Genomic DNA, 57671 nt, shown 5'->3' with positions numbered 1-57671 from the left:
AAGGTCATGATGTGCATGTGGCCTATCAAACCTCGGGTAATATTGCCGTAGCCGATGATGAAGCTGTAAGATTTGCAAGCTTTGTGTGCGATTATAACGAGAAGTTCGGTATCAAGAGTAATGAGGCCCATGCTATTTACAAAAAGGCGATTAAGTTTATTAAAACTAAAAAGGATAGTGAGATTGATATTTCCGAAGTACGACACATTAAAGGTTTAATTCGAAAAGGAGAAGCCAGAGCGACTGCTCATTTTGTGGGATTAAAAGATGAGAATATCCACTTTATGGAATTACCATTTTATGAAACGGGTACCATTGAGAAAAAGCCTATCGGTGAGGCCGATGTTCAAATAACTATGGATTTAATCGAGAAGATAAAACCACATCAAATTTATGCTGCGGGTGATTTAGCCGATCCGCATGGTACGCATAAAGTATGTTTGGATGCCATTTTTGAAGCTGTTAAAAGGCTAAAACCAAAAGCCTTCATGAAGGATTGCTGGTTATGGTTATACAGAGGTGCATGGCAAGAGTGGGGGATTGATGAAATAGAAATGGCAGTACCTATGAGTCCAGGACAGGTGTTAGAAAAACGTAATGGGATATTCAAACATCAGTCACAAAAAGATGGGGTGGTGTTTCAGGGAAGTGATAGCCGGGAGTTTTGGCAACGTGCGGAAGATAGAAACCGCGAAACTGCCGAATTATATCATCAGTTAGGTTTAGCGCATTATGCGGCTATGGAGGCCTTTGTGAGATGGGAATATTAAAAAAATAAATTGTTATAGCAATGGAAATGGTTGTTGAAGCGCCTAATACTAAATCATCCGTAATTGAAATGAAAAAATTCGTTTTGGTTAAAAACATTAATGTTTACCATAAGTTTATTAATTGGGTGATTGGTGAGTTTGACTTGTACCTTAAGAATGAGTCTCAAGAATTAAAAGTTCATTACCCGAATGGATGGTTTAGTATTAGGTGTTTTAATAGTCCGAATATTGATTTAAAAGTTGAAATTAACCTTATTGGCAAATCAAAAACAGCCTGCGATATTTTAATGCAAAGAATTTTAGGTATTCATGAGCAGGTAGTCCGTACATATGATTAAAAACTAAAATATTTAGAAATTAAGATGACTCTTATAAAGTCAATTTCAGGAATTAGAGGAACTATCGGGGGGACTGTAAACGATAATTTAACCCCTATAGATGCTGTTAAATTTGCTGCAGCTTATGGCATGTGGTTAAGAAGGCAGAGTTCCGATAAAACATTAACCGTAATTATTGGTCGTGATGCTAGAATTTCTGGTGAAATGATTAGCGATTTGGTAAGCAAAACGTTGATTGGATTGGGAATTAATGTTAAAGACATAGGATTGTCTACAACGCCCACGGTTGAAATAGCAGTTCCCTTAGAGAATGCAGATGGAGGCATTATTATAACCGCAAGTCACAATCCAAAACAATGGAATGCTTTAAAACTCTTAAATAATAAAGGGGAATTTATAAACGGTGCCGCTGGTGCCGAAATACTTGAAATAGCTAAATCTGATGCTTATGAGTTTACCGAAGTAGATGATTTAGGTTGGTTTCTGAATGTTGATGGTTACATACAAAAACATATAGAAGAAGTTTTGAAATTACCACTGGTTGATACCGAAGCAATTAAAAATGCTGACTTTAAAGTAGTTGTCGATGCTGTAAATTCAACGGGCGGTATTGCTATTCCAGCACTTCTTGAAAGATTAGGAGTTAACTGTGTAAAATTATATTGTGAACCAAATGGACAATTTCCACATAATCCAGAACCCTTAAAAGAACATTTAACCGATATTTCAGCATTAGTTGTTAAAGAACAAGCCGATTTAGGAATTGTAGTAGATCCTGATGTTGATAGACTAGCATTAGTTTGCGAAGACGGTTCTATGTTTGGGGAAGAATATACGCTTGTGGCATGTGCCGATTATGTATTAGGTAGGCAAGAGGGCAATACTGTTTCAAATTTATCTTCTTCACGGGCATTAAAAGATATTACTATAAAGTATGGAGGTAAGTATACCGCTAGTGCAGTTGGAGAAGTTAATGTGGTAATTGAAATGAAAAAAACAAATGCTGTTATTGGAGGTGAAGGTAATGGGGGAATTATTTATCCTGATTCACATTATGGTCGAGACTCTCTGGTAGGAGTGGCCTTATTTTTATCGCATTTAGCAAATAAAAAGGTATCTTGTAAGACTCTAAGAAATTCGTATCCAGAATATTTTATGAGTAAAAATAAAATTGAACTCACTCCAGAAATAAACGTTGATGCTATTTTAGAAAAGATAGCCGATATTTATAAAGAGGAGGAAGTAAATACTATAGACGGTGTAAAAATAGACTTTGAGTCTGAATGGGTACACTTAAGAAAATCGAATACCGAACCTATAATCCGTATATATACCGAAAGTACTTCACAAAATAAAGCTGACGATTTAGCTAAGCGAATTATTCAAAAAATACAATCTATTATTTAAATATTTAGAGTTTAATAGTTTGTATTTTAATAAAGTAAAGCCCTTTTTAGGGCTTTTTTTGTATATTAACTTCAAAATAATCCCATAAAATTATGAATGCAAAAAAAATAGCGCTTTCAGTAATGTTATTTTCTTTACTAACACTTTTTTCATGTAGAGATGATAAGAAAACTAAAGAGACTATAGACGCTCAAATAGAGCAAATCGAATCAACCGAAATGGTTATAGATTCTACACTCAATGCGGTTAGCGATAAGGCCACAGAGGTAGAAAGTTTAATAAAAGAAATTGATAGTATTTAATTAAAAAATTTTAAAAACATGAAATATATTATAAAAGCTGTTTTGTTGGTTTTGTTTACTGTTACTTTCGTTGCAACATCATATGCTCAGGGTAAATCTAAAGAAAAGGAACATACTCAGGAAAAATTAAAGAAGGTCAAAAAGGCTAATGATAAAGCTGCAAAACATATAAATGATATGGAAGCAGATGTTGAGGAGGCTGAAAATAAGGTGGGCCAAATGGAGGCTAAAGGCAAGGGAAAGGCCAAAGAAATGAAACAGAAGGGTAAAGAAGAATATGACGATATGGAGCATGAAGCGGATCAAGGCATGAAAGATTCCAAGCAAAAGGTTCATAAGGAAATTAGTGGTCACGCTTATGGAAAAAATAAAGGAGATATGACAGCCAAGGAGTTTGGTCAGTATCGGGCGGCTATGGCAAAAGATAAGTTGAAGGAATCACGAGAGCGATTAGATGAAGAAGAAAATACCGTAAAACGTGGAAGGAAATCAGTTGAAGATGCTAGAGAGCGCTTAGAAAAAGCTAAGGAAAATAAGGAGTTGTCTGAAGAGGAAATAAAAGAGAAGGAAGAAAAGCTGAATAAGGCCTCTGAGAAATTAGATGAATTAGATACAACTATTAAAAAGGGTAGAGAAGTCCTAAGTAGGAAAGCTGAAGAAATTAAAAAAATAGGAGAAATAGAAAAATAATTTAAAAAACTCTAAACAAGAAAGTAGAAAGCCTTGATAACATTTTCAAGGCTTTTCTTTTATCTGTTTTTTTAATGTTGGAAGAGTCTCGTACTATCAATTCTGCATTTAAAATGTACTTTTTTAATGTCTGCTTTATTTCAGGGTGCTTAACACGTTCTAAAAAAGTTAATGCAGCTTGCTTGCCAATTTCACTACTATGTTGGTTTACACTAGTAATAGATGGTGAAAGCATAGAAGTAAACGGTTCGTTGCCAAAACCTACCAGTGCAATTTCTTCTGGTACTTTAATATTTTTTTCTTTCAATATTTGTAAGGCGCCAAGGGCGGCAAACACAAGGGCATGATGTAAAGGCTGAGGCGTTTTTATCTGTTTGTAAGCAAATGATGGAGAAATTTCCAAGAGCTAAAAAAGTAATTACTACTTTAATAAGATCTATTTCTGCATCTCATAATACTTGGGCAGGTGTGTTATACGATGGGGAAAAGATGTATGAAACACCTCAGTACCAAATTACCGATATCGTTGATAGAGTAGGTGGAGGAGATTCCTTTATGGGAGGATTAATCTACGGATTATTAAAATACCCAGAAGATGATCAGAATGCCTTAGATTTTGCAGTCGCGGCCTCTTGTTTAAAACATACCATTAAAGGTGATGCTAATTTAGTAACCGTAGCTGAAGTTGAAAAATTAATGGGAGGTGATGCTTCTGGACGAGTTGCACGCTAAATATATTTAAGAAATGGCACAATTTACAAGATTAGAAGTTGCTCAGGCAATGAAAGAAACTGGGATGATTCCACTGTTTTTCAATAACGATATTGAATTAAGTAAGAAAGTCTTAAAAGCCTTTTACGGTGGTGGAGCGCGGTTAATGGAGTTTACAGCTCGTGGTTATTTTCTCATGAAGTTTTTGGAGAGTTAACTAAATATGCGATTGCCGAATTACCGGGTATGATTATGGGTGTTGGTTCTGTGACCGATGGAGCAGCGACCTCATTATATATGGCCTTAGGTGCAAACTTCATAATCACACCTGTTTTAAGAGAAGATATTGCAATTGCTTGTAACTGTAAAAAAGTATTATGGTCACCAGGTTGCGGGAGTTTAACCGAAATAACCAGAGCTGAAGAATTAGGATGTGAAATTGTGAAGTTATTCCCGGGAGATTTATACGGACCTAAATTTGTGAAAGGTATTAAAGGCCCACAGCCTTGGACAAGTATTATGCCAACAGGGGGTGTGTCTCCGACAGAGGAAAATCTAAAAGGTTGGTTTGATGCAGGGGTAACTTGTGTTGGTATGGGTTCACAATTAATTTCAAAAGATATAATTGCTAATAAAGATTATGAAAAACTAAAGCAAGGTGTTAAAATGCTTTGGCCATTATAAAATCGATTAGAAAGTACCTGTAGATTTATTATTTGATGAATTAAAAAGCTGAACATAGGTTCAGCTTTTTTTGTTTTATCAACTAGCTATTCGATTATTTAGGATATAACAGATATTAATACCTTTATAATATCTTTTGATAATTTTAACGTAATGTTATTATCAAAAATTCTAATTTTGTCAAGATTAAATTTATAAAAACCAATTATGTCAGATACAATTGAAAGAGTAAAATGCCTTATTATAGGTTCTGGACCTGCAGGTTATACTGCTGCAATCTATGCTGCAAGAGCAAATATGAAACCAGTACTTTATCAAGGTACACAGCCAGGTGGACAATTAACTACAACCAATGAAGTTGAAAATTTCCCAGGATATCCTCAAGGGATTACTGGACCAGAAATGATGGTAGAATTACAAAAACAAGCAGAACGTTTCGAAACTGATGTGCGTGATGGTTGGATTACCAAAGTAGATTTTTCTGGTGATATTCATAAAGTTTGGGTTAATGAAACAAAAGAAATTCACTGTGATACGGTTATAATTTCAACTGGAGCATCGGCTAAATATTTAGGTTTAGAATCAGAGCAAAAATATTTAAAACTTGGTGGTGGTGTATCGGCATGTGCTGTATGTGATGGGTTCTTTTATAGAAATCAGGAAGTAGTAATTGTTGGAGCTGGAGATTCAGCTTGTGAAGAAGCACACTATTTATCTAAGCTTTGTAAAAAAGTAACCATGTTAGTGAGACGTGATGAATTTAGAGCTTCTAAAATCATGGCTTCAAGAGTTCAAAAAACAGAGAATATCGATATCCTATTTAATACCGAAACAGATGAGGTTTTAGGCGATGGACAAGTAGTAACAGGTGTTCGTGTATACAATAACAAAACTAATGAAAAGCATGAAATTCCTGCAACAGGATTTTTCGTAGCTATTGGTCATAAACCAAATACAGATATTTTTAAAGGTTTTCTAGACTTAGACGAAACAGGATATATTATTAATAAACCTGGAACATCTAAGACCAATGTGCCAGGAGTATTTGTATCGGGTGATGCTGCAGACCACGTTTACAGACAAGCTATTACTGCAGCTGGAACTGGTTGTATGGCGGCCTTAGATGCTGAACGTTATTTAGCAGCTAAGGAAACGGAAGTAGAAATGACTGCTTAAAATAAGAGCGCCCATATAATAAAAGCCAAAGCAAAATGCTTTGGCTTTTTTATTTTATTCGAGAAAATTCCTTTGAAATTTATTTGAAAATGTTTTCTTTTGGGGTCTCATTAAATCGGGATGTGGCGCAGTCCGGTTAGCGTACACGGCTGGGGGCCGTGTGGTCGCAGGTTCAAATCCTGTCATCCCGACTTTTTATATTTTATAAGCATCTATTATTGGGTGCTTTTTTTATGCTATAACCAGTAAATACTGGAGATTTCTTCAATTTGTCTAACTCTTTATAGATTTTAAATTATAATCTTTTTATGCATAAATAGTCATAATATAAGATTGTAACTTTTAAATTTAGGGTAAGTGATATTACCTATATCAAAACCAAAAAAGCTTGGTTATACCTTACTGTTATTATTGATTTGTTTAACCATAAAGTTTTTGAGTGGGCTCTAAGCGATAATCGAAGTGCCGAGGATACTATTTTAAAGCTTGGCATATGGCTATAAAGAAAATAACCTTAACCCAGTCTTTAATTTTTCATTCCGATCTCGGTATACATTGTGTCAGCCATAAGTTTGCCTCTTTAATTAAAAGTTACAATGGTTTAGTAAACTAATCTTTGAGTCGTAAAGATTTGAGATTAAGAATAAAAACGAAGTTTTTTAATGCTAAACACCAATGCTGTTGCAGAATCGTTCTTTAAATCATTAAAGGCTGAATGGGTTTATAGGTACAGTTATAAGTTAAGATCTGAAGAGTAATCGATCTTTGAATGAATAGAAACCTGGTACAATAATAGAAGAAGACATTACTTTTTAGAGAATAGAATTATAATAGAATTCGAAGTAGACATGTATAGCCTTAACCTAGTAGCTTAGTCATTCAACTTATTTGTCCAGTTTTTTGTTGCAAGTCCGCACCATGAGTGTAAAGTATAAAATATAGAGGGTTGAGGCTCGCGATATTTTAATTTTATACACTTATGAAGAAAGAAGATTTTCTAATCAACCGGATGTTTGATTTCTGGTGTTTCTCTTGATTAGATTATTTTATAACTCCCCATCCTTTTTCTTTTGTTTCCGCCATACAAAATATAAAACCACTGCAGCAATTGGCAAGACAATAAACATAATGATATTAAAAGGATCTGTTAAATCCAATGGAGTGTTATCGTCTGGGTTTCGTGTGCCAGGTGGTAATTGGAGATAAATATTTAATAAACTGAGTGTTTTCATACTATTGTAATGAATTTCACCTAAGATATGAAATATATTATATACTTGCCAGACCTATGTATACCTAATCTAATATTTGTAATAGTAACAAGTTGGCTTATAACAACTTTATACTAAAATAGACGTTTTCCATTATGTGTAATAGCCCATCACATTTATAGCTAAATATAAAAACAACTATTTGTTTTCATTGAGCCAGTTTTTATAATCTTTTAATAAAAAATTAGTGCCATCTTTTTTATATTCTTCTGTAAATAATGTAAAGTGATCTCCTGCATAATATTCAAATTCTATATCAGCATCATTATCACTCCAACTTTCTGTTAAGCATAAATTAAATAGAACCCAATCCACCCTTTTTTTTAATTTGAGGTAGGGTAGTCGTTTCCCTTTATAATTTTATAAAAAAAGAGCACCTTTTTAGAGGTGTTATAATTTAATGGTTTTTAAAGATGGTAATTTTTTAAGTATAAAATAGTTTATCATCTATCATAAAAAAGGCACACTTTTAAAAGTGTGCCTTTTAATATTCAGAAAAGTGCTTAAGTTTTGTAATTTTCAAGTCTCTTTATTTTTTTCTTTTCATCTTTTTTGTAAGCTAAATAAAATAATTGCGGAAGTACTGTAAACGATAAGAGCATACAGATAATTAATCCGCCACAGATCATAATAGCTAATGGTTTTTGTACTTCCGATCCCATACCGTTGGACATGGCTGCTGGTAGTAAGCCTAACGATCCCATTAAAGCAATCATAACCACAGGTCGAATACGACTGTAAACACCTTCAGAAATGGCTTTTTTAAGAGGCATGCGCTCTTGCAGGTTTTCTTTCATAACAGCAACCAGAATGATACCATCTATAGTGCAAACACCAAATAAGATTATAAATCCGATACCGGCTGAGATTCCGAAAATGGTTCCGGTAGCCCATAGGGAAATAAATCCTCCTACAAAGGCAAATGTTACTGTAGAAATAGCAATTAACATATCTTTGGCATTCCCGAAGTTCATGTACAATAGAAAAACAATTAATAGGAGAGCAATAGGAACAATTAAACCAAGCTGTTTGCTAGCACGTTCTTTACTTTCAAATTCTCCGGCCCATTCAATTTTAGTGTCCTTTGAAAAAGCTAATTCTTCAGAAACACGTTGTTGGGCTTCGCTAATTGTACTCCCCAAATCTCTTCCGTCAATACTAAAACCAATACCCGTATATCGGCTGCTTCCTTCACGGTAAATAAAGGCGGGACCTGTTTTAAAACTTATATCTGCAATTTCCTTAAGTTGAATTTCCTGTTCTGTTAATGTAGGAATTAAAATATTTCCAATCTCTTTTTCATCGGTTCTGTATTCCTCTTGAAAACGAATTTGTATATCGAATTTACGTTCATTTTCATAGAAATAAGATGCCGTTTTACCCCCAATAGCCATTTCCAGTACGGTTTGAGCATCTTCGGTTGTTACACCATACTGAGCCATTTTTATTTCATCCAGCTGAATTCTTAATTCTGGTAATCCAATATTTTTATAAACATTAATATCTGTTATTCCATCTACATTTTCTAAAACCTTAGCCAATTGAAAGGCTTGGCCTTCCATTTTGTATAAGTCATCACCAAATATTTTGACTACTAAGGAACTTTTTACACCAGCAACAAATTCTTCGACATTATCTTGAATAGGCTGACTAAATCCGAAATTAATACCCGGAAAAGCCTTTAAACTTTCCTTCATTTGCGATAATAATTCGTCTTTAGATATTTTAGATTCCCATTCATCCTCAGGATATAATTCTATGTGAAACTCGTTATTGAAAAAGCCTGTCGGATCGGTCCCGTCGTTAGGACGCCCTGTTTGATTTAATATAAACTTTACTTCATCAAATTCTCTAAGTTTGTTTTTTATAGCTTTACCAGTCTTAATAGATTCATCAAGACTCACACTATTTGGAAGAGTGGCTCTTATATAAACAGCTCCTTCGTTAAGTTGTGGTATAAATTCGGTACCATAATTCATAAATTGAATCACACAGGCAATAAATAATACTCCGAATGACACGAGTGTTGCTTTTCTATATTTTGTGCACCAGCTAAATAGTTTAAAAATGTTGGTTCTAAAAAAGTTAACTACCGGATTGTTTATGGGTTTTACATTTTTATTAAGCATTACTTTACACATGGCTGGTACAAATGTTAAACTTAAAATTAAAGAACCTAATAAAGCATAGCCTAAGGTGTAAGCCAGCGGTGTAAACATTTTCCCCTCTACTTTTTGAAATGAAAAAATAGGAAGCAAGGCCACAATAAGGATTAATTGTGAAAAGAAAATGTGAGGCGCTACACGACGGATGCTGTTTTTAATAGTTCCCGATTTGGATAATTTATTATAGCGTGTTAATCCAAATTGTTTAGATTGTTGTTCGAGTCGCACGTATACGGCTTCCACAATTACGAGAGTCCCTTCTAAGAGCAATCCAAAATCTAAAGCTCCCATAGAAATTAAATTGGCAGGAAGCCCTTGAATTCTTAATAGTGTAATGCTAAATAAGAAGGACAATGGAATTACTAATGCTACTGTAATAGTAGTTCGCCAATTAAAAAGAAAAACCAGTACAATAATAGAAACCAGAATAATACCTTCTAAAAGATTTTTGCTTACGGTTTTAACGGTTGTATTAACGAGTTCGGTTCTATCTATAAAGGGTTTTATTTTTACATCTTTAGGTAAGATACTTGTATTAAGTTCGTCAATTTTGACTTTTAAACGCTCGATAACAGCGGCAGGGTTTTCCCCACGAAGCATTACCACGATACCTTCAACAACATCATCCTTATCGTCTAAACTTACTTGTCCTAATCGTGGTTTTGCAGTTTTAATTACTTGACCAATGTCTTTAATTAATACTGGCACATTACCATTTACGTTTATAAGCGTGTTTTCAATATCTGAAATAGATGTTAATAACCCTACACCGCGCACTACATAGGCCTGACTTCCTTTTTGAATAATATCTCCACCAACGTTAATGTTACTTTTGGAGATGGCTTCATAGACATCTAATGGTGTAAAATTATATTGTTTTAAGGCAACAGGATCTACTTGAATTTGATAGGTCTTTTCTTCACCACCAAAACTTTGCACATCAGATACCCCTGGAACCGAAAGCAGTTCGCGCTCAATAGTCCAGTCCTGAATGGCTGTGAGTTCTTTTATTGGGCGTTTGCTATCAATTATATAGCGAAATATCTCGCCTGTTGCACCGTAGGGCGGATCGATTTCAGCATCAGCTTCATCGGGTAGATCGACACTTTGTAACCTGTTTGATGCATATTGTTGTGCATAAAAATCGTCTACTTCATCTTCAAATATGACGGTTACAACAGATAATCCGAATAACGAAATAGAACGTACATTCGATTTTTTTGGAATCGAATTCACCTCTTTCATCACGGGAAGCGTAATAAATTTTTCAACTTCTTCTGCACTTCTCCCTGGCCATTGCGTAATGATTCTGGCTCTGGTATTGGTGACATCAGGAAAGGCCTCAATAGGGGTTTGCGTGTAACTAACAATCCCAGCAATAGCTAATAAGGCCGTTAGAAAAAATATAATGAGCGAATGACGCAGCGAAAATGCTACGATGCCATTTGTAAACTTTTTCATGATAATATATTATGATTATTATTCAGTCCCTTAATTATTGAGATACGCATTATACCATAAGAGCGCATCCTTTTCAATTATTTTATCGTCTGAATTTATACCTGATGCCAAATAATACCCGTTTTTGTCTTGTTCTAAGATGGTTACTTCTTGTGCTTGTAATTGGCATTTTTCAGAATTCAAAGCGGTCATAACAAAATATTGATTGTCATTAAATATCACAGCACTTTTAGGGAGGTATAATGCCGAACGATCTAATGTTTTTTCAACATTAATAGAAACATTTAAACCTGGTTTAAGTTGAAAATCTTCATTTTTTAGAATAATATGGGCTTTCATCACATTATCTTCCGGGTCTATCACTTTTGAAATTTTACTAATAGTTCCTTTAAATGTTTTACCTGCAAATGCAATTCCGGTAATTGAAACCGGCATGCCTTCGGAAACATAGCTTATATCTTTAGGATAAATATTGGCGTTAATCCACACGTCATCTAAATTAGATAAAGTGAATAGAGGCTCCGAACCTGCATTTATTTGTAAGCCTGGGGCCATTTGGCTACCAACAATGTATCCACTTACAGGGGCGATAATTTCGAAAACGCCTGATTCTGGTTTGGCACTGAATAAATTTAAATTGCTTTTTAAGTTTGTTATCTGACTTTGAATTTGGGATAATTCACTTTGAGCAGATATTAAATCTTTTTCTGAAGAAATACCACTTTTATAAAAGCTTTCGGTAGATTTTAATTCTCGTTTGGCAACCTTTAATTGAGATTGCAACTGACTTAATTCCGATTGCATGGCATTAAGTTCTATACTTTTTATAGATGCCAAAATCTGACCTTTTTTTACGTGGTCGCCTAAAGATACATTAGTATTAGTAATGATGCCGTCTACTAAACTAACATATTGAACCACATTGTTGGGGTTGTAACCAATTTTTCCGTTAAGACTAATATTATAGTTTACTGGTTTTAATTCGGGTTCGATTAAAGCATTAACTTCGGAATCGGATAAACATGGTAAATCTGATTGAGCTGTTTCTTCTGTTTTGCTGTTATTTCTACAAGACTGTAATGTCAAGACTAGAACGAGTATTATATATAGTGTTTTCATTGTATTATTCGTTATTATGTTGATAGTTCATTCCTGTTATAAAGTTTAATTCTTCAAGCGCATTATAATATTGCTGCTGATTCTCATAAATAATTTGCATGTTTTCAATGTAAGCTTCCATAAAATCTAAATAGGTTATAATATTTATGGTTTGTTCTTTGAAGAATTGGGTGTAAGCGATCATAGAAGAGCTTAAATCATTAACGTATTCAGAATCTATACTTTCAAAGAAATTAGATACTTGTTGAAGATTTTTTACTTTCTCTCTCACTTTAGTTTTAATGTTTAATACTGCTTCTTCCCGCTGGTACTCTGCCTGAGTTACTTGAACAGATGCCTTTTTAATACCGCCTTTGTTTCTATCCATAAAAGGAAGGTCAATGGAGAAGCCTATACCAACAAAATCCTGATAAATATTACCACCTCTGTCATATCCAACCGAAAAAGTGACATCCGGAGTACGCTGGGCTATTTCGTAAGCTAATTCATGTTCCGCTTTTTTAATAGCTAAGTCACTAAGTTTTAAGTAAGGAAGAAAGGTCATGGCTCTTTCCTGCAGGTCTTCAATATGAAGGTCTAAATCCCTTGTTGAATAGCTATATGTGGAGTCGAAAATGTTTGAGAAATTTAATTCCGTATCATCCGGAAGATTTAATAATACCACTAATTGTTGTTGTTGCTCATTTAAATTTTCCTGCTCGTCGATTATTTCATTTTTTAAATTAAAATTGGTGGCCTGCAAACGAATTAAATCGACTTTACTCACATTACCTAAATTTAATTGCTCTTGGTAGGCGGCAATTAAGGATTCTAAAGAGTTTGATTGTTGTTGTAACAAGTCGATATATAATTTACTGTACTGAAACTGGTATAATGTTTCTCTAAACTCTGTGCGTAGGCTCAATAAAAAATCTTCCAAATATGCTTCAGACATTTCTCTAGACACTTGTCCAATAGCAATGCGTTTTTTACGTTTTCCTGCTAATTCTACCATTTGTTCAATTTGAACAGAGACTTGTTGAAATTTACCAAAGTCGTCACCAAAAATAGGAGCTAATTCTTCTCCATGTCTTTTTTGATATTGGGTAGTCCAGAGGTTTATTTCATCAACAGTTAGTGTGGGATTAGGCCATACTTTAGCCTGTATCATTTCGGCATCAGCAATATCTATGTTTAATTGTTCCGATAATAAAGAAAGGCTGTTTTGGATTAACCGGGTTTCAGCTTCCTCCTTTGCTAAGGTTAACTTTGACATATCCTGAGCTTGTGTATAATTAAGGCAGGACAGTAGCAATAAATAAATAATAAATGTTTTTTTCACTGGTTTAATTTTAACACAGCAAAACAACTTATTTAAGATTAAGCTAAGTTTTAAGTTACATTAAAAACAGATTAGAATTGGATTAAAATGCTTTTATTGAAATAATAATGTGATAGTAGTTCCTTGATTTAAAGCGCTTTTTACGTCTAAATCTATACTATGGGCTTCAAGAATAATAGAGGCGATACTAAAACCGAGTCCATTACCGTCGATTGAGCTCGCATTCTGTCCACGGTAAAAAGGTTGTTTTAAATAAGTTAATGCTTCTTTGGGGATTCCAATACCTTGATCTTTAATGGTTATAGCCAGTTGATCCTGTTTAATATCAAGAGAAATAGTCACGGGTTTTTCTGAAAATTTTGCAGCATTTTCTACAAGATTGTATAGGGCCATGTATATCATGGTTTCATTAACCGTAACTGTTAATACATTGGATTTTTCGGCAGGAATGTGAAGTAAGACTTCGAAGCGATTAGGATAATTGTCCTGAAGATCGGTTATAATTTGCCAGATGATTTCATCTATACGCACGATGCTTTTATCCTGAATCTGACGATTGATTCCTGATAGTAATAGCAAGTTTTTTAGTATTTGTTCTAATTTACGTGCGCTTTGTAATAAGCTTTTATTGGTTTTTATGTAGGTTTCGGTATCACGTTCTCTTTGCAATGTAATTTCAAGTTCACTAATTATTGAAGCTAAAGGTGTTTTTAGTTCATGGGAGGCATGGTCTACAAAATTTTTCTGAAGCTGATAGCCTTGTTTTATTTCTTGTAATAAAACATTAAAGGCTTCAAAAAGTTCTTCTAATTCATCTTTTGTTTTTGGGTAAGAAAGATGCAGTTCTTTGGAATTTAGTTCTAGATTTCCAACTTGTTTTATAATGTTTCTGACAGGTTTGTATGCGTATTTTGATAATTTTAAAGTTAATATGGTTAAAACCAACATGCCTGTAACAAAGGCAAGACACAAAATGAGGAGTAATGAATGTTTTTGTTTTTCTAATAAAGCATTTTTTGAACCAACAACAATTATAAAATCCCCTTGATTATCTTCATAAAATAAGCCTGAATAATAGATGTTATTAATCTTAAAGTTGTGTTCCTTTTTTTCCTGAATTATATTCAGAATATTTTGGGTGATATCCTGTTGTGGTGTGGTATTAAATGCCGTGGTATTATTTTGATGATATACACTAATTTTATGTTCCGGATTAAATTTATTAAAAGCGGTTTGAATGGGTGAAAAGTTAGACGCATTTAATTCATCTTCTTCAAGGTAAAACATGGCACTAATTCGTGCTGTATATGATAAATCTTCAAAAAAGATGCTTTCGGATGAAGCAATAAAAGGTTTGTAAATCAAAATGGAAGTAATAGCAAAAATACTTCCAAAAAGCAGACAGGTTATCCAGGTTATTTTATGGTGAATTTTCATTCTGATTCTGTTATCATATAGCCTCTCCCTTTAATGGTTTTGATAATCTTTTTTTCGTTAGGAAGGTCTATTTTATTTCGTAAATAAGATATATAGACATCTATAATGTTGGTGTAAGTGTCCAGGTTTGTATGCCATACTTGTTCTAAAATCCGGGTGCGGGAAACTACTTTGTCTTTTTCATCTAATAAACAACATAGTAGCATATATTCTTTACTCGATAACTGAATGTCTACTCCGCTTCTGGTTATTTTATTTTTGGTCTTATTTACAACTAAAGTGTCGCAGCTTAATATTTCAGATTCAGAAGGCATTTTTTGATGAAACCGTCTATGCAGGGCATTGATTCTAGAAATTAATTCCTTAAAATTAAATGGTTTACTTAAATAATCGTCGGCACCTTTATCTAAGGCATTTATTTTGTCATCAACTTCATCAAGGGCACTTAACATCAGGATTGGTGTCGAAATTTTTTTGAATCGGACCATTTCACATAATTGTATGCCAGTGAGGCCAGGTAACATAATATCCATAATAATAACGTCCCATTTCTCGTTGAAAATAACATCTCTGGCATCTAAACCGTTTTTAACCCAAGTGGTTGAAAATCCTTCTTCGGTTAGCCCTTTGGTAAGGGAATTGCCTATATTTACATCATCTTCAATTAGTAGAATGTCCATATGTTTTAATTAAAGCATACTATAAAAATAAAAGAATTTATCAATACAATTAGATTTTGGATTAAACCTTTATCAATTATTTTGTTTTGTATTATGCAAGTTATAACTACATGAGCTAGTTCTGTTTTTTTAATATGGTAATGAGTTTCTAGGAGATAACAATTACAACTAGTATCTACTAGTATGAAATGTTTATCTTTGCTATATGGGTATAGTATCTATAAATAAGGATTTTGGAGCACCGAAGTATAAGCAAATAGTGAGTTCGATTGAAGAGGCTATTTCAAATGGTATAATTAAAAAAGGTGATCGCTTACCATCTATAAATAGTATTAGGGACAAGCATGGCGTTTCTCGCGATACAGTATTAAGTGCATTTAACGATTTAAAATCTCGTGGGGTCGTTCAATCAGTAGCGGGTAAAGGATATTTTGTGTCGAGTGAAGCTATTCACGTAAAACAAAAGGTGTTTCTTCTTTTTGATGAACTTAATGCTTTTAAAGAAGATTTATATAGTTCCTTTTTAAATGTTTTAGGAGATAATATCCAAGTCGATATTTTTTTTCATCATTTTAACTATAAGCTTTTTAGTAAACTTATTTACGATAATATTGGCGATTATAGTTATTATGTAATTATGCCTGCTAATTTGAAAGATACTTATCAGGTGATTAGAAATTTGCCTTCAGATAAGGTCTGTATACTAGATCAGATGCACCAGGAACTAGAGGGGTATACTGCCATTTATCAGGATTTTGAGAATGATATTTTTAATAATTTAAAAAAGGGGTTAGATTTAATCAAGAAATACAACCGGTTAATCTTTGTGTTTTCTGAAGATAAGCAACCACCGGGAATGCTTTTAGGCTTTTTAAATTTTGTGAAGCAGTTTAAATTTGAATATGAAATTATCGATTCTGCTAGAAATAGAGTGCCAGAATCCGGAGAGGTATATATAATTCCAGACGATAGAAACTTGATTAGAATAATTAAAAGTAATAAACAGACAAAATTGAAATTAGGAAGGGATTTTGGTATAATATCTTATAACGATACCATGTTAAAAGAGATTGTTGAAGGAGGTATAACAGCTATTTCTACCGATTTTAATAAGATGGGTGAGCAATTAGCGGAATTAGTAACAAATAAGGAGTATGTGCAAATAAAAAATCCTAATGATTTAATAATTAGAAAGTCCTTGTAGATTGAAAGAATTATTGGTAAAAAAAATCCCTTGAATTTATTCAAGGGATTTTTTTATGATTTTACTTTGCTAATTACCAGAATAGCGTATACAATACAGCTAAGATAATTAAAATCGCAAATGCTCCTACATTGAATAAAGGAGATGTTTTAAATAATTCTTTTGTTAAAGGGATGCCTTTATCGTCATCGGCACCTTTGTTCTGTAAATAACTTAATATTACAATAACAATCATTGTAAATACAGCCGTTAGACCCATTTGGTGCATCCAAGGTTCAAGAGCTTCAATTGGTAAATACTTAAGAGCTAATGCAATTGGAATTGAAACTAATGCACCCCAAATAGCAGCATTGTTTGTTGTTTTCTTCCAGAATAATCCTAAGATAAATACAGCTAAAATACCAGGGCTTACTACACCTGTCCATTCCTGAATGAACTGGAATGCTTGATCAATACCTCCTAATAATGGAGCCATAATAACAGCTATAACTAAAGCCACCGCAGCAGAAAGTCTACCAACATTTACGGTAGCTTTATCACTAGCATTTTTATTAATATACTGTTTGTAAATATCCATGGTAAATATAGTGGAAGTCGAATTTAGCATAGAAGCTAAAGACGAAACAATAGCAGCGGCTAATGCAGCAAATGCTACACCTTTAAGCCCAGTAGGTAAAAATTGTAGCAACCAAGGATATGCTTTATCAGCTTGTTGTGCCGAAGGTAAACTATGTAACCCGGCATCACCTAAGTTCGCCATAATTTCGGGATCATTAACCATTACATAGGCAGCAATACCAGGTACAACTACTATTAATGGAATAATTATTTTTAAGAATGCAGCTAACAAGATACCTTTTTGAGATTCTCTTAAAGATTTAGCGGCTAATGTTCTTTGGATGATATACTGATTGAATCCCCAATAATAGATGTTTGCTACCCATAAACCACCAATTAATACCCAAACACCTGGTAAATTAAGGTAGTTAACGTTTTTACTTCCGTCGGTATTAAATTCATCTAATACCATATGGAATTTCTCAGGAGCCGCTTCAACAACTTTACTAAATCCAGCAAGGATTCCTTCGCCTCCGGAAACGGTATTTAAAGCTAAGTACGTTGTGAATAAACCACCAAGAACTAAGAATACTACTTGAATTACATCGGTCCAGGCAACAGCCGATAAACCTCCATAAAGCGAGTATGCCGCAGCAAATAAGGCTAAACCAATAATGGCGTACATCATATCGAAGCCCATAATGGTTTCGATGGCTAAACCTCCTAAATAAAGTACCGAAGCAAGGTTAACAAATATGTATAAGGCAATCCAAAACACCGCCAGAATAGTTTTCAGGTTGGTAGAGAAACGTTTTTCAACAAATTCAGGGATAGTATAAAGTCCCTTTTCAATAAATATGGGTAAAAAATATTTCCCGACAATAATTAACGTTAAAGCGGCCATCCATTCGTACGATGCAATAGCAAGCCCTAGGGCAAATCCAGAGCCGGACATGCCAATAAATTGTTCGGCTGATATGTTGGCAGCAATAAGCGATGTACCAATCGCCCACCATGGTAGTGATTTACTAGCCAAGAAATAATCTTCAGCATTTTTTTGATGTCCTTCTTTTTCTCGGGAAACCCATAAGCCTACGCCTAAAATTAAAATGGCATATGCAATAAATACGGCATAATCCCAAAAATGAAAACCTGATGTCATAATGAATTAAATTTTATTTAGTTATTATAATTGTTGATTTCGTTTGTTGAAAAGGGTAAATTTAAAATTAAAGTTTCGAAAGATAGCAATTTCTAAACAAACGATTTAGAAAAGTTATTAACAACTAGTAGGTACTAGTCTGATTTTTTGTATTTTTGTATACCTGTTTAAATAATTATTAACAAAATTTGATAAATTATTTAGATAGAGAATTTATTAGTATTAATAATAACTAAATAAGGAAACTTTGTATAATATCAGACAAATCCTGGATTCTAATTCTAATTTAGAAGTTCTTGAAATAGAAAATTCAGATGTATATGCTAAAATATTCTTAAATATGGGTGCCAGCCTGCAAGAATTAATTTTAGATGGTCATCATCTCATTAAAGACCTGAAGCCATTAAAATATAGCGATACTTATGCGTCGTCCATTTTGTTCCCATTTGCCAACCGTATTAAAGATGGAACTTATAAGTTTCAAGACAACGAATTTAAATTTAATATAAATGAAGAGGCGTTAAATAATGCACTTCATGGTTTGGTGTATAATAAAACATTCCAATTAGTTGCTCAGGAAGCAACTGAAACATCAGCAATGGTGAAATTAGTGTATTTAGAAACCGAGTTGTCAACAGGTTTTCCTTATAAATATACCATTGAGTTAGAATATCATATTTCAAATTCCAGATTAAATTTAAAGGTTAAGGTTAAAAACAAGGATGATAAAACCTTTCCGTTTACCTTGGGTTGGCATCCTTATTTTTTAAGTGATAACTTGTTCGAGAGTACAGTAGATTTTGAAGCAGATAAAACTCTAGAGTTCGATGATAGGAATATAACTATCGGAGTTAAAACTATTGAGAATAACGGAGCTTTCGAAGTGAAAGATAAAAGTCTGGATGATTGTTTTCCTCTAAAGTCCGATACAATTACGTTTAATACACCGGCATATAGTTTCGATTTAAAATCTTCCGACGAAGAAAATTTTCTACAAATGTATACGCCGCCTCATGCAAATACTATTGCCATTGAGCCAACGACGGGTGTTTCCGATAGTTTTAATAATGGTATGGGACTAAAAACTTTAGGTCCGAATGAGGCGTATGAAATAAACTGGACCCTTGAACTAAAATCTAAAAAAGTAAACTAAACAAGATGAATACAGTATTGATTAATGAAATTGAAACATGTTTTAAAGAAGCTTTTAAAACAGACCCCTTATTAATTTTTTCTCCAGGTAGAATTAATATTATTGGTGAACATACCGATTATAATGACGGATTTGTATTTCCAGCTGCCGTTGATAAAGGTATCGTAGCGGCCATACAAAAGACCGATGCTGATTCTAGTGTGGCATACGCGGTAAATAAAGACGAGAAGATTACATTTTCTTTAGACAAAATAAAACCATCTGCCGAAGGGCGATGGGAAAATTATGTGTTTGGAGTAATTGCCGAAATTCAAAACAGAAGTAAAAAATTAGGAAACTTCAATATTGCTTTTGGAGGTGATATTCCAGGAGGAGCAGGTATGTCTTCATCTGCAGCATTAGAAAATAGTGTGGTTTACGGATTAAATGAATTATTCGATTTAGGATTAACAAAAAATGAAATGATTATTATTTCACAAAAGGCAGAACATAATTATGTTGGGGTAAAATGTGGTATAATGGATCAGTACGCCAGTATGTTTGGTATCGAAAACCATGCCTTGTTATTAGATTGTAGAACCGTTGAGTCTAAACCTTATGAGATTGATTTCAAAGATCATCAGTTAATGTTAATCAATACAAATGTAAAGCATAGCTTGTCAGATAGTGCCTACAACGACCGTCGTTCGGTTTGTGAAAATATTGCCGAATTACTTGGAATAAAGGCTTTACGTGATGCTACAGAATCTGATTTAGAAACTATAAAAGATCAAGTAAGTCCAGTTAATTATCAGAAAGCACTTTTTGTAATCCAGGAAAATAATCGTGCCGTTGAAGCTTCAAAAGCTATGGAGGCGGGAGATTTAGAACGCCTTGGTCAATTAATTTATCAGTCGCATGCAGGTTTGCAACACCAATATAAAGTGAGCTGTGAAGAACTAGATTTTCTTGTAGAGCAAGCTAAATTAAATAACAAAGTTTTAGGTGCCAGAATGATGGGAGGTGGCTTTGGTGGCTGTACTATTAATTTGGTAGCTAAAGATGAAATTGAAGCTTTTAGTGAAGCTGCTTCAAAAGCTTACCAAGAAAAATTCAATAAAGCGTGTTCGGTGTATTTTATAGAATTATCAGACGGAACACATATAATATAATAATCAACTACAATACCTATTACAATGAATTCAGATTTACAGGATTATTCACATAAACGATTTAATATTTTAACAGGCGAATGGATACTCGTATCGCCACATCGTGCGAAACGACCATGGCAAGGACAAAATGAAGCTGTTTCAAACGAAAAGCGTCCTACTTATGATGAGTCATGTTATTTATGTGCTGGTAATACTAGAATAAATGGCGAAATAAATCCGGAGTATAAAGATGTTTTTGTGTTTACGAACGATTTTGCTGCGCTACAATCCGATTCTAATACATTTTCTGTAAATGATGGATTATTAATTGCTGAAAGTGAGCAAGGTATTTGTAAGGTGGTTTGTTTTAGTCCTGATCATTCGAAAAGTTTAGCTGAAATGAATCCTACAGAAATTAGTAAGGTGGTAAAAGTCTGGCAGGATGAGTATAACTTACTTGGTAGTAATGATAAAATAAATTACGTTCAGATTTTCGAAAATAAAGGAGCTGTTATGGGATGTAGTAATCCACATCCACACGGACAAATATGGAGCCAGTCTACATTACCTAATGAAGTAGAGAAGAAAGATAAACAACAGCGGGCTTATTTTGAAAAAAATAGCTCCAGCTTATTAGGCGATTATTTAAAACAAGAACAAGAAGCTGAGGAGCGCATTATTTATGAAAATGACGATTTTCTCGTGTTGGTTCCGTTTTGGGCTGTTTGGCCGTTTGAAACAATGATTGCTCCTAAAAAAGCATTTAAGAATATTACGGAGTTATCCGAGACTGAAAGTTTCCATTTTGCCGATGCCATTTCGGCAATAACCAAAGCCTATGATAGATTGTTTGAATGTTCGTTTCCTTATTCAAGTGGAATTCATCAAGCACCAACTAATGGAGAAGATAATAACCATTGGCATTTCCACATGAGTTTCTATCCACCATTATTGCGTAGCGCAACTGTTAAGAAATTTATGGTTGGCTACGAAATGTTTGGTTCACCGCAGCGAGATATCACGGCAGAACAAGCAGCCGATAGATTAAGAGCACTTATAGCTTAGTTGCCTCTAAAGTAAATTATTCTTTTATAAAAAAAAGCCATCGACAATGTGTTGTCGATGGCTTTTTTTTATGAATAGAAACTGTTATAAGTTTCATATTGGTGTTAACATTTTATTCGTACACAATTAACAGATAATTAAGAATAGCGCGGGTTGACACTGATAAAAGTCATGTTTTTAGCTGTATTGTGAGTCGAAATTTGCACAGTAATTAGAAAATAAATTTCAAGATGAAAACAATAGCAAAAATTAGAGTAACAGGATTATTAATCTTCTTTATAGGTGCCCTTAATTTTGGGTATGCCCAATCAACAGATTATACATTATCTAATCAAGAGACCAATTTAAAGGTTTATGGAACTTCAAGTTTACATGATTGGCACATGGATTCAGAGCAGCAATCAGGAAGTTTAAAATTTGAAGATGTTAATACATCAAAAATTTCTGGGCTTACCATCGAAATTCAGGCAGAAGGATTAAAGAGTGGTAAATCCGGAATGGATAAGAATGCCTATAAAGCAATAAATACTAAAAAATATAAAACCATCAATTTTAAGTTAAACAAAGTGGTTAATGTTAAAGATTTAGGAGCTAACAAGTTTCAAATCAAATCATTAGGAGACTTGACTATTGCAGGTGTAACAAAACAAATCAATTTAGATTTTACAACACAAATTTCTGGTTCTAAAGTCATTGTAGAGGGGGAGTATCAGTTTAAAATGACACAATTTAAAGTAGATCCTCCAACAGCTATGATGGGAGCTATAAAAACAGGTGATGATTTGACCATTAAATTTAAAACAGTTTATAAAAAATAAGAATGCTATAATAATAAAAATTGAATTATGAAAAAAAGTTTAAAAAGAGTACTGCTATTTGGGTTGATGTTAACGGCGTTTAACTTTTATGCTCAGAGTAAAAGAGATTTTGATAATTTTAGGCAGCCGGATAAACGTGGTATAAATGTGTTTGAAACTCCTAAGGATACCATATCTACTTTTGATGGGCTTAATGTTAGAATAGGAGGATCTTTTGCGTTACAATTTCAAGGGTTGAGGCATCAAAATGCTGGAGATGTTGGGTTAATAGATTTGGGTTCAAATTTTAATTTACCTACGGCTAACTTAGATATTGATGTAGCGCTTGCAGACGGTGTGTCTTTGAATTTAAGAACTTATTTATCTTCTCGTCACCACCCGGAACCATACGTTAAGGGAGGGTATCTTCAAATAGATAAATTAGATTTCATAAAAAAAGGTTTTATGGATAACATTATGAAGTATGCGACTATTAAAATAGGACATATGGAGAACAACTATGGTGATGCACACTTCAGAAGAACCGATAATGCACAGGGTATGTATAACCCATTTGTAGGAAACCTGATAATGGATGCATTTACAACCGAGGTTGGAGCAGAGGTTTATTACCGAAGAGATGGATTTATTGGAATGGTTGGATTAACTAATGGTAAATTAAACCAGTCCGTAGATTCTAAAGGCAGACCAAGTAATGCCTCTTTTATTGCAAAATTAGGTTACGACAAACAATTAAACGATGATTTAAGAGTGCGTTTAACAGGTTCTGTTTACAATACAGGTTATGTGCCTGGGGCATACTTATATAGTGGGGATAGAGCAGGTGCTAGATATTATCATGTTATGCAGTCTGTTGATGCCGGTGGTGATAATTTCAGATCTGGACGATACGATCCAGGGTTTAAAAATAGTATTACTGCGGTAATGATTAACCCTTTCCTTAAATATAACGGATTAGAATTTTTTGGAACCATTGAAAGAACATCTGGTAAAGCTTCTGCTGAAATTGATAGACGAATAGCAAATCAATATGCGGGTGAGTTATTATATCGTTTTGGACCAAGTGAAAACTTCTATTTTGGTGGTCGTTACAACGTAGTTAATAATGAAGAAGCGAATGGTGATGACGTTAAGATTTCCAGAGGACAGATAGGTGCGGGTTGGTTCATGACCAAGAATATTTTAATGAAAGCAGAATATGTAAACCAGAAATATGATGGTTTTCTTAATACACCAAACCTTAATGGAGGTAAATTCAACGGATTTATGTTAGAAGCTGTTATTAGTTTCTAATACAACTCAAGATAAAACCAGACTTTCAATTATTGTTGAGAGTCTGGTTTTCTTTTTCATAAAACTCAACCAAATGAAAAGAGTTTTACTATTAATAATTGTATTTCTATCCCTAGCTTTTACAAATAAAGATCATGCTAAACTAACAAAAACACATGTAAGAGTTGCTTCAGGGAGTTTTTTACAAGTAAAAGGAAATTCAAATGTTAATTCCTTTAAATGTGTTTATGATACTAATAAATTTCAGGAGTTAATTCCAGTACACTATCGGGTTAAAAATAATGAAATTGAATTTCATAAAACGGCATTAGTATTAGAGACTAAGTTTTTTGATTGTGGCAGTCGAGTTATTAACAATGACTTCCAGAAGTTGTTAAAATCAAAGGAGTATCCCAAAATTAGTTTAATACTGCAAGAGATATCATTTTTAGAAAATGAAGAAATCTTAAACGCACAAGTTGATATAAAAATTGCAGGAATTACAAATACTTACAGTATGCCTGTTCAGGTAAATAAACATAAGGAATTGCATATAAATGGGGATTTAAAGTTACAGTTAAGTGATTTCCAACTCGTGGCGCCAAAAAAGTTATTTGGGCTGGTGGTAATTGATAATGAAATAGAAATAGATTTTAAGTTGGTGGTTCGAGAAAATAGGTAAAATAAATACCATGTTAAAACAGGTGTCATTTATAAGCCAAGGGTTCAGTTTAAAAAACTGGACCTTTTTTATTTTATAATAATATCTCTGAATGTATCAGTAACTTGAATATTCATGTAGGTTATTTCGTTCTTTATTATCTTTTATGTATATTTACTCAGTCATGATTTACTATTCAAGTGGTTGATTTTGTTGACTTTCAGGTTTTTTTGTTAAGTTATTGTTTTATTTTTTAACACTCTTTAGTAGTTTCAAAATTTATTTAACTTCATATTGTTAGGAAAATACTTAATTAGGTATGATAAAAATCATGTTTTAAGTTTTATAGTCTAACGAAATTTGTATCAATAAATTAACTTAATTTATTATGAACAAGAAAACAAAACTTAGTATTGCGGGCTTATTAATAATATTTTTAGGAGTTTTTAATTTTGGATTCGCACAAAAATCTGATTTTACATTATCAAATCAAGATTCGGATCTTAAAATATATGGAACTTCAAGTTTACACGATTGGCATATGGATGCCGAAGCTCAAAAAGGAACATTGAAATTTTCAGACCCATCTACAGGTCAAATAGAAGCACTTACTATAGAAGTTGAAGCCGAAAGTTTAAAAAGTGGTAAATCTGGAATGGATAAAAATGCTTATAAGGCCTTAAATACCAAGCAACATAAAACCATAAACTTTAAGTTAAATAAGGTGGTTAATGTTAAAGACAATGGAGCTGGAAAATATCAAATAAAAGTTTTAGGTGATTTAACCATTTCAGGAGTAACAAAACAAGTCAATTTAGAATTTACTGCTCAAATTACTGATTCAAAAGTAATCTTAACCGGAGAGCATCCTATTAAAATGACACACTTTAAAGTAGACCCACCTACTGCCATGATGGGAGCAATTAAAACAGGAGACGACTTAACAATTAAATATACAGGCGTTTTCAAATAATAAATTGCAAATTTTTAATTAATAACTACAATAACAAAACTCTAAAAAACTTAATTATGAGAACAATTTTTAAAAACGTTGTGATTTTTGGTCTGATGCTTACAGGCTTAAATTTTTATGCACAAAACAAAAGAAGCTTGGATAATTACAGGCAACCAGATAAACATGGAGTAAATGTATTTGAAGCACCGAAAGATACTGTTTCAACCTTTGATGGTGTTAAAGTTCGTGTAGGTGGAGCCTCAACATTGCAATTTCAAGCTTTAGATCATGATAATTCAGGAGCAGTTCCGTTAGTAGAACTAGCAAAGAATTTTAACCTAGCAACTGCAAATTTAGATTTAGATGTTGCATTAGCAGATGGTGTTAGAATGCATTTAAGAACTTATTTATCATCTAGACACCACCCAGAACCATATGTGAAAGGTGGATATTTTCAAATTGATAAATTAGATTTTATCTCTGAAGGTTTATTAAGTGATTTTATGAAGCATGCGACCATTAAAATTGGACATATGGAAAACAACTATGGTGATGCTCATTTTAGAAGATCCGATAATGCGCAAGCTATGTTTAATCCATTTGTTGGTAACTTGATAATGGATGCGTTTACAACAGAAGTTGGAGCAGAATTGTACTACCGCACAGATATGGGATTATTTGGTATGGTTGGATTTGCCAATGGTAAATTAAATCAGTCTACTGTAAAAAATGATGCTAATGGCGCTTCTTTTTTAGCTAAGTTAGGATATGATGATCAAATAACTGAAGATTTAAGATTTAGACTAACAGGTTCTATTTACACTACAGGTAGTGTTGCAAGTTCTTATCTTTATAGTGCAGACCGTACTGGTTCAAGATACTACCATGTAATGCAAGCAGCTGATGCTTCGAGAGATGATTTTAGATCAGGTCGTTACAATCCTAAATTTGGGAATAAAGTAACAGCCCTTATGTTTAACCCATTTGTGAAATTTAAAGGGTTAGAGTTTTTTGGAACTGTAGAATTGGCTAATGGTAGAAATTTTTCTGAAGTTGACAGAAGACATGCCGATCAATATGCAGGTGAGTTAGTTTACCGATTTGGACATACTGAAAATTTCTATGTGGGTGGACGATATAATGCAGTTAATGCTGAAGAAGGTGATATTTCAAGATATAACTTTGCAGCAGGATGGTTCATGACTAATAATATTCTTTTAAAAGCTGAATATATGAATCAGGATTATGATAATGGCTTTGCGGGAGCATTAGAAGATGGTGAATTTAATGGATTTATGTTAGAGGCTGTTATTAGTTTCTAATATAGCTTAAACAAGTCTTTAAGATTATGAAATAGAATATTTCCCCATCTTAAAGACTTGTTTTTTTTATACTACAAAAGAATTTATAACTTTAAGGTATGAGAAAGATTGTAGTTTTAGTTGTAGCTTTAATGGCATTGGCTTTTACTAGTAAGGAGGGGGTGCTCATTAAAAAAACAAATGTATTAGTTTCCTCAGAAAGCACTTTAAGTGTTTCTGGTACGTCTAATGTTAATAAATTTAAATGTGTCTACAATACAGAAAAACTTCAAAAATCTATACCTATTCAGTATCATACTTCGCATGATAAAATTGTGTTTAAAAAGGCCGATTTGATTTTAGATAATACCTTTTTTCATTGTGGAGGTAGAGCTATTAATCACGATTTTCAAAAGATACTAAAAACGCCAGAGCATCCACATGTAAACCTAATTCTAAAAGAAATTCATTCTTTACATGGGAATCAGGTTAATGCTGAAATTGATATCGAAATTGCCGGTGTAACAAAAACTTATAATATGCCGGTTCTTGTTAAAAATAACGAGGGATTTCATATAACAGGTGATTTAGATTTAAAATTGAGTGATTTTAATCTTAATGCTCCTAAAAAATTATTTGGTCTTATCGTAATCGATAATGACATTGAAATTGATTTCAATTTAGTTGTTAAGGAGGTTAAAAATTAGACGCTCGTTTAAGAAGACCTAGAGAAAGAGCCGATATTATTAAATATCGGCTCTTTTATTATTATATAAATCTGTTATTTGCTGTTAATACTTCCAGAAACTTCTGCATGTTTTTCAATTTGTTCAGGTGTTCCTAAATATTTAATGTCGCCACCACTACTGGCATTGGCCATCAACTTTTTTATGCTATTTACAGTAATATCTGCGCCACTAGTAGCTTTGACTTGACTGGACTGGGCAATTAATTCACCCGCTTTAATATCACTGCCGCTGGTCGCTTCGGCAACTAAATAATTTGTTTTACCAGAAAGTTTTAGGTCACTGCCGCTGGTTGATTTACAGTTCAGTTTGTTGGTGTTTACGGTTAAACTCATATCGCTTCCACTAGTTGATTTTAATTCTAATTGTGAAGTTTTAATGGTATTTGTACTATAAACATCGCTGCCACTGGTTGAGGTAATTTTAGAAAGATCCTTAAAGCTCACAAGAACTTTTTTCGATTTAGACCAACCAATATTTTTCTTGGTATGAATTTTTAGGGTGCCATCTATGACATCGGTTATAATAAGTTCTTGCAAGTTTTCGTCGGCTTCAACTGTTACCGAGTAAGTGTTGCTTTGTGTTACATATACGTCGAGTCCTTCCGAGGCTTCAATGCTGTGAAAGACTTCGTTTGTTTGCCTGTTTTCAACTAAAACATTTCCGTTGCCACGGATTCCTGAATTAAAATCGAAATTGCAAGAACATAAGCATAAGCTTAAAAGCGTTGCAATAATAAGTTTCGTTAAAGTTGCCATAATTGTTCGTTTTATGATTGATGATTTGATTGATTGAAATATTTGAATTTTATTTTTTTTATGGTTAATTGTCTGATTCTATTTTTACACCATCGGCATTAATTTCAACTTTTATCTCTTTTGATTCGGCTTTTAAACCTTCTTTATTAATTTTTACGTGACCCCCATCACTGTTAATTTCAACGGTACTGTCATTAATTTTTATACTAGGACTGTCCACTTTGACTTCAAAAGACTTTTCTTCGTCGACACAGAAATCACATAAAACCCCATGAGTTGTCATGGTTATAAAATGATTCACATGTTTTGTTGAAACAACGTGATCGTTATTCGTATAGTATTGAAGAAAGTTCTTCGTATTATTATGAAATTTTAAGATGGTGTTTTCAGGGATATTTAAATAAATTTCAACTTTCTGATCGCTATATTTATTTATAACGGCTGTCGATAAATATGAATCTAAGGCTAAGACGTTACTTTCAATGTGGTAACTATAATTAATATGTTCAGCGCGTTCTATGGCTTTTTCATAATTTCTTCCGTCAGCACTTTTTTCAATATTTATAGATGCAACGGAGTCGAGAGTTGGTCTAACAAGAATATTAATATTAGAACTGTAAATAGTCTTTTCTCCAGCGCTATTATTCGCAGCTTTAAATGAATATCTACGTCTATATGGGTTTTTGTAAATATCATTATGGTTCATTTTTACATAAAGTGTATCATTGCTTTTTATTGTTAATTGTGTTCGTTCTACAAAATGTTCGTTATTAGCATGTTCACTGGCTTCACGAATACCAATAATAGCTAAACCAATAATGGAGCAAAGCCATAAACCTAGTAATGTGTATTTGGCAACATTCCCTATCGATTTTAAGTTGTCAATTAAGATTTTTAACCCTAGATAAAACAAGAAGAAAAATGGTATGCCAATAAAAAATAAAACTAATAAAGAAATAAGCCAAACAGGTGAATTACCAGCCATAACTATATTGGCTAAGTCAATACCAGGGATGTGCACAAAATTTACTACGCCAACAGAGAATAGGCCAATAATTAAAGCAATAAGCGTAATGGCACCCAAGAGTAATAGAAATAATCCTATAAGCTTGGCAAATATTTTGAAGAAGAACATAATTATATCGGCAACGGTATCGAAAAATGATTTTGAAGACGATTTTATTTTATTTCCTTGCTTTTGAATATCAACTTTTTTAGCTGCATCCGAAACATTTTTAGCTGCACCAGATACGCTCTCACTTACATTTTTGGCAACATCCGTAACTGTTTCTGAGACGGTTTCAATGCTGTCTTTAATTTTTTTTTCAATGTTACTTATGTTCACAGGATCGCCAGTCATCATAATTTTTTCGGCGGTTGTTTTAGCCTCAGGAACTAAGATCCAAAACAAAATGTATATGATAATAAAAGTACCACCAGAGGCAATAGTGAGGATGATCCAAAGTAAACGAATCCAGACAGTATCAACAGATAAATAATGACCCAAACCAGAAGAAACACCACTGATATACGAATTATCAGTATCTCTAAATAGTTTTTTAGATGGAGCCGATGGTTGTTTGTAATTGGCTTGAGGGTTATCTTCAAAGATTTCGTCGTCAACCAGATAATCTTCAGGTTGTCCCATAATTGAAATAACTTCGTCAACTTCTTTTAAACCAATAACCTGTTTATCATTTTTAATACGCTCGCTAAATAATTCTGCAATACGAGCTTCGATGTCTGAAATAATTTCTGAACGGCCTTGAGAATCGGTAAATGAACGCTTTATAGCCTCTAGATAACGCTGAAGTTTTAAGTAGGCGTCTTCATCTATATGGAAGAATATACCTGCTAAATTTATATTGACTGTTTTATTCATTTTGATGTTTTTTTTGATTGGTTACTATATTCACGGCGTTTTGAAGTTCGTTCCAAGTGGTGTTTAATTCTTTTAAAAATAGTTTGCCCGTTTCGGTTAAACCATAGTACTTTCTTGGTGGACCTGAAGTAGATTCTTCCCATCGGTAGCTAAGAAGTCCGGCATTTTTTAGTCTTGTGAGTAGCGGATAAATGGTTCCTTCTACAACAAGCAGTTTAGCGTTTTTTAGGGTGTCTAGAATTTCTGCTACATAGGCGTCTTCGTCTTTTAAGACCGTTAGTATGCAAAATTCTAAAACTCCTTTACGCATTTGTGCTTTTGTGTTTTCTATCTTCATGTTCTAAGGCGTTTAAATATTGTGAAACTGTTCATTTTTTGATTGATTTGATGATGATTGATTTTGATGAAAGATTATATGCTGATATGTTATTTTAAAAATTGAATGGTAAATGGGTATTTGTAATATTGTCCGTCACGTGCTTTTAAACTAGCTTGGATTATTAGTATGAGTTCAATAATAAAGCATATAACAGCCAGAACCCCAAGTCCGCCACCTATGTACAATAATGGGGATGGTTTTCCTATATTGATATGGAAATTATGAAAGCTGTCGAAATCTATAAAGTCTATAGATCCTAATAAATGAAATATAAAGAAGGGCACAGTAATGGTCCCTAAAATTATGGCGTATAGTAAAACACTTATTTGAAAATTAAGGGCTTGCTTACCATGACTATCTATAAAGTCTGATTTTTCTTTATTTGCCAGCCATAAAACCAAAGGTCCTATAAAATTACCAAAGGGAATTAAAAAACGACTAAAAGTAGATAAATGAATAAGTGTACTAATATTTTTTTGATGAGTGTCAAGCATGATATAAGATCATATAATAGTTTCTTATACAAATATATGGCTTAAAGCAGGTATTATGTTACGCATAGTACTAAAATTAACAAAAAATTAACATATGCTTTTGGTAAATAATTAGCTAAATTAGAGAAATCATAAAATGATATATAATGAGTATAACCCCCAGTAAATTAAATTATTATATGATGTTTAAGGTGCCTGCAGCTTATTTTTGTGGGGTCAGGACCAAAAGCATTAGTGATGTATCTTGTATTGTATCTGTGAAACATCGATGGATTAATCAAAACCCATTTAAATCTATGTTTTGGGCAGTTCAAGGTATGGCGGCGGAATTTACTACGGGTGCTTTAATGGCCGATAAGATTAAAAACTCAGGAAAACGTTTTTCCATGTTAATTGTTTCGAATAAAGCTGTTTTTTCGAAAAAAGCAACCGGAAGAATTACATTTTCCTGTAATGAAGGATTAAATATAAATGAAGCAATTTTAAAAGCTATACGAACAGGTGAGGGAGAAACCGTTTGGGTAAAAGCAGAAGGAAAAGATGAAGCGGGAGATACGGTTTCAACCTTTCATTTTGAATGGAGTCTTAAGTTAAAATCTTAATATGGTTATAAAAACTTGTAACAAATCGTTAATGCACGCAACCAATAGTCGAAATAAAAATTAAAGAATATTATGCAAGCACATGAAATTGATTATACCATTTATGGTGAAGAAATGCAATATGTTGAAATAGAACTTGATCCTCAGGAAGCTGTTATAGCAGAAGCAGGAAGTTTTATGATGATGCACGACGGCATTAAAATGGAAGCTGTTTTTGGTGATGGCTCTAGTAAACATTCCGGATTTCTCGATAAGATCTTAGGGGCCGGTAAACGCATTCTTTCCGGAGAAAGTTTATTCATGACGGCATTTTATAATACTTTAAATGATAGGAAAAAAGTGTCGTTTGCATCACCTTATCCTGGCAAAATTTTACCCATAGATTTGCGAGAATTTGGGGGAAAATTTATTTGTCAGAAAGATGCTTTTTTATGTGCAGCAAAGGGGGTAAGTATTGGTATAGAATTTAGTAAACGCTTAGGGCGAGGTTTCTTTGGAGGTGAAGGGTTTATCATGCAGAAACTGGAAGGTAATGGAATGGCCTTTGTACATGCAGGAGGTACCATGGCCAGAAAAGAACTTTCAGCTAATGAGGTTTTAAGAGTAGATACAGGATGTTTAGTGGGGTTTTCTCAAAGTATTGATTACAATGTCGAATTTGTAGGCGGTATTAAAAATACCATTTTTGGAGGTGAGGGTCTGTTTTATGCCCGTCTGCAAGGACCGGGTGTTGTATACATTCAGTCTTTACCATTCAGCAGGTTAGCGGATCGTGTTTTGGCGGCAGCACCAAAAGGAGGAGGTAAAGATAAAGGTGAGGGTAGCATTTTAGGAGGCATAGGTGATCTACTCGATGGAGACAACCGTTTTTAAACGTAAATTGTGTTAAAAAATAATAATCTATGCTTTTTTTTATTAATTTTAGGAAGTTATTAAACCGATTAAATTGAATTTAATAGAACAAATCTACTTTTTTTTAAACCTAAAACTCCAGATTAAATATGGCAAGAGCAATGCTTGAGTATACGAAAACTATACTTAATAAGGTAAGTTTTGATGCAACTTTGTTTTGTAGAGAAGTACAAAAGGCAGCGAATAGATTACTGCCAGCCGAGATAGAAGAATTAAGAATCTTTATTCTATCACTGGTGCAGCAAAACCCAGAATTAAATCAATCCTTGATTTACTTGAGATCATAAAATAAAAAAGGCGACTAAATTAGTCGCCTTTTTTATTTAGGAAAGTCGCTTTACTTGGTAGGTAAAGGGCTTATTATTTTTACATTTTGGAAGGCTATGGCCCCTCTTATAACACTAGATATTACATCTTGTAGGGCTTCTATTATTTGCATTTTAAGCTCACTTTTATGATAAATAAGGCTCACTTCCCTTGCAGGCGTTGGGTCTGTAAAGAAATGTAGGTTTTCCTTTTCCGATTCATTTATTTCTAGTGTATGTAAATAGGGTAATAAAGTCATGCCAAGACCTTCATTCGATAATTTTATTAAGGTTTCTATGCTGCCACTTTCTAGCTGAAATGATTCAATGGTTTGATTTTTAAATGCTTTACATAAATTAAGAACCCCGTCTCTAAAGCAATGTCCATCTTCAAGGAGTAACATATCATCAATATCTAAATCAGAAGTGTCTATTTTTTTATAAGAATGCAGGCGATGTCCTTTTGGAATATAATTTACAAATGGTTCAAAATATAGTACGCGTTCTTTTATGGCATCATCTTCCAGGGGTGTAGCGGCAATAGCCGCATCCAAATGCCCATCTTTAATACGGGTTATAATTTCCTCAGTCGTTAATTCTTCAATTTTTAATTTAACTTTTGGGTGTTTTTTTATAAATGTTTTTAAAAACATAGGTAATAAAGTAGGCATTATCGTTGGAATAATTCCCAGTTTGAATTCGCCTCCAATATATCCTTTTTGTTGATCTACGATATCCTGAATTCTATAGGATTCGTTTACGATGTTTCTTGCCTGATTAACAATTTTATTTCCAACTTCTGTTAATTCAATGGGTTTTTTAGAGCGATCAAAAATTTGAACTTCCAATTCATCTTCAAGTTTTTGAATTTGCATACTTAAGGTGGGTTGAGTAACAAAACATTTCTCGGCCGCTTTAGTAAAATTCTGTTGCTCGGCAACGGCTAAAACATAGTATAATTGAGTTATGGTCATGGGTATCAATTTAGGTTATAAAAATATAAAAACTATCAATAAAACTTATATGTGTAGCTGTTAATTACAAATTAAATTTGTAGTAAATCAATAAAACATTATAAATGACACTTAATAGTATAGGTTTAGATATTCAAAAAACTAAAGAAATAGCAAAAGATTTAAATGAATTGTTAGCAAATTTTCAAATATATTATCAGAATTTAAGAGGTTTACATTGGAATATAAAAGGAAAGCGTTTTTTCGATTTGCATGTAAAATTTGAGGAGTTATATACTGATGCCAATGAGAAAGTTGATATGATTGCGGAGCGTATATTAACCCTTGGAGAAACACCATTACATACCTTTGAAGATTACTCACAGATAGCTAAAGTGCCAGTGGGAAAAGATATTTCTCAGGATGATGTGGCTATTAATTTAATTGTTAATTCTATAACAGAATTAATAACCATAGAACGTATGATTTTGGATAAATCAGACAAAGCAAATGATGAAGGGACGAACTCCATGATGAGTGATTTTATTACAGAACAAGAGAAAACTGTCTGGATGATGAAAGCATGGCTTAGTGAAACCATTTAATTGGGAAAAAAATCACGAATTAAGAAATTAAGGCTCAGGAATAACCTGAGCTTTTTTGTTTCAAATATTTGGGGTTATAGTATTGTAAGTTATTGGATTTTATAAAATAATGCTATAATTGTCATACAAGCAAAAAGATTCTATCTTTGTGCGAAAGTATAACAATTACTTTCTAAGTATAACTTTTTTAAAGTTAGGTATATAACCATAAATTCTAAATTAAAATAGGTATGCTGAATTATAGATTGTCTAAGTTAATAATACCTATTTTAACTTTTATCCTATTATCTTCCATTGTCATTTCAATTTATGTTGTTTCCATAAATAAGCATTATAAGGTGATTAATGAACAATTATCTGAAACAGGACAGCTAATATCAAAAGAATTTGACCATGTATTAACAGAATATGTTAATAAAGTAGAAAGTATAAAACAGCGCATTGTTTATTCTAAAGGAAATTATTTTAATTACTGGAAAGATGATGCCGAGTCTTATGTAAAACGTAACCCTTCATTTAAATTTATTCAATATATTGACTCTACCATGGTAATTAAAGATGTGGTACCGTTAAAAAACAATCAGGAAGCTGTGGAGTTAAATATCTCTAATATAAGAGGAGGGGAATGGTTAAGTCATGTTCAAGGTAACACAGTAAATGTTTCATCGTGGATATCATTAAATCAAGGTGGGCGGGCGTTTCTAGTCGATGCACCAATCTATATCGATTCAAGATTTTATGGAACTATAACTGCTGGTCTGGATTTCACTTACGAGTTCGATAAATTTTTAAAGGCTTTTCAGGGACAATATGTTGTAGAGATTTATGATGAAAAGGGGAATTTATTTTACCATTTAAATTCAGATGCCAAATTAAAGTCTAAAAGAGATCTTGAATTTGCAAATTTTATAAAAGTAGACATTCAAGATTATCAGTTTTGGAAATTAAAGGTTTACCCGAGTAATAAACTCTTGTTTAACGATGGAAAAGTTATTATAAATTGGGCCTTGTTAGTTGGAATTGTTTTATCATTAATGGTAGCGTTATTAGTTCATTTTTATTTGAAAGCCAAGAGAGGAACAAATTTAGTGACCAAATCTTATCAAGAATTATTTAAGGCTAACAAGATTTTAAATTTAGAGAGAAATAAGGCAGAAGAAGCATCTCAGGCAAAAACAGATTTTATCTCTAATATGAGTCATGAAATTAGAACGCCTTTGCATGCCATATCTGGTTTTATTGAGATTTTAAAGAGTTCGGACTTAGCTGATGCTGATAGGGAGTATGTTGCTTTAATGGAACAGTCGGCAGTAAGTTTATTACATATAATTGACAATATTTTATCGGTGCAGCAAGCACAAAATAAGGGGATTATTCTAAGTCGAGACATTTTTCAACCAGAAACTAAAATAAAGGAATTAATAGAGCTTAATAAACATGCCTTTCATGCAAAAAACATGTATTTAAAAGCTTCATACAAAAATTTATGTAAGCTTAAAGTAGAAGGTGATCAAGCTAAATATATTCGTATTATTAGTAATTTACTGGAAAATGCTTTGAAATTTACAAAAACTGGCGGAGCTACATTAATTTATAATGAGGAGCTTTTAGGAAATAGTAAGTTGAAAGTGACTATAACTATTAAAGACACGGGAATTGGTGTTCCGGAAGATAAAGTGGCTAATATTTTTGATGAATTTAATATCACCCAAAACATTATCACTAAGGAATATGACGGTACAGGTTTAGGTTTAGCAATTAGTAAAACTTATGTCAACTTGTTAAATGGTGAAATTTCGGTAAAGAGTGAATCGAATAAAGGGTCAACATTTGAGTTTTATGTGATTTTCGATATTGTCTCTGGACAGGAAAAAATTAAAGGCGATATTATTTCGAACAAACCAAAATTTAATTATTCTAATTTAAACATATTGATTGTAGATGATAATAAGTTGAATATTTTAGTGTTAAAGAAATTTCTTAAAAACCTTAATATGCAAACCGATTGTGCTTACAATGGGGTGGAGGCACTTGATAAATTCAACAAAAAAATTATGATTTAATTTTTATGGATATTCATATGCCTGTAATGGATGGTTGGCAGGCTTTAAAAGAGATTAGAAAAAGTAATAGTGAGGTTGTTATTTTTGCGTTATCGGCTAATATTACTACCCAAGCTCTTAAAATGGCCAAAGAAAGTGGTATGGATAATTATTTAACTAAGCCTTTTAGTATAGGTCAAATCACGAAATTACTTCATCAATATTTTAATTAAAAATTTTTGGTAACTAGTCTTCTTCAATGCGATTTTCATCAAATGCAGAAGGGAGTAATTTAGGAATGAATTTCACCACTAAGGGTAGCAATAATGCCCCTCCCGGTAATAAGAAAATAGCCAAACTCGGTATCGATTTAAAAATGTCTAATAATTGATTTTGTACTTTTTTCTGTTCTTCACTATTTAAATCTCTTACGGTCGATTGTGATAATAGTATCATAAGTTCTTTACTGCCTTTCAGTTCTTGGTACAAGCGTTTACTATTTCTAATAATTAGTTTTTTTACCATTTTACTAGAATTTTTATAAAAACTTTGAACGACATTTTTAGAACTTAATAAGGCAATTTCTTCTTTATGAATGGTGTAAAATGAATCGACACTCTTAATGCTTTTAGTAATATGATTGTTATCAATATCTAAATCTTTACCAAGTTGAATTAAAAAGCGTTCTTCATTTTGGTCTATCGAGCGATCACTCCACGAAGCCATGCAGGCCAAATCAAATATGTAAAACCTTTCAAAATCGGATTTGATATTTTTGATGGCTTTCTGATAACTAATTTTGTTGTCTGTATGATAGCGTAACGATGATTCAAAAAGTTTGATTAAACTTATGTCGTATGAACTTTTTGTTTCTTTCGAATTTAACACGCCTAAAGTAATCGTTTCAATAGAAGCTTCTAAATCTCGTACATAATCAATAGTAATAGTGTTTGTTTTAACATATTCGATATAAGCCAGTACATCTATGTGAAGTAGGGCGTTTATAATGAAGTAGTTAAAGTTTTTTGTGATGATATTATCATCTATTTGAACACGCTTGTGAATAATTTTTTCAAGTTGTTCATTCGACTTTTTTCCTATTAATAAATCTTGAAAGAATGATGTTTTTAAGGCTTCGATATCCGTATAAAAATTAATTACACTCTCTATAAAAGGAGTTTGTGGCTTTAAATAATTATACGCATATAAAAAGGCAAGGCATAAGTTCGTTTTGCATAATTCTTCTTCAGATAAATCATCTTTAGGAATTAACTGAAAAACAACATCTAAATTACTTCCATAAATAAAGCCGCAAATACGCAAGGCTTCATAGAAATTTTCCTTACTAGAAGTTAAAATAGTAGGGTTTTCTTCAACTTCATTAAGTAGCTTTTTTATCCAGCCCTGTGCCGAAGGATTCATAAAAATTATTTTTTAGGTATAAATGTAAGACATAAGAGGGTAATTCAGCAAATATTTTCCTTTAACATAATTTTAACAAAACCACCCTGTTTCATTTTTCGTAGGTATGCCTGAGAGTCAAAAAATAATTAATTAACTAAAATCTCAAAAACATGAAAAAATTAACTAGAGTATTTGGAATTGGAGTGCTTGCTTTAGCAGGTGTCTTCACAATTGCGGCCGATCATATTGATGCGCCGTCAGTACAGGGAGGGAGTAGTGATATTACCGACTTTTATGCGTTTCAAGGAGCAAACACCGATAATATGGTTTTTGTAGCTAATATGCAGGGGCTGTTAAGTCCTGAATCTACAGGTGATGCTATGTTTGACGAAAGTATTATGGTTGAGTTTAATATTGATAATAACGGGGACTATATTGAAGATTTCGTTATTCGGGCGGTTCCTAAAAATGGTAAAATGTATGTGTTTGGACCGATGACACCGGGTCAAACAGGATTAAGCAGTACTTTGTATGTTAAGGCTTCAGAAAATCCTTTAGCGGTAGATATTACGCCATATGGAAATAATGCCATAACAGCTTCCGCCAATGGAGTAAGTGTATTTGCTGGACCGAGAGATGATCCGTTCTTCATGGATTTTGCGCAGTTCACTCAAATTATTGGAGGAAATGCTAAAAGTTTTAACAATCCAGGGGTAGACACTTTTGCCGGAACCAATGTGATGTCTATTGTTGTGGAAGTTCCAAAAAGCATGATAGGAGGAACAGGAACTATTAATACCTGGGTAGAATCTAAAAGAAAACAATAACCAATTTTTAAAAATTATAATGATGAAAAATTTAATAAATATACTTGGAGTAATATTAGTTACGGCTATTTTGTTTGGCTGTGAGAATGATGACACTATGATAATGAATGATATGGTTTTATTATCTGGCACTTATATGCAGGAAGATCAAATGGGAAGACCAGCGGTTAATACGGTATTTGTATCATCTGCTAGTAAAGATATGTTTAACGTAACGATTCCTTCAGAGCAAGGTGCAAATTATCAAAGCATGTTTCAAACAAATTTAATGGCTTTAAGTCCTGCTTATGCTAATGAGGGTGATACAAATGCCTTAGGTTTAGACGCGGCAACTTTTACCGGTGTTTTAGCGACCGATGTGCTAAACGTATCATTGGATGGGCCTACAACGTTCTATGATGGAACAAATGTATTAACTGGGAGAAATTTAACAGATGATGTTATTACAGTAGAATTGTTGCTCATCTTTGGGGGTGAGGATTTTAGTGAAAATCCGGGCTTAAGTGACGATCATGTAGATGCAAACGATAAACCTTTTTCTGCCTCATTTCCTTACCTGGCGTCGCCATGGTAAAATAGTGTAATAGCTCCTAAATAAGTAAAAAAAACGCTCCTTGTTTTGGAGCTATACACTTCTCTAACAAATTAAAAACAAAAGCCATGAAACTAAATTATATAACCTTGTTAAGCATATTAGTATTGTGTTTTAGTTGCTCGCAATCTCATACAAAACGAATCACAGATGCAACTGATTATAATACGTATTTAAATGCAAGTAATAAAGATGTTGTGGAACAAGTTAAAAACGAACTCACTTTTTGGAGAAAACGTTTGACTGCCAACGAAGAGCAATTTCCCAATTTGTCCAAGTTAGGAGCTACTTATAGTGAGCTTTTTGAAATAACTGGTAGGATAACTTATTTAAAGAAAGCCGAAGAAAGTTATGAGAAATTAAATGTTATTACAAATTATAAAAATACGTCTTATCTAAGAAGTCTTTCTGCAAATTATATAAAACAGCATAAATTTCAGGAGGCACTTAAATTGTTAAAGAAAGCAGAGGTAATTGGTGAAAATTTGAGAGCAACGCAAAAAATGTTGTTCGATGTATATTTAGAATTAGGTAATTATGAGTTAGCTAAAGATTATCTTAATAAAATTAATAACGATTCAGATTTCGATTATCTCATAAGAGTAGCTAAATGGAGTGATTATCGAGGTGACTTGGACTCCGCTATTAAGTATTTCGAACTTGCTAAAAACCGTGCTCAATTAGAGAATAACTCCACTATGAAACAGTGGATTTATACAAATCTTGGTGATTTTTATGGACACCAGGGAGATGTAGAACGTTCATATCAGCATTATTTAAAAGCACTTGAATTAAATCCAAATGATGCCTATGCTAAAAAGGGTGTGGCCTGGATTGTTTATTCGTCTGATAAAAATCCAGAAGAAGCCCTACGCATTTTAAACTGTGTTACCGAAAATTTTGAAGGCCCGGATTACTTTTTATTAAAGGCTGAAATTGCTGAGTTTATGGGAGCATCTTCTCTGAGTTCAAGTTATTTAAATAAATATCAGGAATTGGTAAAAAATGAAGCCTACGGAGCCATGTATAATAAGTACACTGCTTTATTATTTGCTGAAAATGAAAGGCTATTTTCAAAAGCATTGAATATAGCTCGGGAAGAAATTAAAAACAGACCAACCCCTTTATCTTATGATTTGTTAGCCTGGACATTTTTTAATCAAGGAGAGGTAAAAGAGGCACTTCGAGTTATGGAAAAATACGTGGTTGGTAAAACCTTTGAACCCAGTATTATGCTTCATTTAGCACAGATTTATAAAGTTAACGGAAAGTTAAACGAAGCTAATATTTTGAAGGAGTCTTTAGAGGAAAGTACTTTTGAACTCGGTCCTTTAAAGGCTGAAAAAATTAAAAATATTTAGAGAAAATGAAAAGATTAAAACATATTGTTTTAATGTCGCTTTTAAGTTGCCTAGGGAGTTTTGCTCAACAAGTAAAAGGAGTAGTTGGTAATGAATATGAGCAACCTTTGGAGGCGGCATATGTTTATAATTTAAATTCTAAAAGTCATGCGCATTCTTCCGAAAATGGTGTGTTTGTTTTGAATAATAGTTCAATAGGAGATTCTTTAAAAATAGGTTTGTTAGGGTATAAAACAGAGTTCCGTGTGTTAGAATTGAAAGATTTTAATAATCTAATAAATATAACATTATTGGAAAAATCGTTTGCATTAGATGAACTTGTTTTAACAGAAACCATTAATCCGGTCAGTACCATAAGTCGATTAGATTTACAAACGAGTCCAGTAAATTCTTCACAAGAAATATTAAGAAAGGTACCGGGTTTAATAATTGGTCAACATGCAGGTGGGGGTAAGGCCGAACAGATATTTTTAAGAGGATTTGATATCGACCATGGAACAGATATAGCCTTGTCCGTAGATGGGATGCCTGTCAATATGGTGTCTCATGCACATGGGCAAGGGTATAGTGATTTGCATTTTGTAATTCCTGAAACGATAAACCAGATTGATTTTGGGAAAGGAGGTTATTATGGTAATCGAGGTGATTTCTCAACGGCTGGTTATGTCGATTTTTCAACTAAGAATTATTTAAAAGAAAGTTCGGTAACCTTATCTGTTGGTCAGTTTAATTCTATTCGAACACTTGGATTATTTAATTTAATGGAACACTCGGTTTCACAGAATGCTTATTTGGCTACCGAATATATTGTAACCGATGGTCCTTTTGAATCTCCACAGAATTTTAATCGTCTCAATTTGTTTGGGAAGTATGTGAATTTTTCAAAAAACAACGATAAAATAGCTTTAACCTTGTCTCACTTTACAAGTCGTTGGGATGCTTCAGGGCAGATCCCACAACGCGAAGTAGATAATGGTAACATTACCCGTTTTGGAGCCATCGATGATACGGAAGGCGGTAATACACAACGTACAAATTTTAATGTAGAATACAGTAATTACCTGGCTGATAATGCTATTTTAAAAACCAATTCTTTTTATTCGCATTATGGCTTTGAATTGTATTCTAATTTCACCTTCTTTTTGGAAGATCCTATTAATGGCGACCAGATTAAGCAACAAGAAGATCGCCATATTTTCGGGTTCAATACTAGCATTTCAAAGGAAGCGAATATTGGTAATATTGAAGTAAAAACTAATTCCGGGATAAGTTTAAGATATGATATTGTAAACGATATCGAATTATCTAAAACCTTAAATCGAACAACCACCTTAGAGCAGGTACAATTAGGTGATTTAAACCAATCGAATATTAGTGCCTATACTATGGCAGAATTCAATATTAATAAGTTTAAAATAGCACCAGCATTGCGTTTGGATTACTTTAAATTTATGTATCATGATAAACTTCAGGATTATTATAGTAATCAGGCGGATACTGAGACCATGTTGAGTCCGAAATTAAATTTTTATTACAATGTCCAGCCAGATTTGCAATTTTATTTAAAATCTGGATTGAGCTTTCACTCAAACGATACACGGGTTGTGGTAAATCAGTTAGGGAAAGATGTGTTACCTCTTTCTTACGGTTCAGATTTAGGGACCATTTGGAAACCTACGTCAAATCTTGTTGTAAATGCCGCTTTGTGGTATTTGTTTTTAGAACAGGAGTTTGTATATGTGGGGGATGCCGGTATTGTTGAACCTAGTGGAGAAACAGAACGTTTAGGTCTAGATCTGGGATTGAGATATCAATTAAATAAATGGTTGTATTTTGATTCTGATGCCACGCTTACAAGAGCTAGAAGTATAAATGATCCCAAGGGTGAAAACTATATCCCGTTAGCGCCGGATTTTACTTTAACAGGAGGTCTTTCTGTAGATAACTGGAAAGGATTTTCTGGAGGTCTTCGTTGTCGTTATCTTGATGATAGACCAGCAAATGAAGATAACAGTATTGTGGCAGAGGGGTATTTTGTTACCGATTTAAATGCTAACTATACATTTAAAAATTTAACTCTTGGTTTTACCGTTGAAAATCTGTTTGATACAGAATGGAACGAAACACAATTTGCAACGGAGTCAAGACTGAAAAATGAGTCTCAGCCTGTTGAAGAAATTCATTTTACACCAGGAACACCATTTTTTATAAAAGGCACTGTTTCTTATCGATTTTAGAATTAATAACACATACTAACAAATGAAAAAGAAAAGTAGTTTTAAAAACTGATTTAAAATTTGGTTTTTGGTTTTTTGTTAGAGAAAGTGGCCTGGTTATTCAATTACAACCGGGTCCTTTTGTTTGTATATCGGTGCGCATAAAGTTTGTAAGCGTTTTGTTTTTTATATAGTTATAAAAATACGTAAACCATTTTCGATAATTGATTTAACTGATGAATTTCACCCTCCAAGTTAGTGACGGCGTAATCAGGTTAACAATTTTCAATATCACTGATATGATGTTCTAAGGCTTTTACAGAAATCTGAATTTCCATAATTAATACAGCCAATGAAATAATAAGCAAAACCAAGGCAATACCAAATACCCATATGGCAATTATGGGTTGTTCTATGTAAATTAAAAACATGGTTAATACGCATAGGAGTAAACTTGAGATCCCGAAAATTTGCATGGCTCTGGTAAGATAAAGACGTTTCTTGATGTTTTCAATTTGATGTAATAAGCGTTTATCTTTTTTTTCTAAATATTTATCATGTAAACTTCTAACCACTGAGGCGTAGGCTAAAAAACGGTTGGTGTAGGCCAACATGATTAGGGATATTGCCGAAAACAAAAGTGCTGGAGTTGTAAGTGTTAATTGTTCCATGTGTAGATAAATTTTATCAAATTTAAGTAAGTTTTATATAATTCGATTTTTAAGAATTATAAAAATATTTTTACATTAGTATATGCAAGAACATTTCCTACATTATATATGGAAACATAAAAAGTTTCAAATTGATAATCTTAGAATTGAATCTGGAGATTTAATTGAAGTTGTATCGGTTGGTCAACACAATTTAGATTCGGGACCCGATTTTTTTAATGCGAAGCTTAGAATAGGAGATCAACTCTGGGCTGGAAATGTTGAAATTCATGTAAAGTCATCCGACTGGTTTTTACATAATCATGAAAAAGATCCAGCCTACGATAATGTTATTCTACATGTTGTATGGGAACATGATATAGAAGTATTTCGTAAAGATAATTCTGTTATTCCAACTTTGGTTTTAAAGTCGGTAGTTGCGCCGGATATGTTAAATCATTACAGTAGACTTTTTATTAAAAATGATAAGTGGATTAATTGTGAAATGGATTTTGCAAATGTAGAAGGGTTTGTAATCAATAATTGGTTAGAGCGTTTATACTTTGAACGTTTAGAACAAAAAACCGAGCTTGTTAAACAGTATTTAAAGACTTCAAATAATAACTGGGAAGCCGTTTGTTTTAAAATGTTAGCCAAAAATTTTGGACTGAAAGTAAATGGGGATGCTTTTCTTAGTATGGCTAATTCTATGGATTTTACAGTGGTAAGAAAATCACAGTCTAGTCTACTTCGGTTAGAAGCTTTGTTCTTTGGACAGTCAGGTTTATTGGAGAGTGATTCAGAGAATGTTTATTACAATAAATTGTGTCAGGAATATAAGTTTATAAAACAAAAGTTCGGACTGAACCAAGATGCTGTTCTGCCGGTTAAATTTTTTAGGTTACGTCCACCAAATTTTCCCACGATACGGCTGTCGCAGTTCGCTAATTTATATTATGAACATAAAAATTTATTTTCAGAAATAATAAGTGCGTCTAGTTTGGATGATTTCTATAAACTTTTTAAAGTGAATGCCAGTGGTTTTTGGGATACACACTATAATTTTGGAAAGGTATCTAAATTGGTGGTAAAAACACTTTCAAAATCATTTATAGATTTATTGTTGATAAACACTGTATTGCCATTAAAGTTTTGTTATGCAAAGCATGTTGGAAATAATGAAGATGAGGTAATTTTAAATATTGTAAGTGAATTAGATTCTGAAAAGAATGCGATTATTGATGCTTTTAATAGTTTGAAAAAAGTCTCGGAGTCTGCTATGCATTCACAGGCACTAATTCAACTTAAAAAAGAGTATTGTGATAAGAATGGTTGTTTGCAATGCGCTATTGGACATCAATTAATTACATGAGTTAGTTAAAATAGTATGTGAAAGTTATCAAACTTTATAGCTAAATTGCGACATAATTATTTTAAGTAAGTTAAATTTTGAATAAACGTTAAAAAAATGAATGTATACAAACCATTATTGTTTTTTCAAAAGCATGGATATTATGTGTGTCAGCGAATAGCTGAGCGATTTGGTATACGTACTAAAGTAGTTCGTACCACTTTTATGTACTTAACCTTTGTGACCTTAGGTTTTGGTTTTGCCTTGTATTTATTCTTAGCGTTTTGGATGCGCATAAAAGATCTTGTTTACACTAAGCGTTCGTCTGTTTTCGATTTATAGCCTATGATATCATTTATCGAGTTTTTTAAAACTAAAATTTATACCGCTATTTTTTTGCTTTTAGCAATTTTAATGATTGGGGTTATGGGGTTTGTTGTAATTTCAGATTACACGTTAATAGACGCTGTTTATATGACAGTTATAACCATGACAACCGTAGGTTTTAGTGAAGTTGTACCTTTAGATGATAAATCGAAAGTATTCACCATATTTTTAATTTTAGCAAGTGTTGTAATTGTAGGTTATGCACTATCGGTAATAACCGAGTATATTTTAAGTAAAAACAATATTGAAGAATTAAAACAAAAAAAGATGCAGAAGCTAATAGATAGTTTTAAAAATCACGTTGTTATATGTGGTTATGGGCGTAATGGTAAGCAGGCTGTTAGGAAGTTACTAACCCATAATAAGTCGTTTGTAGTTGTTGAAAAAAACCGTGAGATGGAAGAGCGATTACAAGCAGATAATGTACCTTATGTTATAGGTAACGCTAATGAAGATGAGGTTTTATTACAAGCGGGAATTGATAGAGCATCAAATTTTATTTCTGCCTTACCCAATGATGCCGATAATTTGTTTGTGGTATTATCAACTAGACAAATCAATAAAGATATTAATATTATCAGTCGAGCTTCAAACGAATCATCTTATGATAAATTAAAGTTTGCTGGAGCTAATAACGTGATTTTACCAGATAAAATTGGCGGCGATCATATGGCATCTTTAGTAGTAGTTCCAGGTTTAATGGAATTTATAGATAATTTGTCCATCGTAGGAGCCTCTAATATTAATATCGAAGAAATCGCTGTAGAAAAGCTACATACTAAAAGAGGACGTAATACGATTAAAGATTTAGACCTTAGACATAAAACAGGTTGTACTGTTATAGGTTACAAAAATGAAAGAGGTGAATATACCGTAAATCCAGAAGCAGAATTAGAGTTAGCACCGAATTCAAAAATTATAGTTTTAGGGCGCCCGGAACAGATCGAAGCTTTAAATTCTGCATATAATATCGATTTAGTATAGATTCTGGTTTTAAGGATTTTTAACAAATAATCCTTTCTTAGCCAACATTTTTTTAGCATCTTGCCAGCGTTTTATGATAATAATGCAATAAACTTCAACCAAAAAACAACTTTATGAAGAAATATCTTCTTTCAATTTTTACATTAGTATTACCTATTTTAACATTTGCACAAGAATCGACTTCGGAAAAAATTGACCGAGTGTTTAAAGATTACACAGGTTGGTTTGTTGATGCTATTTTTTACGAAATACCATTTTCGGAGACCTTAAATATTCCTTGGGTGCTTATAGTTTTAGTCGGAGGTGCCTTATTCTTTACCGTATATTTTAAGTTCATAAATTTTACAGGATTCAGAACAGCATTACTGGTTGTTAAAGGGAAATATGAGGATATTGAGAAGCACGGAGCTGATACCTTATATGGAGATCCAACACATAATGAAGATCACAATATTATAGAAACCCTTAGAGATGATAGTGTGCACGGTGAGGTGTCTCATTTTCAGGCGTTAACGGCAGCTTTGTCGGCTACGGTGGGTCTTGGTAACATTGCAGGAGTAGCAGTAGCTCTTTCAATAGGAGGTCCTGGAGCGACATTCTGGATGATTATGGCAGGTTTAGTTGGTATGGCTTCAAAGTTTGCTGAATGTACATTAGGAGTTAAGTACCGTGATGTAGGGACGGATGGAACAGTTTATGGTGGGCCTATGTACTACTTAACAAAAGGTTTTAAAGAAAAGAATCTTGGAGGTTTAGGAAAAGTGCTTGCAGTATTATTCTCTATTTTTGTAATTGGAGGTTCGTTTGGAGGTGGAAATATGTTCCAGGCAAATCAAGCTGCGGCACAATTTGTTAAATTATTTGACTTTCAGAGTGCAAATGCAGGTCTATATTTTGGACTTGTAATGGCTGTGTTAGTGGCGGTAGTTATTATTGGAGGTATTAAAAGAATTGCTTCAGTAACGGAAAAAGTAGTGCCGTTTATGGCAGGTATTTATGTTTTGGCTGCTTTAATTATATTAGGAGCTAACTGGCATTTAATTGACGATGCTTTTGGATTAATATATGAAGGAGCCTTTTCTGGTTTAGGAATTGCTGGTGGTTTAATAGGTGTAATGATTCAAGGAATACGAAGAGGTGCCTTTTCTAACGAAGCAGGAGTAGGTAGTGCTGCTATTGCTCACTCAGCGGTAAGAACGAAATACCCGGCAAGTGAAGGTATTGTAGCCTTGTTAGAACCTTTTGTAGATACTGTGGTAATTTGTACTATGACTGCTTTAGTCATTGTAATTACAAATTTTGATGGAGGGTTTATGGAGTACGGAGTGCCAATTAAAGAAGGAGTGGAACTTACGGCAACAGCCTTTGATTCTGTAATTCCACATTTTTCAATTGTGCTAACAATAGCTGTTATTTTGTTTGCTTTTTCAACTATGATATCTTGGTCTTACTATGGTATGCAAGGTTGGGTATTCTTATTTGGTAAGGGTAAAATTAGCGATTTGGTTTATAAGTTATTGTTTTTAATCTTTGTAGTAGTAGGATCCTCAATTAGTTTAGGAGCCGTAATTGATTTTTCCGATGCTATGATTTTCGCAATGGTAGTGCCTAATATCATTGGAGTGGTTGTTTTATCTCCAATTATTAAAAAGGAATTAACAAAATACCTAAAAGCAATTACGGTTAAAGAAGATGCTTTAGAAGATGGCGCGGAAGATCTTACTAAGCATATGTAGAGATAACTAAAAAAATTATAATATATGAAATCCCATTTATTGTTTTCTAAAGAGCAACGAAATGGGATTTTTTTATTGGTATTAATTATTGTTGCGTTACAATGTATCTATTTTTTTATAGATGGTTCAGCTGAAGAATTACAAATAGATCAAGAAGCCTTAGCTATATACCAAAAGGAAATAGATTCTTTAAAAGCTATTCAAATAGATGCTAGTAAACCTAAAATATTTCCTTTTAATCCAAATTACATTACCGATTATAAAGGGGCTGTCTTAGGGATGAGTAATGAAGAAATCGATAGGTTGCTTTTTTATAGAAAACAGGACAAATGGATAAATTCTGCAAAAGACTTTCAAATGGTAACCCAGGTATCCGATTCTTTATTAAAGGTAATTTCACCATATTTTAAATTTCCAGATTGGGTTGACAAGTCGAAAGTTACATTAAAACCTAGAAGTTATACCAACAAGGTTTATAGTTTTGCTGATAAGATTGATTTAAACAAAGCTACAGCTCAAGAACTTCAAATGGTTAATGGAGTAGGTAAAGTGCTTTCAGAAAGAATTATAAAATATAGAAATAAATTCGCTGGTGGGTTTATTGATGATGTCCAATTATTGGATGTATTTGGTTTGTCACCTGAAGTTATTCAAAAAATAACCAATCGATTTACAGTAAAGACACCAAGAGCGGTTCATAAAATTAATTTGAATAGGGCAACCGTGGAAGAATTGGTTACTGTTCAGCACATAGACTACGATTTAGCTCATGCTATTACAGAAGCAAGAACTTTAAGAGACGGATTTAATTCCTTCGACGAATTAGTAAAAGTTAAGGACTTTCCTGTAAATAAAATCGATATAATTAAATTATATTTGTCGCTCGATTGAAAAAGATAGCACAAATGGATAGTAGGTACTTCACCGAAGAACATCAACTTTTTAGAAAAAGTCTACAAGAATTTTTAAAAAAAGAAGTGGTCCCTCACGTTGAAAAGTGGGAACAAACAGGTACGATAGAACGGTTTATTTGGAAGAAATTTGGCGATATGGGATTCTTCGGAATTAATTATCCAGAGGCTTATGGAGGACTTAATCTAGATCTGTTTTATACTGTAATTCTTTTAGAAGAACTTCAAAAGATAAATTCTGGTGGTTTTGCTGCTGCAATTTGGGCGCATGTATATTTAGCCATGACACATCTGAATGCGGAAGGTGATGAAGCTATAAAACAGAATTATTTAGCGCCTAGTATAGCTGGTGATAAAATTGGTTGTTTGTGTATTACAGAACCTTTCGGAGGAAGTGATGTGGCAGGAATGCGAACTACGGCGGTAAAGGAAGGGGATACTTATATTATAAATGGATCGAAAACATTTATTACAAATGGTATATATAGCGATTATTTAATTGTAGCCGCTAAAACAAACCCAGAATCTAAGAATAAAGGAATAAGTATTTTTTTAATAGATCGTGATACTGAAGGTGTTTCAGCAACTAAATTAAATAAGTTAGGTTGGCGTGCTTCAGATACTGCGGAGATTGCTTTCGATAATGTAAAGGTGCCAGCGGGTAATTTAATGGGAGAAGAAAATAAAGGTTTCCCATATATCATGCAGCATTTTGCTTTAGAACGACTTATCATGGGTATTAATGCGCATGCTCGTGCCGAGTTTGCTTTAGATTATGCCTTGCAATACATGTCGGAACGTAAAGCTTTCGGTAAGTCGATTGATACGTTTCAGGCACTTCGTCATAACCTAGCGGATTTATATACGGAAATGGAATTCTGTAAAGAGTTTAATTATTCTGTAGCATATAGATTAAATAGGGGGGAGTATGTAGTTAAAGAGGCGACGATGTCTAAATTAAAATCAACTAAAATGGCTGATGATGTTATTTATCAGTGTCTGCAATTTTTAGGAGGGTATGGTTATATGGAAGATTATCCATTGGCACGTTTGCTTCGTGATAGTAGATTGGGACCAATTGGAGGAGGAACATCTGAAATATTAAGAGAAATTATTTCTAAAATTATAATAGATAAGAAGGAATATAAGCCCGTAACAAACGGGAAATAAGAGTGATGTGAATTTTTAAAAAAAAATAATTGCCAATAAAAAATTAGTTTATATATTTGCAGCCACAAAATCTAAAAGAGAGGAGGTTAAGACACTATGTTAATAATTCCAATTAAAGAAGGAGAAAATATAGATAGAGCGCTAAAGCGTTTTAAGAGAAAGTTCGATAGAACTGGAGCTAAGCGTCAATTACAATCGCGTAAGCAATTCACAAAGCCTTCTGTTGAGCGTAGAGCGCAAATTCAAAAAGCGCAATATGTACAAAGACTAAGAGATGCAGAAGATATTTAATATATAATATTATTGTATTCTAAATAAAAAAGATCCCACTTGTTTGAGTGGGATCTTTTTTGTTTTTAGATTGAATAGTTAAGTTTTTATAATTATTTGTATATTTCACAGGATAGCCCATAATTTTAATAGCATGTTGCTCCAATCTTTTAGCGATTACTTACTTCTGGAAAAGAAGTATTCTAAACTTACCGTAAAAGCCTATCGGAAGGATTTAGAAGATTTTACTCAGTATTTAAAGGAGCATTTTAATCAAACCACTTTAACTGATGTTAACTATTCTCAAATAAGATCATGGATTGTTTTATTGGTTGATAACGGTTTATCCAACAGAAGTATTAATAGAAAAGTTTCTTCCCTTAATAGTTTTTATAAGTTTCTTTTGAAAGTGGGAGAGGTCGATTTAAATCCGTTAGCAAGGCATAAGGCTTTAAAAGTAAGTAAGAAGCTGCAGATACCATTTTCAGAAAATGAAATTAATCAAGTTCTTGATGCTTTAGATGCTCAAACCGATTTCGAAGGAATCCGAAATAAACTTATCGTAGAGCTATTTTACTCTACAGGCATTAGGCGGATAGAATTGGTAGAGTTGAAGTTGTCTAATGTCGATGTATGTAATAAAACATTAAAGGTGTTAGGAAAACGAAATAAAGAGCGTTTTGTGCCGTTATTACAATCAGTAGTGAAAACTATAGAAACTTATATTTTGCTTCGCAATGAGCTTGAGGAGATTACCGATAAGAACCATTTATTTTTAACACAAAAAGGGGTTAAAATTTATGAAACGCTTGTTTACAGAATAATAAATGATTATTTTAGTCAGGCATCTTCTAAGGTGAAAAAGAGTCCGCATATATTAAGACATTCTTTTGCTACACACCTATTAAACCAAGGTGCTAATATTAATGCTGTTAAAGAGCTTCTTGGTCATTCAAGTTTAGCAGCAACCCAAGTTTATACACATAATAGTATAGCGGAACTAAAAAAGGTGCATGTAAATGCCCATCCACGAAGTAAAAAATAAAGAAAGGATTGTTTAACCTAAAACCAACTAGTATGAAAGTAAACACACAATCAGTTAATTTTAATGCAGACAAAAAATTAATTTCTTTTATTCAAAAGAGAATGGATAAGTTGGATTTGTTTTATGATAAAATCATAAAATCAGATGTGTTTTTAAAAGTAGAGAATACCAAAGATAAAGAGAATAAAATATTTGAAGCACGCGTTAGTGTGCCAGGCGATGTATTAGTCGTAAAAAAACAATGTAAGTCGTTCGAAGAAGGAGCCGATAGTGCTGCCGATTCATTAGAGCGACAACTAAAAAAGCGAAAAGAGAAATTAAGAGCATATTTATGAGAAAATTTCTGAAAAAATGTTTTGAATAAAATAAAAAATATATACATTTGCAGTCCGTTAGAAATAGCGGGCTTTTTTGTGGATTAAAATCGCAGAAAAAAAGCCGATATAGCTCAGCTGGCTAGAGCAGCTGATTTGTAATCAGCAGGTCGTGGGTTCGAGTCCCTCTATCGGCTCAAGTTCTTTAAAAGAGTGATAAAATTAGAAAATCGGGGAGATACTCAAGCGGCCAACGAGGGCAGACTGTAAATCTGCTGACTATGTCTTCGCAGGTTCGAATCCTGCTCTCCCCACATTTTTTAAATCCTTTATGAAGTAAAGGTTTGAAAAGTGATGATTTTTACAATGGATTATTAAATATTGCGGGAGTAGCTCAGTTGGTAGAGCGTCAGCCTTCCAAGCTGAATGTCGCCGGTTCGAACCCGGTCTCCCGCTCAAATATTTAAGCCGGTGTAGCTCAGGGGTAGAGCGTTTCCTTGGTAAGGAAGAGGTCACGGGTTCAAATCCCGTCATTGGCTCTATATTAGAACAAGATTAGAATACACTAATATTATTATATAACTAAGATTAAATTATTTAAAAAACATGGCAAAGGCAACTTTCGATCGTTCAAAACCACACTTAAATATTGGTACAATTGGACACGTAGATCACGGTAAAACAACTTTAACTGCTGCTATTACTAAAGTATTAGCTGATGCAGGTTTATCAGAAGCGAGATCGTTTGATCAAATTGATAACGCTCCAGAGGAGAAAGAAAGAGGTATTACTATTAATACATCTCACGTAGAATATTCAACAGCTAAGCGTCACTACGCTCACGTTGACTGTCCAGGTCACGCCGATTACGTAAAGAACATGGTTACTGGTGCTGCTCAAATGGATGGTGCTATCTTAGTAGTGGCTGCAACTGATGGTCCTATGCCACAAACTCGTGAGCACATCTTATTAGGTCGTCAGGTAGGTATTCCTCGTATCGTTGTGTTCATGAACAAAGTGGATATGGTTGATGATGAAGAATTATTAGAGTTAGTAGAAATGGAAGTTAGAGATTTATTATCTTTCTATGAGTATGATGGAGATAATGGGCCTGTAATCGCTGGTTCTGCATTAGGAGCTTTAAATGGTGAGCAAAAGTGGGTTGATACTGTAATGGAATTAATGAATGCTTGTGATGAGTGGATCGAAGAGCCAGTACGTGATATGGATAAGCCTTTCTTAATGCCTATCGAAGACGTATTCTCTATTACTGGTCGTGGTACTGTTGCAACTGGACGTATCGAAACTGGTATTGCTCAAACTGGTGATCCTGTAGAGATTGTAGGTATGGGTGCTGAGAAATTAACTTCTACTATTACAGGTATTGAAATGTTCCGTCAAATATTAGATAGAGGTGAAGCTGGTGATAACGCTGGTATCTTATTAAGAGGTATCGATAAAAACCAAATCTCAAGAGGTATGGTTATCGTTAAGCCAGGATCTGTAACTCCACACGCTAAATTTAAAGCTGAGGTTTATATCCTTAAAAAAGAAGAAGGTGGACGTCACACTCCATTCCATAACAACTACCGTCCACAGTTCTACGTACGTACAACTGACGTAACTGGTAATATTGCTTTACCAGAAGGTGTTGAGATGGTTATGCCAGGAGACAACTTAACTATCACTGTTGAATTAATCAACACAATTGCAATGAACGTAGGTTTACGTTTCGCAATCCGTGAAGGTGGTAGAACTGTTGGTGCTGGTCAGGTAACTGAGATTTTAGACTAATACAGTTTATAAATATAAAGTTAAGGTATTGCGGTAATACCAAAATACCTTAACTTATTTTTACGGGTTTAGCTCAGTTGGTAGAGCACTGGTCTCCAAAACCAGGTGTCGGGAGTTCGAGTCTCTCAACCCGTGCAGTAAAAGAGTCTTAAAATTACTTTAAGATTCTTTGTGAATTTAGAAGAAAAGGTTTCGCTTATATAAATAAGACAGGAAATTTTATCTATTGAAAAAATTAAATAAATGGCTGGAATTGTAAATTACATAAAAGAATCATTTAGCGAACTTAAAAACAATGTAACATGGCCTACATGGGCTGAAGCGCAGAGTTTAACTGTTTTAGTTGCTGTATTTTCAATCATTTTCTCCTTAGCAATATGGGGAATTGATACAGTATTCAGTAAAGTAATTGCATTGTATTTTCAATGGATTAATTAACGGTTAAAAAGGAGAGAGATATGTCTGAAGTGAGCGAAAAAAAATGGTATGTAGTTAGAGCCGTTAGTGGTCAAGAAAATAAGATTAAGACTTATATCGAGAATGAAATTGCTCGTTTAGGTCTTCAGGATTATGTAGATCAGGTTCTAGTTCCAACCGAAAAAGTAGTGCAGATTCGTAATGGTAAGAAAATCCAGAAAGAAAAAGTATTCTTTCCTGGATATATTATGGTTCAAGCTAATTTAACCGGGGAGGTGCCACACATTATTAGATCTGTTACGAATGTAATTGGATTTTTAGGTGAAACAAAAGGTGGTGATCCTGTGCCGTTAAGACAATCTGAAGTAAACAGAATGTTAGGTAAAGTAGATGAACTAACGGTAGAAGAAAACAAAACGGTGGCAATACCATACACCAAGGGAGAAACCGTTAAAGTTATTGATGGTCCATTCAATGGTTTTGATGGTACTATCGAAAACATAAATGAAGAAAAGCGTAAGCTTGAAGTAATGGTTAAGATTTTTGGAAGAAAGACACCATTAGAATTAAGTTATATGCAAGTAGAAAAAGTATAATAATTGTTACAATAGATAAAAGATACGGTTTTTTGCTTCCAAAATAAAAGGCGTATCAACTTAAATTATTAAAAATGGCAAAAGAATTAAGTAAAGTAGTTAAGTTACAAGTTCGGGGAGGTGCTGCGAATCCATCGCCACCGGTTGGACCCGCTTTAGGTGCTGCTGGAGTTAACATCATGGAGTTCTGTAAGCAATTTAATGCTAGAACTCAGGATAAAGCTGGTAAGGTTTTACCTGTTGTTATCTCGGTTTATAAAGACAAGTCTTTCGACTTCGTTATTAAAACTCCTCCAGCTGCAGTACAATTATTAGAAGCGGCCAAATTAAAAAAAGGTTCAGGAGAACCAAACCGAAAAAAAGTAGCTAAAGTTTCATGGGATCAGATTAAAACCATAGCAGAGGATAAAATGCAAGATTTAAATGCATTTACGATCGAATCAGCTATGAAAATGGTAGCCGGAACCGCAAGGTCTATGGGTATCACTGTTACAGGTCAATTCCCTAATTAATCTATTTAAAGCATTAAGAAATGGCAAGATTAACAAGAAAGCAAAAAGAGGCTTTAGCAAAAATAGAAAAAGGGAGATTTTATTCTCTTGAAGAAGCATCAGAATTAGTAAAAGAAATTACTAATACAAAATTTGACGCTTCAGTTGATATCGCTGTACGTTTAGGAGTAGATCCACGTAAAGCAAACCAGATGGTAAGAGGGGTAGTATCTTTACCTCACGGAACTGGTAAAGACATGAAAGTATTAGCATTAGTAACTCCAGATAAAGAAGCAGAAGCTAAAGAAGCTGGAGCAGATTACGTAGGTTTAGACGAATACCTTGAGAAAATCAAGAGTGGATGGACCGATGTTGACGTAATTATTACTATGCCAAGTGTTATGGGTAAATTAGGTCCATTAGGACGTGTATTAGGTCCTCGTGGTTTAATGCCTAACCCAAAAACTGGTACAGTAACTATGGATGTTGCTAAAGCGGTTACAGAAGTAAAAGCTGGTAAAATTGACTTTAAAGTTGATAAAACTGGTATCGTACACGCGGCAATTGGTAAAGCATCTTTTAGTGCTGATAAAATTGCTGGTAACGCAAATGAATTAATTCAAACATTAATAAAACTTAAGCCAACAACTGCAAAAGGTACATACGTTAAAAGTATTTTCCTTTCTAGTACAATGAGTCCTAGTGTTGCTGTTGATCCTAAAGTTGGTTAATTAGTTAAATACTTTTATTATGACAAGAGAAGAAAAATCACAAGTAATTGAGGAGTTAACTGTAGAATTAGCCAATAACACAAATATCTATTTAGCAGATACTTCTGGATTAAACGCAGGAACAACTTCAGATTTACGTCGTGCTTGCTTCAAAGCAAACATAAAAATGGCAGTTGTTAAGAATACATTACTTGCTAAAGCTATGGAAGCTTCTGAAAAAGATTTCGGAGAACTTCCAACAGTTTTAAAAGGAAATACATCTGTGATGTATTCTGAAACAGGTAATGCGCCAGCAAAATTAATTAAAACTTTCCGCAAGAAATCGGATAAACCTTTATTAAAAGGAGCATTTATTGAGGAAGCGGTTTACATTGGAGATAACCAATTAGACGCGTTAGTTGATATTAAGTCTAAGGAGGAGTTATTAGGAGAAATCGTAGGATTACTTCAATCGCCTGCTAAGAATGTTGTTTCAGCACTTAAATCAGGTGGTGGAAAAATAGCTGGTATCATTAAAACACTATCTGAAAAAGAAGGATAGTAAATAGCTTAGTACGCACTATATTACAATTATATTAAAATTAAAATTATTTAAAACGGTAGAAAATGGCAGATTTAAAAGATTTCGCAGAACAATTAGTTAACTTAACAGTAAAAGAAGTAAATGAGTTAGCTACTATATTAAAAGATGAGTATGGTATTGAGCCTGCTGCTGCTGCTGCAGTTGCTGTTGCTGGTCCTGCTGCAGGTGGTGAGGCTGAAGAAGCTCAAACTGAGTTTGACGTAGTATTAAAAGCAGCTGGTAGCTCTAAATTAGCAGTAGTAAAATTAGTTAAAGAATTAACTGGTTTAGGATTAAAAGAAGCTAAAGAATTAGTTGACGGTGCTCCAAGTAACATTAAAGAAGGAGTATCTAAAGACGAAGCTGAAGCATTAAAAGCATCTTTAGAAGAAGCAGGAGCAGAGGTTGAGCTTAAATAAGCTTAGCTTTCCACAAACATAAAGGTTTAGGTCTGGAGTAAAACTTCAAGACCTAAACCATTTTGCGTATATGCTATTTGCATATGCGCTCTATTATTTTTTTTAATCAAAATTCCGTCCATTGATGTTGTCAACACAAGCTGCAAGATTAAATTTCTCGTCTATTATAAATAGAACGGAATATCCAGATTTCTTGGATATACAGATTAAATCCTTCCAGGATTTTTTCCAATTAGAAACAAAGTCTGAAGAAAGAGGAGATGAAGGTTTATACAACACCTTCATGGAAAATTTCCCAATCACAGATTCACGTAATCAATTTGTTTTAGAATTTTTAGATTACTTTGTAGATCCGCCAAGATACGCTATCGATGAGTGTATAGAAAGAGGACTTACATACAGCGTTCCACTAAAAGCAAGGTTAAAGTTATATTGTACAGACCCTGAACACGAGGATTTCGAAACTATTGTTCAAGATGTGTACTTAGGAACTATTCCTTACATGACGCCAAGTGGTACTTTTGTAATTAACGGTGCAGAGCGTGTAGTAGTATCTCAGTTACACCGTTCACCAGGTGTGTTCTTTGGGCAATCTTTCCATGCAAATGGAACAAAACTTTACTCTGCAAGGGTAATTCCTTTTAAAGGATCTTGGATTGAATTCGCTACCGATATCAATCAAGTGATGTATGCGTATATCGATAGAAAGAAAAAGTTACCTGTAACAACTTTATTTAGAGCTATCGGTTTTGAACGTGATAAAGATATTTTAGAGATTTTCGACCTAGCGGAAGAAGTAAAAGTTTCTAAAACTGGTCTTAAAAAATACCAAGGTAGAAAATTAGCAGCACGTGTATTAAATACATGGCATGAGGATTTTGTAGATGAGGATACAGGAGAAGTAGTATCAATCGAGCGTAACGAAATTATTCTTGATCGTGATACTATTTT

59 protein-coding genes, 6 tRNA genes and 3 pseudogenes (2 of these 68 only partly in view) are annotated in these 57671 nt (G+C 33.3%); 52 read left to right on the top strand and 16 right to left on the bottom strand.

The annotated features are described in order from the left end of the window. The 5 genes from nagB to H611_RS0103350 all read left to right on the top strand — a co-directional run. Positions 1 to 770: the final stretch of a glucosamine-6-phosphate deaminase gene (gene nagB, locus H611_RS0103370; protein WP_027137016.1), read on the top strand. It extends 1159 nt beyond the left edge of the window; the window shows 770 of its 1929 coding nt (coding positions 1160-1929); the start codon falls outside the window, past its left edge; its stop codon occupies positions 768 to 770. A 20-nt stretch (positions 771 to 790) separates the two neighbouring features. After that, positions 791 to 1108, top strand: coding sequence for a hypothetical protein (locus H611_RS0103365; RefSeq protein ID WP_027137015.1), 318 nt, complete (start codon positions 791 to 793; stop codon positions 1106 to 1108). A gap of 24 nt (positions 1109 to 1132) precedes the next feature. Next, entirely contained in the window at positions 1133 to 2515 is a 1383-nt protein-coding gene (glmM, locus tag H611_RS0103360; RefSeq protein WP_027137014.1) for a phosphoglucosamine mutase, read from the top strand. A gap of 122 nt (positions 2516 to 2637) precedes the next feature. After that, complete coding sequence (locus tag H611_RS0103355) at positions 2638 to 2817, top strand: hypothetical protein (RefSeq protein ID WP_157515038.1); 180 nt, start codon at positions 2638 to 2640, stop codon at positions 2815 to 2817. An 18-nt stretch (positions 2818 to 2835) separates the two neighbouring features. Continuing rightward, entirely contained in the window at positions 2836 to 3507 is a 672-nt protein-coding gene (locus tag H611_RS0103350; protein ID WP_027137012.1) for a hypothetical protein, read from the top strand. Position 3508: 1 nt separating this feature from the next. Here the strand turns inward: H611_RS0103350 and H611_RS0103345 are convergent, their stop codons facing one another. Continuing rightward, positions 3509 to 3844, bottom strand: coding sequence for a substrate-binding domain-containing protein (locus H611_RS0103345; protein WP_316928835.1), 336 nt, complete (start codon positions 3842 to 3844; stop codon positions 3509 to 3511). On the opposite strand from H611_RS0103345, the pseudogene H611_RS0103340 reads away from it, so the two are divergent. The 5 genes and pseudogenes from H611_RS0103340 to H611_RS14880 all read left to right on the top strand — a co-directional run. Beyond that, positions 3841 to 4239: pseudogene (locus H611_RS0103340) on the top strand (PfkB family carbohydrate kinase); the annotation flags it as partial. The gene H611_RS0103345 and the pseudogene H611_RS0103340 overlap by 4 nt on opposite strands. A 13-nt stretch (positions 4240 to 4252) precedes the next feature. Next, a pseudogene (locus H611_RS13915) lies at positions 4253 to 4925 on the top strand (bifunctional 4-hydroxy-2-oxoglutarate aldolase/2-dehydro-3-deoxy-phosphogluconate aldolase). Positions 4926 to 5109: 184 nt separating this feature from the next. Further along, positions 5110 to 6078, top strand: coding sequence for a thioredoxin-disulfide reductase (gene trxB, locus H611_RS0103330; protein ID WP_027137009.1), 969 nt, complete (start codon positions 5110 to 5112; stop codon positions 6076 to 6078). 116 nt (positions 6079 to 6194) lie between these two features. Continuing rightward, positions 6195 to 6269, top strand: a tRNA-Pro gene (locus H611_RS0103325). Positions 6270 to 6431: 162 nt separating this feature from the next. Then, positions 6432 to 6953 (top strand): annotated as a pseudogene (locus tag H611_RS14880) (transposase); the annotation flags it as partial. 171 nt (positions 6954 to 7124) lie between these two features. Here the strand turns inward: H611_RS14880 and H611_RS0103320 are convergent. The 7 genes from H611_RS0103320 to H611_RS0103290 all read right to left on the bottom strand — a co-directional run bounded on the left by H611_RS0103320 (position 7125) and on the right by H611_RS0103290 (position 15532). After that, positions 7125 to 7310, bottom strand: coding sequence for a hypothetical protein (locus H611_RS0103320; RefSeq protein WP_035483292.1), 186 nt, complete (start codon positions 7308 to 7310; stop codon positions 7125 to 7127). A 177-nt stretch (positions 7311 to 7487) separates the two neighbouring features. Continuing rightward, complete coding sequence (locus tag H611_RS14725; protein WP_157515037.1) at positions 7488 to 7664, bottom strand: hypothetical protein; 177 nt, start codon at positions 7662 to 7664, stop codon at positions 7488 to 7490. 188 nt (positions 7665 to 7852) lie between these two features. Further along, positions 7853 to 10975, bottom strand: a complete 3123-nt coding sequence (locus H611_RS0103310; RefSeq protein ID WP_027137007.1) for an efflux RND transporter permease subunit — start codon at positions 10973 to 10975, stop codon at positions 7853 to 7855. 30 nt (positions 10976 to 11005) lie between these two features. Continuing rightward, positions 11006 to 12094, bottom strand: a complete 1089-nt coding sequence (locus H611_RS0103305; protein WP_027137006.1) for an efflux RND transporter periplasmic adaptor subunit — start codon at positions 12092 to 12094, stop codon at positions 11006 to 11008. A gap of 4 nt (positions 12095 to 12098) precedes the next feature. Further along, on the bottom strand, positions 12099 to 13415 hold the full coding sequence (locus H611_RS0103300) for a TolC family protein (RefSeq protein ID WP_027137005.1): 1317 nt from the start codon (positions 13413 to 13415) through the stop codon (positions 12099 to 12101). Positions 13416 to 13508: 93 nt separating this feature from the next. Next, a complete protein-coding gene (locus H611_RS0103295) occupies positions 13509 to 14852 on the bottom strand; it encodes a sensor histidine kinase (RefSeq protein WP_027137004.1) in 1344 nt (447 codons plus the stop codon). Continuing rightward, the gene (locus H611_RS0103290; protein ID WP_027137003.1) at positions 14849 to 15532 is read right to left on the bottom strand and encodes a response regulator transcription factor; all 684 of its coding nucleotides are present in this window, start codon (positions 15530 to 15532) and stop codon (positions 14849 to 14851) included. The genes H611_RS0103295 and H611_RS0103290 overlap by 4 nt, the downstream gene beginning before the upstream one ends. Positions 15533 to 15737: 205 nt before the next feature. Here H611_RS0103290 and H611_RS0103285 point away from each other — a divergent pair, with 205 nt between their 5' ends. Continuing rightward, positions 15738 to 16736 (top strand): GntR family transcriptional regulator, encoded by a 999-nt coding sequence (locus H611_RS0103285; protein ID WP_027137002.1) that lies wholly within the window; start codon positions 15738 to 15740, stop codon positions 16734 to 16736. Positions 16737 to 16809: 73 nt separating this feature from the next. Here the strand turns inward: H611_RS0103285 and H611_RS0103280 are convergent, their stop codons facing one another. Continuing rightward, a complete protein-coding gene (locus H611_RS0103280) occupies positions 16810 to 18456 on the bottom strand; it encodes a sodium/sugar symporter (protein WP_027137001.1) in 1647 nt (548 codons plus the stop codon). Between the two features lie 247 nt (positions 18457 to 18703). Between H611_RS0103280 and H611_RS13910 the strand changes: the two genes are divergently transcribed. The 9 genes from H611_RS13910 (at position 18704) to H611_RS0103235 (ending at position 27521) form a co-directional block, all read left to right on the top strand. Continuing rightward, entirely contained in the window at positions 18704 to 19609 is a 906-nt protein-coding gene (locus H611_RS13910; RefSeq protein ID WP_051238704.1) for an aldose 1-epimerase, read from the top strand. Positions 19610 to 19614: 5 nt separating this feature from the next. After that, positions 19615 to 20760, top strand: coding sequence for a galactokinase (gene galK, locus H611_RS0103270; RefSeq protein ID WP_027137000.1), 1146 nt, complete (start codon positions 19615 to 19617; stop codon positions 20758 to 20760). A gap of 24 nt (positions 20761 to 20784) precedes the next feature. Continuing rightward, a complete protein-coding gene (locus H611_RS0103265) occupies positions 20785 to 21807 on the top strand; it encodes a UDP-glucose--hexose-1-phosphate uridylyltransferase (protein WP_027136999.1) in 1023 nt (340 codons plus the stop codon). A 230-nt stretch (positions 21808 to 22037) separates the two neighbouring features. Continuing rightward, a complete protein-coding gene (locus H611_RS0103260; protein WP_027136998.1) occupies positions 22038 to 22625 on the top strand; it encodes a YceI family protein in 588 nt (195 codons plus the stop codon). A gap of 27 nt (positions 22626 to 22652) precedes the next feature. Then, a complete protein-coding gene (locus H611_RS0103255) occupies positions 22653 to 23918 on the top strand; it encodes a hypothetical protein (RefSeq protein ID WP_027136997.1) in 1266 nt (421 codons plus the stop codon). Between the two features lie 73 nt (positions 23919 to 23991). Further along, entirely contained in the window at positions 23992 to 24579 is a 588-nt protein-coding gene (locus H611_RS0103250) for a YceI family protein (RefSeq protein ID WP_027136996.1), read from the top strand. A gap of 367 nt (positions 24580 to 24946) precedes the next feature. Further along, positions 24947 to 25531 carry a YceI family protein gene (locus H611_RS0103245; RefSeq protein ID WP_027136995.1) on the top strand — a complete coding sequence of 195 codons (585 nt, stop codon included), beginning with the start codon at positions 24947 to 24949 and terminating at the stop codon, positions 25529 to 25531. A 56-nt stretch (positions 25532 to 25587) separates the two neighbouring features. Next, the gene (locus H611_RS0103240; protein WP_027136994.1) at positions 25588 to 26835 is read left to right on the top strand and encodes a hypothetical protein; all 1248 of its coding nucleotides are present in this window, start codon (positions 25588 to 25590) and stop codon (positions 26833 to 26835) included. Positions 26836 to 26933: 98 nt separating this feature from the next. Continuing rightward, positions 26934 to 27521 carry a YceI family protein gene (locus H611_RS0103235; RefSeq protein ID WP_027136993.1) on the top strand — a complete coding sequence of 196 codons (588 nt, stop codon included), beginning with the start codon at positions 26934 to 26936 and terminating at the stop codon, positions 27519 to 27521. Between the two features lie 74 nt (positions 27522 to 27595). On the opposite strand, the gene H611_RS0103230 is transcribed toward H611_RS0103235, so the two are convergent. From H611_RS0103230 to H611_RS0103215, 4 genes are all read right to left on the bottom strand, one after another. Then, complete coding sequence (locus H611_RS0103230) at positions 27596 to 28318, bottom strand: head GIN domain-containing protein (protein WP_027136992.1); 723 nt, start codon at positions 28316 to 28318, stop codon at positions 27596 to 27598. Between the two features lie 64 nt (positions 28319 to 28382). Further along, entirely contained in the window at positions 28383 to 30200 is a 1818-nt protein-coding gene (locus H611_RS0103225; RefSeq protein WP_027136991.1) for a PspC domain-containing protein, read from the bottom strand. Then, the gene (locus H611_RS0103220) at positions 30193 to 30537 is read right to left on the bottom strand and encodes a PadR family transcriptional regulator (RefSeq protein WP_027136990.1); all 345 of its coding nucleotides are present in this window, start codon (positions 30535 to 30537) and stop codon (positions 30193 to 30195) included. Before H611_RS0103220 ends, H611_RS0103225 begins: the two co-directional genes overlap by 8 nt. 89 nt (positions 30538 to 30626) lie before the next feature. Next, complete coding sequence (locus H611_RS0103215; protein ID WP_027136989.1) at positions 30627 to 31073, bottom strand: DUF4870 domain-containing protein; 447 nt, start codon at positions 31071 to 31073, stop codon at positions 30627 to 30629. A gap of 146 nt (positions 31074 to 31219) precedes the next feature. Between H611_RS0103215 and H611_RS0103210 the strand changes: the two genes are divergently transcribed. The 3 genes from H611_RS0103210 (at position 31220) to H611_RS0103200 (ending at position 32874) form a co-directional block, all read left to right on the top strand. Beyond that, on the top strand, positions 31220 to 31675 hold the full coding sequence (locus tag H611_RS0103210; RefSeq protein ID WP_027136988.1) for a DUF4442 domain-containing protein: 456 nt from the start codon (positions 31220 to 31222) through the stop codon (positions 31673 to 31675). Between the two features lie 72 nt (positions 31676 to 31747). Continuing rightward, entirely contained in the window at positions 31748 to 32548 is an 801-nt protein-coding gene (locus H611_RS0103205) for a TIGR00266 family protein (RefSeq protein ID WP_027136987.1), read from the top strand. 128 nt (positions 32549 to 32676) lie between these two features. Next, positions 32677 to 32874, top strand: a complete 198-nt coding sequence (locus H611_RS0103200; RefSeq protein ID WP_027136986.1) for a hypothetical protein — start codon at positions 32677 to 32679, stop codon at positions 32872 to 32874. Between the two features lie 50 nt (positions 32875 to 32924). On the opposite strand, the gene H611_RS0103195 is transcribed toward H611_RS0103200, so the two are convergent. Further along, on the bottom strand, positions 32925 to 33866 hold the full coding sequence (locus H611_RS0103195) for a LysR family transcriptional regulator (RefSeq protein WP_027136985.1): 942 nt from the start codon (positions 33864 to 33866) through the stop codon (positions 32925 to 32927). A 104-nt stretch (positions 33867 to 33970) separates the two neighbouring features. Here H611_RS0103195 and H611_RS0103190 point away from each other — a divergent pair, with 104 nt between their 5' ends. The 3 genes from H611_RS0103190 to H611_RS0103180 all read left to right on the top strand — a co-directional run bounded on the left by H611_RS0103190 (position 33971) and on the right by H611_RS0103180 (position 36725). Then, a complete protein-coding gene (locus H611_RS0103190) occupies positions 33971 to 34450 on the top strand; it encodes a Dps family protein (RefSeq protein WP_027136984.1) in 480 nt (159 codons plus the stop codon). Between the two features lie 230 nt (positions 34451 to 34680). Next, a complete protein-coding gene (locus H611_RS0103185; protein ID WP_084158131.1) occupies positions 34681 to 36513 on the top strand; it encodes an ATP-binding protein in 1833 nt (610 codons plus the stop codon). 5 nt (positions 36514 to 36518) lie between these two features. Continuing rightward, on the top strand, positions 36519 to 36725 hold the full coding sequence (locus H611_RS0103180) for a response regulator (protein WP_027136982.1): 207 nt from the start codon (positions 36519 to 36521) through the stop codon (positions 36723 to 36725). Between the two features lie 13 nt (positions 36726 to 36738). On the opposite strand, the gene H611_RS0103175 is transcribed toward H611_RS0103180, so the two are convergent. Next, positions 36739 to 37914: an LETM1-related biofilm-associated protein gene (locus tag H611_RS0103175; protein WP_027136981.1), complete on the bottom strand. Its 1176-nt coding sequence runs from the start codon at positions 37912 to 37914 to the stop codon at positions 36739 to 36741. Between the two features lie 152 nt (positions 37915 to 38066). Between H611_RS0103175 and H611_RS14965 the strand changes: the two genes are divergently transcribed. The 4 genes from H611_RS14965 (at position 38067) to H611_RS0103155 (ending at position 42913) form a co-directional block, all read left to right on the top strand. Then, positions 38067 to 38723 carry a DUF4331 family protein gene (locus tag H611_RS14965; RefSeq protein ID WP_027136980.1) on the top strand — a complete coding sequence of 219 codons (657 nt, stop codon included), beginning with the start codon at positions 38067 to 38069 and terminating at the stop codon, positions 38721 to 38723. Between the two features lie 22 nt (positions 38724 to 38745). Next, positions 38746 to 39297, top strand: coding sequence for a DUF4331 family protein (locus tag H611_RS14960; protein WP_084158130.1), 552 nt, complete (start codon positions 38746 to 38748; stop codon positions 39295 to 39297). Positions 39298 to 39383: 86 nt separating this feature from the next. After that, a complete protein-coding gene (locus H611_RS0103160) occupies positions 39384 to 40676 on the top strand; it encodes a tetratricopeptide repeat protein (RefSeq protein WP_027136978.1) in 1293 nt (430 codons plus the stop codon). Positions 40677 to 40681: 5 nt separating this feature from the next. Beyond that, on the top strand, positions 40682 to 42913 hold the full coding sequence (locus H611_RS0103155) for a TonB-dependent receptor (protein WP_027136977.1): 2232 nt from the start codon (positions 40682 to 40684) through the stop codon (positions 42911 to 42913). 254 nt (positions 42914 to 43167) lie between these two features. Here the strand turns inward: H611_RS0103155 and H611_RS0103150 are convergent, their stop codons facing one another. Then, positions 43168 to 43563, bottom strand: a complete 396-nt coding sequence (locus tag H611_RS0103150) for a DUF2721 domain-containing protein (protein ID WP_027136976.1) — start codon at positions 43561 to 43563, stop codon at positions 43168 to 43170. 82 nt (positions 43564 to 43645) lie between these two features. Between H611_RS0103150 and H611_RS0103145 the strand changes: the two genes are divergently transcribed. The 22 genes from H611_RS0103145 to rpoB all read left to right on the top strand — a co-directional run. Continuing rightward, the gene (locus H611_RS0103145) at positions 43646 to 44914 is read left to right on the top strand and encodes a DUF2851 family protein (protein ID WP_027136975.1); all 1269 of its coding nucleotides are present in this window, start codon (positions 43646 to 43648) and stop codon (positions 44912 to 44914) included. A 96-nt stretch (positions 44915 to 45010) separates the two neighbouring features. Next, on the top strand, positions 45011 to 45235 hold the full coding sequence (locus H611_RS0103140; RefSeq protein ID WP_027136974.1) for a PspC domain-containing protein: 225 nt from the start codon (positions 45011 to 45013) through the stop codon (positions 45233 to 45235). 3 nt (positions 45236 to 45238) lie between these two features. Further along, on the top strand, positions 45239 to 46264 hold the full coding sequence (locus tag H611_RS0103135; protein WP_027136973.1) for a potassium channel family protein: 1026 nt from the start codon (positions 45239 to 45241) through the stop codon (positions 46262 to 46264). Between the two features lie 113 nt (positions 46265 to 46377). Further along, positions 46378 to 48000 carry an alanine/glycine:cation symporter family protein gene (locus tag H611_RS0103130; RefSeq protein WP_027136972.1) on the top strand — a complete coding sequence of 541 codons (1623 nt, stop codon included), beginning with the start codon at positions 46378 to 46380 and terminating at the stop codon, positions 47998 to 48000. 24 nt (positions 48001 to 48024) lie between these two features. Next, positions 48025 to 48891: a ComEA family DNA-binding protein gene (locus H611_RS0103125; protein ID WP_027136971.1), complete on the top strand. Its 867-nt coding sequence runs from the start codon at positions 48025 to 48027 to the stop codon at positions 48889 to 48891. A gap of 14 nt (positions 48892 to 48905) precedes the next feature. Then, positions 48906 to 50081 carry an acyl-CoA dehydrogenase family protein gene (locus tag H611_RS0103120; protein ID WP_027136970.1) on the top strand — a complete coding sequence of 392 codons (1176 nt, stop codon included), beginning with the start codon at positions 48906 to 48908 and terminating at the stop codon, positions 50079 to 50081. A gap of 96 nt (positions 50082 to 50177) precedes the next feature. Next, positions 50178 to 50372 (top strand): 30S ribosomal protein S21, encoded by a 195-nt coding sequence (gene rpsU, locus H611_RS0103115; RefSeq protein ID WP_027136969.1) that lies wholly within the window; start codon positions 50178 to 50180, stop codon positions 50370 to 50372. 133 nt (positions 50373 to 50505) lie between these two features. Further along, entirely contained in the window at positions 50506 to 51396 is an 891-nt protein-coding gene (locus tag H611_RS0103110) for a tyrosine-type recombinase/integrase (RefSeq protein WP_027136968.1), read from the top strand. 32 nt (positions 51397 to 51428) lie between these two features. Beyond that, positions 51429 to 51731 carry a ribosome hibernation-promoting factor, HPF/YfiA family gene (gene hpf, locus H611_RS0103105; RefSeq protein ID WP_027136967.1) on the top strand — a complete coding sequence of 101 codons (303 nt, stop codon included), beginning with the start codon at positions 51429 to 51431 and terminating at the stop codon, positions 51729 to 51731. A gap of 102 nt (positions 51732 to 51833) precedes the next feature. Further along, positions 51834 to 51907, top strand: a tRNA-Thr gene (locus H611_RS0103100). Positions 51908 to 51942: 35 nt separating this feature from the next. Beyond that, positions 51943 to 52024: transfer RNA gene (locus tag H611_RS0103095), tRNA-Tyr, on the top strand. 69 nt (positions 52025 to 52093) lie between these two features. After that, positions 52094 to 52166, top strand: a tRNA-Gly gene (locus tag H611_RS0103090). 11 nt (positions 52167 to 52177) lie between these two features. After that, positions 52178 to 52249: transfer RNA gene (locus tag H611_RS0103085), tRNA-Thr, on the top strand. Positions 52250 to 52316: 67 nt separating this feature from the next. Then, a complete protein-coding gene (gene tuf / locus H611_RS0103080; RefSeq protein ID WP_027136966.1) occupies positions 52317 to 53504 on the top strand; it encodes an elongation factor Tu in 1188 nt (395 codons plus the stop codon). Positions 53505 to 53566: 62 nt separating this feature from the next. Next, positions 53567 to 53639, top strand: a tRNA-Trp gene (locus H611_RS0103075). Positions 53640 to 53747: 108 nt separating this feature from the next. Then, a complete protein-coding gene (gene secE / locus H611_RS0103070) occupies positions 53748 to 53942 on the top strand; it encodes a preprotein translocase subunit SecE (RefSeq protein WP_027136965.1) in 195 nt (64 codons plus the stop codon). 20 nt (positions 53943 to 53962) lie between these two features. Beyond that, positions 53963 to 54517: a transcription termination/antitermination protein NusG gene (nusG, locus tag H611_RS0103065; protein ID WP_027136964.1), complete on the top strand. Its 555-nt coding sequence runs from the start codon at positions 53963 to 53965 to the stop codon at positions 54515 to 54517. 74 nt (positions 54518 to 54591) lie between these two features. Beyond that, the gene (gene rplK / locus H611_RS0103060) at positions 54592 to 55029 is read left to right on the top strand and encodes a 50S ribosomal protein L11 (protein WP_027136963.1); all 438 of its coding nucleotides are present in this window, start codon (positions 54592 to 54594) and stop codon (positions 55027 to 55029) included. 20 nt (positions 55030 to 55049) lie between these two features. Continuing rightward, entirely contained in the window at positions 55050 to 55739 is a 690-nt protein-coding gene (rplA, locus tag H611_RS0103055) for a 50S ribosomal protein L1 (protein WP_027136962.1), read from the top strand. Between the two features lie 19 nt (positions 55740 to 55758). Next, the gene (rplJ, locus tag H611_RS0103050; protein WP_027136961.1) at positions 55759 to 56280 is read left to right on the top strand and encodes a 50S ribosomal protein L10; all 522 of its coding nucleotides are present in this window, start codon (positions 55759 to 55761) and stop codon (positions 56278 to 56280) included. A 65-nt stretch (positions 56281 to 56345) separates the two neighbouring features. Then, positions 56346 to 56720, top strand: a complete 375-nt coding sequence (rplL, locus tag H611_RS0103045; protein ID WP_027136960.1) for a 50S ribosomal protein L7/L12 — start codon at positions 56346 to 56348, stop codon at positions 56718 to 56720. 124 nt (positions 56721 to 56844) lie between these two features. Continuing rightward, a protein-coding gene (gene rpoB / locus H611_RS0103040; RefSeq protein ID WP_027136959.1) for a DNA-directed RNA polymerase subunit beta crosses the window boundary here: on the top strand, positions 56845 to 57671 show its 5' end (the start). It continues 2986 nt past the right edge of the window; only the first 827 of its 3813 coding nucleotides appear in the window; its start codon is at positions 56845 to 56847; its stop codon lies off the right edge, out of view.

The sequence above is a fragment of the Gaetbulibacter saemankumensis DSM 17032 genome (assembly GCF_000425645.1).
Classification (GTDB): domain Bacteria; phylum Bacteroidota; class Bacteroidia; order Flavobacteriales; family Flavobacteriaceae; genus Gaetbulibacter; species Gaetbulibacter saemankumensis.
Note: the sequence above shows the minus strand (reverse complement) of the source record. Positions and strands in the feature narration are given on the sequence as shown.

Excerpts from the sequence above, each read along its gene's own strand:
- H611_RS14960 (WP_084158130.1), top strand. The coding sequence starts at position 38,746 with ATGAAAAATTTAATAAATATACTTGGAGTAATATTAGTTACGGCTATT.
- H611_RS0103185 (WP_084158131.1), top strand. The coding sequence starts at position 34,681 with ATGCTGAATTATAGATTGTCTAAGTTAATAATACCTATTTTAACTTTT.
- H611_RS0103175 (WP_027136981.1), bottom strand. The coding sequence starts at position 37,914 with ATGAATCCTTCGGCACAGGGCTGGATAAAAAAGCTACTTAATGAAGTT.
- rplJ (WP_027136961.1), top strand. The coding sequence starts at position 55,759 with ATGACAAGAGAAGAAAAATCACAAGTAATTGAGGAGTTAACTGTAGAA.
- rplL (WP_027136960.1), top strand. The coding sequence starts at position 56,346 with ATGGCAGATTTAAAAGATTTCGCAGAACAATTAGTTAACTTAACAGTA.
- H611_RS0103135 (WP_027136973.1), top strand. The coding sequence starts at position 45,239 with ATGATATCATTTATCGAGTTTTTTAAAACTAAAATTTATACCGCTATT.
- H611_RS0103210 (WP_027136988.1), top strand. The coding sequence starts at position 31,220 with ATGAGTATAACCCCCAGTAAATTAAATTATTATATGATGTTTAAGGTG.
- H611_RS0103230 (WP_027136992.1), bottom strand. The coding sequence starts at position 28,318 with ATGGCAACTTTAACGAAACTTATTATTGCAACGCTTTTAAGCTTATGC.
- H611_RS0103305 (WP_027137006.1), bottom strand. The coding sequence starts at position 12,094 with ATGAAAACACTATATATAATACTCGTTCTAGTCTTGACATTACAGTCT.
- H611_RS0103265 (WP_027136999.1), top strand. The coding sequence starts at position 20,785 with ATGAATTCAGATTTACAGGATTATTCACATAAACGATTTAATATTTTA.
- H611_RS0103240 (WP_027136994.1), top strand. The coding sequence starts at position 25,588 with ATGAGAACAATTTTTAAAAACGTTGTGATTTTTGGTCTGATGCTTACA.
- tuf (WP_027136966.1), top strand. The coding sequence starts at position 52,317 with ATGGCAAAGGCAACTTTCGATCGTTCAAAACCACACTTAAATATTGGT.
- H611_RS0103310 (WP_027137007.1), bottom strand. The coding sequence starts at position 10,975 with ATGAAAAAGTTTACAAATGGCATCGTAGCATTTTCGCTGCGTCATTCG.
- secE (WP_027136965.1), top strand. The coding sequence starts at position 53,748 with ATGGCTGGAATTGTAAATTACATAAAAGAATCATTTAGCGAACTTAAA.
- H611_RS0103215 (WP_027136989.1), bottom strand. The coding sequence starts at position 31,073 with ATGCTTGACACTCATCAAAAAAATATTAGTACACTTATTCATTTATCT.
- H611_RS0103190 (WP_027136984.1), top strand. The coding sequence starts at position 33,971 with ATGACACTTAATAGTATAGGTTTAGATATTCAAAAAACTAAAGAAATA.
- H611_RS0103295 (WP_027137004.1), bottom strand. The coding sequence starts at position 14,852 with ATGAAAATTCACCATAAAATAACCTGGATAACCTGTCTGCTTTTTGGA.
- rpsU (WP_027136969.1), top strand. The coding sequence starts at position 50,178 with ATGTTAATAATTCCAATTAAAGAAGGAGAAAATATAGATAGAGCGCTA.
- H611_RS0103235 (WP_027136993.1), top strand. The coding sequence starts at position 26,934 with ATGAGAAAGATTGTAGTTTTAGTTGTAGCTTTAATGGCATTGGCTTTT.
- rplA (WP_027136962.1), top strand. The coding sequence starts at position 55,050 with ATGGCAAGATTAACAAGAAAGCAAAAAGAGGCTTTAGCAAAAATAGAA.
- nusG (WP_027136964.1), top strand. The coding sequence starts at position 53,963 with ATGTCTGAAGTGAGCGAAAAAAAATGGTATGTAGTTAGAGCCGTTAGT.
- H611_RS0103205 (WP_027136987.1), top strand. The coding sequence starts at position 31,748 with ATGCAAGCACATGAAATTGATTATACCATTTATGGTGAAGAAATGCAA.
- H611_RS0103285 (WP_027137002.1), top strand. The coding sequence starts at position 15,738 with ATGGGTATAGTATCTATAAATAAGGATTTTGGAGCACCGAAGTATAAG.
- H611_RS0103145 (WP_027136975.1), top strand. The coding sequence starts at position 43,646 with ATGCAAGAACATTTCCTACATTATATATGGAAACATAAAAAGTTTCAA.
- H611_RS0103350 (WP_027137012.1), top strand. The coding sequence starts at position 2,836 with ATGAAATATATTATAAAAGCTGTTTTGTTGGTTTTGTTTACTGTTACT.
- H611_RS0103320 (WP_035483292.1), bottom strand. The coding sequence starts at position 7,310 with ATGAAAACACTCAGTTTATTAAATATTTATCTCCAATTACCACCTGGC.
- H611_RS0103250 (WP_027136996.1), top strand. The coding sequence starts at position 23,992 with ATGAAAAGAGTTTTACTATTAATAATTGTATTTCTATCCCTAGCTTTT.
- H611_RS0103195 (WP_027136985.1), bottom strand. The coding sequence starts at position 33,866 with ATGACCATAACTCAATTATACTATGTTTTAGCCGTTGCCGAGCAACAG.
- H611_RS0103365 (WP_027137015.1), top strand. The coding sequence starts at position 791 with ATGGAAATGGTTGTTGAAGCGCCTAATACTAAATCATCCGTAATTGAA.
- H611_RS0103280 (WP_027137001.1), bottom strand. The coding sequence starts at position 18,456 with ATGACATCAGGTTTTCATTTTTGGGATTATGCCGTATTTATTGCATAT.
- rplK (WP_027136963.1), top strand. The coding sequence starts at position 54,592 with ATGGCAAAAGAATTAAGTAAAGTAGTTAAGTTACAAGTTCGGGGAGGT.
- H611_RS0103255 (WP_027136997.1), top strand. The coding sequence starts at position 22,653 with ATGAAAAAAAGTTTAAAAAGAGTACTGCTATTTGGGTTGATGTTAACG.
- H611_RS0103160 (WP_027136978.1), top strand. The coding sequence starts at position 39,384 with ATGAAACTAAATTATATAACCTTGTTAAGCATATTAGTATTGTGTTTT.
- H611_RS0103125 (WP_027136971.1), top strand. The coding sequence starts at position 48,025 with ATGAAATCCCATTTATTGTTTTCTAAAGAGCAACGAAATGGGATTTTT.
- H611_RS0103180 (WP_027136982.1), top strand. The coding sequence starts at position 36,519 with ATGGATATTCATATGCCTGTAATGGATGGTTGGCAGGCTTTAAAAGAG.
- glmM (WP_027137014.1), top strand. The coding sequence starts at position 1,133 with ATGACTCTTATAAAGTCAATTTCAGGAATTAGAGGAACTATCGGGGGG.
- H611_RS0103245 (WP_027136995.1), top strand. The coding sequence starts at position 24,947 with ATGAACAAGAAAACAAAACTTAGTATTGCGGGCTTATTAATAATATTT.
- H611_RS0103140 (WP_027136974.1), top strand. The coding sequence starts at position 45,011 with ATGAATGTATACAAACCATTATTGTTTTTTCAAAAGCATGGATATTAT.
- H611_RS0103200 (WP_027136986.1), top strand. The coding sequence starts at position 32,677 with ATGGCAAGAGCAATGCTTGAGTATACGAAAACTATACTTAATAAGGTA.
- H611_RS0103260 (WP_027136998.1), top strand. The coding sequence starts at position 22,038 with ATGAAAACAATAGCAAAAATTAGAGTAACAGGATTATTAATCTTCTTT.
- H611_RS0103110 (WP_027136968.1), top strand. The coding sequence starts at position 50,506 with ATGTTGCTCCAATCTTTTAGCGATTACTTACTTCTGGAAAAGAAGTAT.
- H611_RS0103355 (WP_157515038.1), top strand. The coding sequence starts at position 2,638 with ATGTTATTTTCTTTACTAACACTTTTTTCATGTAGAGATGATAAGAAA.
- hpf (WP_027136967.1), top strand. The coding sequence starts at position 51,429 with ATGAAAGTAAACACACAATCAGTTAATTTTAATGCAGACAAAAAATTA.
- galK (WP_027137000.1), top strand. The coding sequence starts at position 19,615 with ATGAATACAGTATTGATTAATGAAATTGAAACATGTTTTAAAGAAGCT.
- H611_RS0103150 (WP_027136976.1), bottom strand. The coding sequence starts at position 43,563 with ATGGAACAATTAACACTTACAACTCCAGCACTTTTGTTTTCGGCAATA.
- H611_RS0103225 (WP_027136991.1), bottom strand. The coding sequence starts at position 30,200 with ATGAATAAAACAGTCAATATAAATTTAGCAGGTATATTCTTCCATATA.
- trxB (WP_027137009.1), top strand. The coding sequence starts at position 5,110 with ATGTCAGATACAATTGAAAGAGTAAAATGCCTTATTATAGGTTCTGGA.
- H611_RS0103130 (WP_027136972.1), top strand. The coding sequence starts at position 46,378 with ATGAAGAAATATCTTCTTTCAATTTTTACATTAGTATTACCTATTTTA.
- H611_RS14965 (WP_027136980.1), top strand. The coding sequence starts at position 38,067 with ATGAAAAAATTAACTAGAGTATTTGGAATTGGAGTGCTTGCTTTAGCA.
- H611_RS0103120 (WP_027136970.1), top strand. The coding sequence starts at position 48,906 with ATGGATAGTAGGTACTTCACCGAAGAACATCAACTTTTTAGAAAAAGT.
- H611_RS0103155 (WP_027136977.1), top strand. The coding sequence starts at position 40,682 with ATGAAAAGATTAAAACATATTGTTTTAATGTCGCTTTTAAGTTGCCTA.
- H611_RS0103290 (WP_027137003.1), bottom strand. The coding sequence starts at position 15,532 with ATGGACATTCTACTAATTGAAGATGATGTAAATATAGGCAATTCCCTT.
- H611_RS0103220 (WP_027136990.1), bottom strand. The coding sequence starts at position 30,537 with ATGAAGATAGAAAACACAAAAGCACAAATGCGTAAAGGAGTTTTAGAA.